Genomic DNA, 53234 nt, shown 5'->3' on the forward strand with positions numbered 1-53234 from the left:
GCATGAACAGAATTACAGCGGTTAACGTCCTCTTCATTCCCGTACACCTCTAACTGTCCACTAGGGGATGAAAATAAATAAACTTTTTCCATATTCCTGCGGAATAAAAAGAAAGGACGGTCAGTGCTTTATGAATCTGCCGCCGATTCTGGTTCCGTGGGAATCGACGTCGTCGCGCATTATGAGAACGACCCTGCTCGGCTCGTACTCGTCCTCGATGTGGTAGCCGGGCAGGTGCTTCACCAGCTCCTCTGCAAAGGCTCTGATCTCCTCGTGCCGCGGCATGTTGTTGATGGTGAGCCTGTTGCGGGAGAAGCCCACGAACATGTAAGCTTTCGCCTCGACGAACATCGGGTTGGCGAGCTTTATCAGCTCCGCGTAGCCCTCTGGGTTGGTCATGTTCTCGCCCTTGACGAGGGTGAGCCTTATCACCGTCCTGGTCTGGGCGTCGTTCATGAGCCTGAGCGTCTCCTTTATCTTCTCCCAGCCGTCGGGAATCATCGGGACGTTCACACGGTTGTAGGTCTCGAGGTCCGGGGCGGTGAGGGAGACGTAGAGCTGGCTCGGCAGCTTGTCCTCTTTCTTCATCTCCTCGAGTCTCTCCGGAACGGTTCCGTTGGTGACGATGAAGGTCGTGAAACCGCGCTTGTGGAACTCCTCAACCAGGTCGCCCATGTAGGGGTACAGCATCGGCTCGCCGGAGAGACTTATAGCGGCGTGCTTCGGGTTCCATGCCTCCTCGAACTTCTTCATGTTTATGCCTGGCATGCCCTTGTAGCCGACGAGGAGCTTGCGCTGGGCCTTTATGCTCTCCTCGACGATGAAGGCCGGGTCGTCCCATGGCTCCGGGAGCTCGGTTCCGAGGAAGCCCTCCATCGGGCGCCAGCAGAATATGCAGTTGTGGGTGCACCACGCCGTAACCGGCGTCATCTGCAGGCAGCGGTGGGAGTGTATGTTGTAGAACTTCTGCTTGTAGCAGAAGCGGTCGTGCTTTATGCTCTCCTTGAGCCAGTGGCAGAGCTTTACCGAGCTGTGCCTGCCAACGAGAGCGTAGTGCTGCTTCCTGAAGAGACTCGCTATCTCCTCCGGCATGTTGGGGTTGGACTTGAACGTTAACGCCATTAGCCTCACCTAATTCATCTCTCCGGGTTGGCTTTGGGCGAGCCTTTTAAAAAGGTGATGGGTCGGGTGTGTGGATATTTTATCGTCGAAAAACACTTCGGCAATGTGCGAAAACTTTAAAAGCTGCCCGTTGATTCTACCTCCATGTTTGGACACATAAAACCGCGCCAGGAGATTAAGGCAAGGGAGATTGAAATAGACTTCTTCGAGGAGGATGTGGGCTTCCCTGAGAGGCCGAAGGTGAAGCTCCTCTTTGAGATCAAACGTCACCGCCTCGCGTAGTGGCGTTTATCAGCACTATGTCCTCGAAAAAGACGTGCACCCTAGCGGCTATTTTTCCCCTCAATCCAGCTTTCTCCAGCCTTCTCAGCGTTTCTTCCACTCCGGTTATCGAGCTCTGAACTATCTGGACGGTTCCGCCGGGCTTGAGATACGCTGGAACTTCCCGGATAAACCTGTCGAGAACTTCCCTGCCGCCCTCGCCTCCAACCAGCGCCAGGTCTATCGGCTCCTCCGGCTCGCCGGGCAGGTAGGGGGCGTTGAAGGTTATCACGTCGAACTTTCCGGAAACGTTCTCGAAGAGGTCGCTCACGCGAAACTCGACGTTTTTGATGCCGTTTATCCTCGCGTTCTCCCCCGCCAGCTCAACGGCCAGCGGATTGATGTCCACTCCCAGGACGGAGCGGGCTTTTCTTGCCATCAGGAGTGCTATAAGCCCAGTTCCAGTGCCGACGTCGAGGGCCAGGTCGCCTTCCCTAACCGCGAGGTTCTCGGCAAGGAGGAAGGTGTCCTCCGCCGGCTCGTAGACCTGGGGGTGGAGCTTGAGCTTGATGCTGTAGTAGGTGGGCATGGTACCATCTACCGCAACGTCCCTTTTGATGTTAACGGGGGTGTAGAAAAGCCGGAGGAAGGAGAAAAATCACTTCCTCTTCCACTCGGTGTAGCCGCAGCGGCCGCAGCTCCAGCGGTCCTTGTGCTCGGCCATGAAGACGCCCGGACCGCAGCGCGGGCAGAACTTGCCCTTCCTCTTGACCTTTCCGCCCTGAACCTCGTAGAGCTTCCACTTCTGGCTGGTCTTCTTGCCCTTAGCCATCTAAACCACCTCACTCCTCCTCCTTCTGAATGAGGCCGTCCCTAACGAGAATGTATTCCGGCTCGATGTAGAGCATTCTCTCCCTGCTCTCGTAGGCCTTGGCGTAGCCCCTGCTGACGCGGCTACCGAAGTAGCTCCTTATGTACTGGAGCACGACCGTCTCCGGGTTGAGGTCGAGCATGGCAACGAGCTTGCCCTTGACGTCGGCCCTGCTCGGCGTCGGCTCGCCCTCGTGGATGACATCGAAGTATATCTCCTTCCTTCCGAGGAGCTTGTTCTCCCTTATCTCGGTAACCTTAATCTCCATCGTGAATCACCTCCATCTTCGACATGAGCTTTCCACACTTGAGCTTGCATTCGGGGGTTACCTTTATAAGCACTACTCCCTCGTCCGGCTGGCCGTAGAGCACGAGGGTGCCCTCTGGGGCGTAGAGCACGGCGGGAATCGCCGCCAGGTCCTCCTCTCCGTACACCTTTATGTAAACACGCCTGCCCCTCGCGGCCAGTCCAAAGCCCTTTCTGATTGCGTTTAATAAAGCTTTCGTTATGGTTCCGGCCGGGTTCTGGACGGTCATCACGACCGAACCCGTCTCGATATCCGGGTTGTACTCGTGCCTTTTGGTTCTGTGGTCGTATATGGCTATGCTCGGCCTTATCCCGAGCCTGAGGACGTTCTCCGTGACGACATCGCCTACAGTAACGACGTGCCCGGCCCTCTCAAGCTCACCCTTAAGCCGGATGTACGGCTCGGGAATCTCCCCCCGGATGAGCTCTCCGAGGGGGTCTTTGAGTTCCCTTCTAAGCTCTGGCGTTAGTACGAACCTCATCATCTGACCCTTATGGCGTACTTTCCGGGGACTTTGACCCCCAGCTTCTGCGCTATCCTCGACTTCTCGGGCTCGGTGATTATGACGAGGTCGAACCACTCGTCGCTGAGGTCCCTGCTGCCGCAGACCGGGCAGCGGTCCTCGGTCGTTATGTAGTGGCAGTGCCTGCAGGCGCGCTCCTTCGCCATTACTCCTCAGCCTCCCTGCGCTTTTCCTTCTCAACCCAGTCTCTCTTTCCGAGGCCCGGCTGGCGCATGGTGAGGCCTATCTTGTTCTCCCTGATAACGCGGCTCTTGACGCTTACGGCTATTATCCTCGCCCTGGCCTCGTCGCCGAGCTTGAGGATCCTGTTGGTCTCCTTGCCGATGAACTGCTTGTTCTTCTCGTCGAAGACGACGTAGTCGTCCATGAGCTGGCTGATGTGGACGAGACCGTCCATCGGGCCTATCCTGATGAAGGCACCGTACGGGGCGACGTCTATGACCTCGCCCTCCACGACCTCGTGCATCTCGGGCTTCCAGACGAGGACGTTAAAGACGACCTCGTGGTACGTGGCGCCGTCTCCCGGAACGATGACCCCCTGCCCGATGTCCTCAACGTCCATGACCGCTAAAACAACGCCCTCGTCGCGGTCGTAGATACCCTCGTAGGTCTCGCGGAGGACGAGCTTTGCGGCCTCCTTGGGCTCCATGGTGAACATCCTGGGCGGAATCCTAACGACGTCCTTAATCTTGAGGAGCTTGTACATGCCTTAACCTCCTTGGGGGAATAAGAGGGAAAAGAAATCACTCCTTCTTGCCGAACTTCTCCCTGTAGAGCTCGATGGCTCTGAGGATCTCCTTCTTGGCCTCCTCGGCGTTGCCCCAGCCCTCTATCTGGGTGACCTTGCCCTGGAGCTCCTTGTACCTCTGGAAGAAGTGGGCAACCTCATCGAGGAAGGCCTTCGGGACGTCGTCTATGTCCTTCCAGTCGTCGAAGTACGGGTCCTCAACGGGGACGGCGAGGACCTTCCAGTCTTTATCGCCAGAGTCTTCCATCTTCATTATGCCTATTGGCCTCGCCTCTATGAGGGTGAGCGGGTAAACCGGCTCGCGCATGATGACCATGATGTCGAAGGGATCTCCGTCGTCGTACCAGGTCTGCGGGATTATTCCGTAGTCGACCGGGTAGAAGAACGGGCTGTAGAGCACTCTATCGAGCTTTATAAGGCCGGTCTTCTTGTCGAGCTCGTACTTGTTCCTGCTTCCCTTCGGAATCTCTATGAGAGCGTAAACGACCTCTGGAACCTCCGGTCCGGGCTCAAGCTCGTGGAACGGGTTCATCTCTAACCACCTCTTACCTCTTTAAGAACCTCTAGCTTAGGCTTTCGAATAGGGCTTTTAAAGTTTTGGTTAAGGAAATTGGAAAAAAGCGGGAGAACGGGAAAGGCCTCAGTTGGCCTCCCTCCCTTCCCCTGGCAGGGGTTTCCTGTACTCATAGATTACGTCTCCGTCCACTATGGCGTAGACGTCCTCGTCACCCTGCCTGTAGTGGACTATTGGCTTATCGACTAGGTCGAACACTTTCTCCAGATCCTCAACTGACTCAAGGTTCACCGGGTCGATTGCGCCGATATCGCTTGGGACCCCTTCGACTATGAACTTTCTGAGTCCCTTCAGCTCGTCCACCTTTCTCTCCCTGGAGAAGTACGCGAACCCGAGCGGTGGTATGATGAAGAGCACTGCCATTGCCGGGAAAACGGTTCTGGCGGTTGAGACGTTGACTTCCTTTCCGAGGAAGTTCACTGTATTGACCGTGGTGTTGACGTGCCTCACGACTTTCTGGTATTCTTTCTCGGTGCCTCTTAGGGTAAGCATTCCCGTCGTATCACTGGCCAGGGATATTCTCTGGGTGAATTCATCTCTCCCATTGGATGAAACCCTTACCAGGAGATAGACATCGGCATTTGCCCGGTACAGTCCAGTTCCTTCACGTATCTGTTTGAGGGATTTCTCCATGTCTGTGATGTTGAACGTGACTGGAACTGAGAACGTACCTGGGAAATCACCTTCCCCGAGGGCCTGGCTCGTGTTTACTATGTATATCTTCTCCTTACCGGAGGTTACGTAATAATCCGTTTTAAGGGTTAGTTTGTAGTGTGCGGCCACTTGGGGCTTCGTCGAGTATACGTAGTTTCCCGTTATGTAGTCCGTTATTTTCTCTGGGTAATACTCAAGGCTCGTTCCGTTCATGTATACTGACTCGTTTGTGAAGAATCCCATGTGGGTTAGTTCCCCCTTTTCCACGTACGCGGTTTCGTAGGACGCATCAATGGTCGTCGGTTCGCGGGTGTATGCTAAACCCGAGTACGCCATGAATAAAATGGCCAGCCCCAGTGAGACTGCGATTGCCCCCTTGAATATTTTCTTCCGGTTGATATCATCCATCCTCATACAAAATCATGCCTCCCAATTCAGCCTCCGTCCATCCCGGGGCAGGTGCCCTCGGTTTGGGCGTCGCAGCTTTCGGTGTTGTTCAAAATACTCCCTTCCGTTTCCCCGTCTGAGATTCCAGAATGACAGCCACATCCCTTGGTGACCATCACATGAATGGGGTCCGCTGTACACCCGCAGCCCGCCACGTAAACTTTACTGGTTACCAATACCGGTCTGGGGTGTCCGCAGACTGGTATCCCGCTGGTGTGCTCGTATAGGTCAAGGAACTCGGCATCTCCAGGGGATAGGTGGAACGTCCATGTCACAATCGTTCCCCCTGTGAAGGCTGGTTCTATGGTTACATTTCCCCTGCTGGGGCTGTAGCCGGTTAATGTGAAATATCTGCCAATGTACTGCTTTATCACAACCGTCTTTTCTCCACCTGTGTTTTCCACGGATATTCTGGTGTGGTAGTCTGCGGGGGTATTGGCCGTTAAACGTCCGGGTCCGCTTACCTTAGTGTTCATCACGTCGAGAAGGCAGTCGTTTCCCTCACAGGTTGCCCGAACCACGATGCCGTTGCTGGTGACGTTGTACCCGACTATCTCGGCCCCATCGTTCAGGATGTAGTCTCCACACGATGTAAACTCCTGCTTTCCCGCGGGGTTGAGTTTGGTGTGTATCGTCACGTCCATGTATGCTGTTTCGCCTGCGTTCAGCTCGATGTTCCATACGATGTGGTGGGCCGCTCCAGTCTGGGTTACTGTGTAGCTGCCGGTGCTTGGAGTTATGGAATCTATCTCGAACTCCCCCTTTACGGCGTCCTTTATCGTAAGATTTCTGGCGATTCCCGGGTTTGTGACTCTTATCCTGAATGTCCATTCCTGATACGTGTGTGCGGGTACCTCGGTATCTCCGGAGATCAGTTCTTTCTCTATCGTTGGCCCCCCGCTGAACGTTACGTTTATGGAGCACGCCTCTATCCTCGCGTCTCCCCCGTCCCATTCGGCGTATACAACGACCGGTATTTCGTAGGGTCCGCCGCTTGCAAAGGGTGCGCTTTCGATGTTGCCCCTGAACTGGGCTATCTCTCCAGGGTTGAGGATTTTTATCGTGTCCTCAACGTTTCCCACGGCCCCCACCGGCAGATTCGAGAAATCCGCAGCTATGTGGACGGAAATTTGGGTGTTCATTTTGTTCTCCACGGTAACTGCCACGAATTCCACACTGGAACCGGCATCGATGATCAACGGGTTTTCGATACACCGGTATGCAATGTACGAGTCGTCCCCGCTGACCACCTTCACCCATGCCTCTCTGTCCGAGGTGTAGGTTCTAAAATTACCGCTGGAACCGATGATCAGAAGTGCCCCCATAACAAACGCCGCCATGAAAAATAATATCCTCATAGCAAACCATCCCCCAGTATCTTGCTTATGATGCTTCCTCTTCTGACTCTAACTCTCACTATTTCCCCCTCACCAATACCCGCCAGGTAATAGAATGCAATCATTAGCACGGCCAGTTCAATGGAGTATAGGAGGAGGGGTAGGTAAGGGGTAACGTCGTATGCCCGGCTGATAATGCCCAACGGCAGAATTGCGGGGTACGAATGAACCTCGATTTCCTCTCGATATATCCTGGTCTCCTTGGGCACGGACACCCTTAGAAGAACGCTGTGACTTTCGCCCCCCGGGATCCGGAATGTGTCTCCGTTAAGCAATTCCATTCTTTTACTATGTGGTTCTATGAAATAGTAGAATGGATACACCGCGTGGTTCTCGACGCTGAGATTCTTTTCAAAGGTGGTTCCTGGGAGATACCAACCGTCCTTTTGCCCCCCCGCCAGAGTTGACGAGTAGGTAAACGCCAGGGTGCCCCATGATGCCATCGTGACGAACAGAAACCCTGCTATTATCAGCACGGACACCGCAGCGTACACGGTTCTCATCGACACCCTAAAGAACTTCTTTTTTGATTTTTTGTGGTGTTTTCTGCCCGCTCCTCCGGAAAACGTTAGAATAGCGCCAACAATTATCAGGGCACCGACAACGTACACGTTGGTCACCTTTGAACGGAGACCTTCGATGAAGCTCCCACCGCCTCTTATAACAAGGGGGTGGCCCTGAACCGTCACGACCTTCCCAATGATGTCGTTTTTAGTTACGGGTGGATACGCACCGTCCTGCTGGTCGGTCGCCACGTTGTTGTCCCCTTTTGTGATGTATCCCTCATCGGTTATTGCGTACACTCGATGAACGGTCCATCCATCCCGCCGGTGGAAGACTATTATATCACCGACGTCTCCCGTCTTTGAGAGGGGATTTATGAAAAAGAGGTCGCCTTTATCTATCGTCGGCGTCATGCTCTCGGAGTATGCGTAGGAAACCAGAACAGGCCTATCTAGGATGAACCCGGCTATTGAGGTTGCCAGGAATATGAGCATAACGACTATCACCATGTTTTCAATCAGTTTCTTCATTGGTATCCCTTCTCAAAGGCTAAAATGGGGCAAATGCCCCCTAGAATGAAATCACTGCTCACAGGCTCCGGCATATGCCTCAAAGCTGAGCTGGAACTGCTCTCCGTCCTGGTCACTGAGCTCCATTCCTGTGCTGTTGAATATCATTCCAATGGGCACGGGGTTGCCATGCTCGACGGTGAACTCAATGTTCTGGGCGGGTCCGGCTATCATGTTGTCGTAGTCCCCAGCGAAGAGCAGGACGTTGTCGTGGGCGCTCTTGATCTTGACACATATCGGGTAGTCGGTCTGGTTGTTCTCCCAAAGCTCGTTGCTGACCTCGAACATCTCCTCAAAGACATAGGTTGTGTTCGGGCTGAGTCCGATTCCCGCTCCGTCTGGGTAGTTCGGGTTGTCCTGGCTTATGTCCACGTATATCTTGCCCTCATCGTAGGTCACATAGGGCTGGAGTGCGGTGAGGTCAATCAGCTCGTTATCGTCAGAGACGACATCGAACGAGGCAGTCCTGTCTGCGGAGTAATACCTGAAGTTGGCTCCAGCGCCGACGGCCAGGAGCATTCCAACCATCAATACAGCCAATCCAAATAGTTTGTTCATCTTTCACGCCCCCTTCACGGACCGCCCTGGCCGCACTGACCGACCAGCTCTGCCGGCTCGGTACCGAGCCTGAATGCCTCTATGTGTACTGCCGCGCTCTGGGTGGTTCCAGGTGCGTCGTTCCCAACCGTGAAGTCCATCCCTATCTTCACGGCGTCTCCGTTCTCCACCACAAAGCAGACGTCGTTCTTGGCGTTGTCCGATGAGTACACCGGTGCGCCGGTGTTCACGCTGTAAACATCGTGGTCCGCTCCGTAGAACTGTATGGCCGTGTTGTCGCTGGTTATCCTCACGACGATGGTCATGTTCTCTTCCCAGAGATCGTTGCTGACCTCAAAGACCTCGTCGAAGTTGTACTCCGAGTTCGGGCTCAGGCCGTCTCCGTAGCCCGGATAGTTCGGGTTGTCGGGGCTTATATCGACGACCAGAACCCCGCCATCGTTGATGTATGCATAAGGCTGGATGGGAGTCAGGTCGATCAGCTCGTTGTCGTCCGCGACAATAAACCAATGGACGCTCCTGTCAGCGTTGTAGTCCCTGAAGTTGGCTCCCGCTCCCAACACGAGACCGAAGGCCACTACCAGGCCAAAAATTCCAAGGGCAATATTCTTCCTCAATTTTTTCGCCTCCTTCGAGGAGGCACTGTGGGACAACAGTGAACAGGCCCATCGAGCATGTGGGGGACGATACCTAACCACGAACACCCAATCAACACTGTCTACTGGAATCAACGCAGTGCCCCTTGAGGGCAACCCATCAGGGTTGCTCCACGTCCCATTTGAACGTTGTGCTATATAGTAAATTCCGAGTTACTGAGTGGTAACGATACATTACCAACGATGAAGTCTTATTACCTTTTTCTTTTGAAAGCCTCGCCGTTCACGGGGGATGCAATAATCAACCCACTAGGCATTAATCAGTCGAAACCCTTAAATGTCTTCCCGTTTAATAAGGGTCTCGAAGAGGCCACCGTAAGGTAACCCTATGAAACGAGGGGTTCACGTTACCACTCCACCTTGGAGTTGTTGACGCCGTAAGGAGTCCTTTCAAGGCTGTCCGTTGTGGCAGTCAAAAACTCTCAATGGTGGCCTTTGAGACAATAACCCCAATCCGCTCTGCGGTAGGGGTAATGGGCCTTAGACCGGGCCTGCGGGCTGAACCGAAACCGGTGACGGGAGTAGGTGATGGGCCTGCAAACCGAACCGCCCGTTAGCGGGGGGTTAATCCTTCCAAGGCGGGGAGGAGGTCAGAATCAGAACAGAGGCAGTTTTAAGCCCCGTTTGATTAAATCAGCCTGCTTATCTTTCTATGGTGCACCACGCTAATGGCCAGGTACACGATGGCCGCGAGAAACAGGGGCGGGTTCTCCAGATACCAGCCTGCCGCTATGAATATCAGCGAGGTACCCATGTAAAAGGCGCTCCAGCTGATGTCGTGTTTGTTCACCACTTCCATGTACACGGTAACATCGTCGGGTATTTTCAGGAGCGTAACGACGCCGTGGTTGAAGGCTATAACCCCTTCCCTCTCCAGTTTCGGTATGTGGGTCTGCACCAGGCTGACGTACACGCTTTTCCTGTGCCGTCTATCTGTGTCCCCCTCTTTCTCTGCTATATACTCGACTATGTCCCGCAGTTCCGCATGACCGTCCCTCTCCTGGAGGAACGTTATCATGAGCATCCGTCTGTCGTTCCCGAGTATTGCAGTCGTTGCCCCCATGCTATCACCGTAACCTGTAGTGCTTGCGCTTATTTCCATTCGTGTAGAATGCTTCAACCTTTTTTTGTTCAACCATTTTCCTCAGGGTTCTCTCCACCTTCTGCCGCGTGCAATCAAGTCCCATCTCGTTGAGGAACCTGGTTATGAACGCTACGCTTAGTGAACCGTGAACCTTGAGCAGGTTGGTGATTTCACTCTCCAAGCTGATGGTGCTGCTCATGCCTTCACCTCCATGTTAGGCAATCTGTGTGTAACATCACTTTAAAAGTGGGACGGCACTCTATTTAAGGGTTCCTGAAAAGTTTGATTTTTGGATTTTCGGCATTTTGGTGCCATATTCGGCTGAAAATCCTCCTGCTAGTTGCTGAAACCCTTACACATATTGTTTCCACTTGTTTTCAGCCCTCGTTTCCGCGGGCCATTTTGGATATAATCCAACTCCCCGAACTCCTTCCAAGAATATGAGGAGAGTTTCAACTTTGTTTTCACGAAACCTCACAAATCATCTGTTGATTCTCTGTTCCGACGACGGTACGTGATACGACCTGGGGTATAAGTTGAGGTTCGAAAAGGGAACTCAGAAGTGGAAGGAAGGTGGGGTTCGAAGGTCTGGAGCCCAGTTGAATGGTAGCCCCGCGGGGATTCGAACCCCGGTCAAGGGATCCAGAGTCCCCTATGCTTGGCCGCTACACCACGGGGCTGTACCCGTTGATAGGTTCCGGGATGGATTTATAAATTTTATCCTTCTGAGGCGCCCCTTCACAAAGCTTATAATCTTCCTCACCCAAAATAGTAACCGGTGGAACCGATGGACTTCGCCCTCTTCATGGAGAGGTACGGTTACAGGATTCTGGTGCTGGTTTTTGGTGCTGCAATACTCGGAGTAATGCTCTCCCCCTTTGTGATGACCTTCTGGGCCTTCAGCAGCGGCGGCATTGCGGCCGCGGTTATAGCGGTGCTGGTGCTCGCAGTGGGCGTTGCGCTGATGGTCGTTCCGAAGTTCTGGAATTTCGCCGACAAGATGCGGCAGTCCCATGTCGTTGAAGACTGGAACGAGGAAGGCTGACGTGGAAAATGGGACATCAAATTCTGCGCCGCGGAGGTTGATTTGAGAGTCCTCACCGTCCCGAAAACTACTTAAACATTTTTGGGTAGCCTAATCAGGTGAGGTCGTTGGAGGTAAGCAAGAGGGAGGAGGAATACCTAGAGACCATGTACATTCTCCACAAGAACAAGGGGATCATCCGCGTCAAGGACATCGCCAAGATGATGCGCGTCAAGCCGCCGAGCGTTGTCGATGCCCTGAAGAAGCTCTCGGAGAAGGGGCTGGTGGAGTACGAGAAGTACGACAGGATTCTGCTGACCGACGCGGGCAGAAAGATAGCCGAGGCAACCTATTCGAAGCACTTGCTCCTCACGCAGTTCTTCATCGACATCCTCGGCATCCCGCCCGAAATAGCGGAGCACGACGCCTGTCAGTTCGAGCACTACGTGAGCGAGATAACCGTGCAGAGGATAAGGGAGTTTGCCCAGTACATACAGGAGCAGTGTCCCTACGTTCTCAAGCAGTTCATCAAAGAGAAGCTGGCCGAGAACGCGGAGTCTGAGTGATGCTCCCTTTTTGCTCTTCTTGTCTAATAAAATGAAAGAACTCAGAAGGCCCCGCCCAGGTAGGCGAAGTAGGCCAGGAAGATTATCGAGAGGGCGTACATCAGCGGGTGTATCTCGTCCCTTCTGCCGCTGAAGAGCTTGAGTATCGTGTAGCTGATGAAGCCGATGCCTATTCCGTCGGCTATCGAGTAGGTGTATGGTATGGTTATGAGCACGAGGAAGGCCGGGATGGCCTCGGTGTGGTCGGCAAAGTTCACATCCTTTATGGCGCTGAGCATGTAGTAACCGACTATGACGAGGGCAGGGGCGGTTGCGAAGGCCGGTATGGCCTGAGCGAGGGGTGCTATAAAGAGGCCTATGCCGAGGAAGAGCAGACCGGTGACGAGGGCCGTCATCCCCGTCCTTCCGCCCTCCTCTATACCCGCGGCACTCTCGATGTAGGTTGTAACGGTGGAAGTTCCGAGAACCGCTCCAACCGTCGTTCCTATCGCGTCGGTGAGGAGAACCTTCTCGGCATCGGGAACCTTTCCGTCCTTCGTGATGAAGCCTGCCTTGGCGCTCAGACCCGTAACCGTTCCCAGTGTGTCGAAGAAGTCCACCATGAAGAATGCGAAGACAACTCCCAGCGCCCCTACGTTGAGGAGGCCCTGGAGGTCCATCTGCATGAATGTGTAGCTGATGTCGGGGGTCGAGAACAGGTGCTCGGGCCAGGGGGCGACGCCGGTGATCCAGCCGATGACGCTCGTAGTTATGATGGATATCAGGAGCGAGCCCTTAACGCGGAGCGCGATGAGAACCATCGCGAGGAAGAGGCCGAAGAAGAACAGCAGTATGTCACCGTTGGCCAGGGCGGAGGCGTTGAGCCCGGTGAACTGAAGCACTCCGGAGTCGTTCACGACCGCCGTGAGAAGGCCGACATCGTTGAGGCCTATGAATGTCAGGAAAAGGCCTATTCCAGCACCGACCGCGTACTTCTGGCTGAGCGGTATCGCGTGGATTATCGCGCTCCTGACCTTTGTGACGCTGAGGACTATGAAGATGAGACCCTCAACGAAGACCGCCGCGAGGGCGACGCGCCAGTCGTAGCCCATTCCGATGACGACGCTGTAGGCGAAGTAGGCGTTTAACCCCATTCCCGGGGCGAGGGCGAAGGGCTTCTTGGCATAGAGGCCCATCAGAATGGTCGCGAAACCGGCGGAAAGGGCAGTAACGGCCACGAGTGAATTGAAGGCCTCCTTACCCATGGCATCGCTGAGTATCGAGGGGTTCACGAAGAGAATGTAGGCCATGGTCATGAAGGTCGTGAGGCCAGCAAGAATCTCGGTCTTCATATCCGTGCCGTGCCTATCAAACTCGAAGTAATTCTCGAACCATCCCATGAGCTTCACCCCTTGGTTTGACTTGTTCCTGCCTAATAACTTGGTTTTTTAAAGATTTTTTTGACGGAAAAATGTTAAAAAGAAAGGGAAGATGGGGCGTGGGCACTGTTTGGACGGGCGGAACCTTAACCCTCACCGCCCACCGCGGTGAAGCCTTCCGCATAGGCCTTCACGACTCCCTCATCCTCGCCGAGTATCATGAGAACCCTGACCAGGTCCAAGCCCTTCACCCGGGCGAACTCGACGTAGAGGTAATCGTCGCCTCTGCGGTATAGCTTGACGCTGAGGGGCTTAAAACAGTCGTTTCCCTCGGGCGTAGCCCAGAGCTCGGTCTCTTCGAAGCTTTGGGCTTTAATGGAAGCCTCAAACCTCTCGGCCAGCGTGTCTATAGGGCAGGTGCAGGTTGCTTTAAGCTCCACAGGAGTCTCGAAGAAGATGTGGTAGTCCCTGAAGTCCGTCCAGGTCTTGGTCGGCGTCAGGACGGTGAGTTTCCAGGTTGCGTTGGCCGTTGGAATGAACTGGACCGCGAAGTAGGCCTTTCCCGGCGGCAGTTCCAGCCACCGCCCGTTTCCCTCTCCCCAGCAGTCCCTCGTGTGTTTCGGAGGGGTTTCGTTCCTTAAAACCGCCTGGTAGAAGGATTCCCCGCTCTCCCTGCCCACAAGGGCCATTGTAAAGCCGCCCATGGAGCACGGCACCGTCAGGTTGAACTTCTCCGGCCAGTAGATGAGGTAGGCGTTCCAGCCCTCCGGCGGGGAGGTGAGGTTCATGTGGGGGTAAACGACGAACCAATCCTTTAGCGTAATCTCGGAGCCGTTGGTCACCTCGGTAATTCTGCCGTCTATCCACCCGCCGATTAGGGCGTTTTTCGGGGTCTGGAAACTGACATTGAGGGAGCATTCAACGTCCGAGTGGTTCATCGGTGAGTTTTCCTCCCGTGCGCTTGGGGAGAAGCTATCCCCTGCCAGAACTGCCATGATCGCCAGCGCAAGAACCAGTAATAACGCGCCAGCAAGGGCCCTCTTCACTATTCCCACCGGCTTTATGTTCGGGGCCCTCCTATTTAATCCTTTCCACATCTGAGGGTGAAAGTTTTAATGGCACTGAGTTAAATCGCATCTCATTCCGCTTCGAGCACCGAGAAGCTCCTCACCTCGACATCTACCCTCTCCGGCATCTCCTCGACGCCGAAGGGCAGTTCATCGAGGAAGCGCTCCGCGAGAATAACACTGCCTTCGATTTCAAGCTTGAGCCTTATCCTCCCTGGCAGAAGCTCGTAGTCAAGAACCTCCACCGCGTCGCCGGGCCTCACGTAAACGCTCTCGGGCCGGAAGAAGATTCTCACCTTTCCCTCTCTTCCGACGTCGAAGCACAGCCCTCCGAGACAGGCCCTTCCATTCTCGGCTTTAAGCTCCAGTATGTTGCTCAAGCCCAGAAAACGCGCCACGAACTCCGTCTTCGGGCGGTAGTAGAGCTCCAGCGGTTTCCCCACCTGCTCAACGTGGCCGACGTTCATGACGGCTATCCTGTCGCTTACCGCCATTGCCTCCTCCTGGTCGTGGGTGACGTAGACCGTCGTAATCCCCAGCTCGCGCTGGATTCTCTTTATCTCCCCCCTAAGCCTCTCCCGTATCTTGGCGTCGAGGTTGCTCAGCGGCTCGTCAAGGAGTAGCACATCGGGCTCAACCACCAAAGCCCTTGCGAGGGCAACGCGCTGCTGCTGGCCACCGCTCAGCTGCTCTGGATAGCGGTTTTCGAGGCCTTCCAGACCGACCAGCTCAAGCGCCCATCTTACCCTCCTCTCGATTTCCGCCCTTGGAAGCCCTTTCATCTCAAGGCCGAAGGCGATGTTCTTGAAAACAGTCATGTGTGGGAACAGCGCGTAGTCCTGAAAGACTATGCCTATACCGCGCTCGTAGGGCGGCAAATCGTTCACCGGCCTTCCGTCGAAGAGTATCTCACCCCTCTCGGGCTTTTCAAAGCCCGCTATCATTCTGAGCGTTGTGGTCTTTCCGCAGCCGCTCGGGCCGAGAAGCGTGAGAAACTCGCTGTCTTTGACCTTCAGCCTCTCGATACTCAGCCTGAAATCCTCCCACTCCTTGAGGACTCCCTTCAGTTCTACCCTCACCATGCCTCCTCACCTACCCTCTCGATTATCAGGAAACTGAGCGTTGAAACCGCCATCAGGAGAACGGCCAAGGCCGATGCAGAGCCGAACTGCCTCGCCCCGAGGAACTTGTATATCGCCACCGTCATGGTGGTGTATTCTGGCTTTGCCAGCATATAGGTCGCACCCAGCTCGGCTATGCTCATTGCGAAGGCGAATATCGCGCCGACGATGACCCCACCCAGAGCCAGCGGAAGCTCTACCCGCAGGAATGCCTTCCACTCCCTCGCGCCGAGGCTTAACGCAGCCTCCCAGAGGTTGGGCCTTATCTTCTTCAGGGACGTTGAAACGGCGCGGAGCACGAAGGGGTAGGCTATGACCGTGTGTGCCGCCACGATTATCCAGACCGTGTAGTAGAGCGGCGTGCTGTGGAAGACCCTTATGTAACCCAGACCGAGGGTTATGGCTGAACTAGCCAGCGGGAGCATTACAAGGACGTCGAAGAGCCTCTTGGCTTTAAAGTCCCAGCGGTGAAGCGCGTAGGCTATCGGGAGGGCTATGAGGACTGATAAGACTATCGTTGCCAGACCGAAGGTCAGGGAGTTCCTTATCGCGTCGAGCGTAGTTGTGCCAAACATCGGGTTGTACTCGGTCGAGAATATCCTCCTGTACCATTCGAGGCTCCAGGCGTCGTTGAAGCGCAGGGAGTCGTAGAGGACAGCTAAGAGCGGGGAAACGATGAAGAGGAAGACGATCAGGGAGTAGACCCCAACGAGCAGCCCCTTTAGGCTCAGCCAGTCGCGCCTCGTGAAGGGAACCGGCTTTTTGAAAACCCTCTGCTCCTCGCGCTTGGCGTAGGCATCGAGCGCCCTCAGGTAGAGGTACATGAAGCCCATGCTCAGGATTATCTGGATTATGGCCAAAGCTGAGCCCGTCTTGAAGTCGAGAAGAACCATTATCGAGGTGAATATGTCCACCTCTATCGTGGCGTACTGGTAGCCGCCGATTATGAGGGGAATCGAGAAGCTCAGGAAGCAGAAGACGAAGGTGAGCATCGCGGAGGCGAATATTGCGGGAGAAATCATCGGCAGGGTAACCTTACGGAAGAGCGTCCAGCCCCTCGCCCCCAATGCCATCGCGGCCTCCTCGTAGTGGGGATTAACACGCTGCCACAGCGACGAGACCATGCGGATAACTATGGGGAAGTTGTAGAAGGCGTGGGCGAGGAGGATTCCCTTCCAGGAGTAGATTATGCCCAGGTCACGGCCCAAAAGCTGGGTCACGAAGCCGCTCTTTCCGAAGAGAAGGATGTAGCCGAGGGCCACCATCACGCTGGGCATGACGAACGGGACTGTTAAGACTGCCTTTATGGTTCCCTTTCCCGGGAAATCATAGCGGGCGAATATGTACGCCCCTGGAAGGCCGAGTGCCAGGGTGAGGAGCGTCGAAGCTATCGCCTGCCCTATCGTGAAGAGGATAACCCTCCTGTGGTAGTCGTTGGCCAGAACGGCGGAGATGTGTTTGAGGGTGAGGCCGTTCACCCAGAGGCCGGTTTTTAGAATACTAACTAACGGGACGTAGAAGAAGATGATCAGGAAGGCCAGCGGGATGAGCAGGAAAAGCTTTGAGAGCCTTGACCCCATGGTGACAACTCGGTTTTTGCTCTTTATAAGCGTTGATTGGGCAAGGTTGTTAAATCCGGCATGCTATCTATAATTGGTGATACCATGAAGGCCCCCGAGCTGGGAATAAAGATAGGCCGTTATGAGCACGGGAAGAGGAACTCCATTGCCGACCTGGGCGTTAGAGTTGGTCATTCGACGATAATCGAGGGGGACGATATCAGAACGGGAGTTACAGTCCTCGTGCCACCGGTGGCGAATCCCTTCAGGGAGAGGCTTTTCGCCGGAGTTTACACCTTCAACGGCTTTTCCAAGCCGATTGGGTTTATCCAGGTGGAAGAGCTTGGCTACATCGAAACTCCAATAGCTTTAACCAGCACGCTCAACGGCTACCGCGTTGCGGACGCGCTGATAAGCCTCTGGGCGGAGGAAAATCCTGAGGGAATATCGGTAAACCCGCTCGTAATGGAGTGCAACGACGGCTACCTCAACGATAACAAAAAGCGTGCCGTTAAGGAGGAACACGTCTTTGAGGCTTTCAAGAGCGCCTCCCTTGACTTTGAAGAGGGCTCCGTTGGAGCAGGCACCGGAATGAGCGCCTTCGAGTTCAAAGGCGGAATAGGCTCGTCCTCAAGGGTGGTCGAGATTGGTGGCGAGGAGTACACCGTTGCGTCGCTTGTCCTCAGCAACTTCGGCAAGAGGGAGGATTTGGTCATAGCGGGCGTTCCCATCGGCTGGGAGCTGAGGGACTATCCGGGCAGGGGGCTTTCCATGAGGGGGAGCATCTCGATAGTCATAGCAACCGATGCGCCTCTGAATTCCCGCCAGCTGACCAGACTGGCGAGGAGGGCAATCCTTGGGCTTGCGAGAACGGGTTCCTACGGCCACAACGGGAGCGGGGACATAGTGCTGGCGTTCTCTACGGCTCAAACCGTTCCGAGCGGCAAGGAGGTCCAGTCCGTAGGTTTTCTGCCCGACGATGCACTCAATAGACTCTTCATAGCGGTCGCCGATTCCACGGAGGAAGCGATAATCAACTCTCTCCTTCAGGCGAAGACAATGAGTGGAAGAAACGGAAGGACGCGCTACGCTCTGCCCGTCGAGAAGGTTCTCGAAATCCTCGAGAAATATGGGGGGCTTGAGAGGGCTTAGACCTTTATCTCCTCGTATTTCTTCTTCATCAGGATTGCATCGCCCTCGATGTTCGGGCTCTCGCTTATGACGACACCTTTGACCCTGAACTCCTTGAGAACCCTCAGCAGGTCTTCCCAGTTCATGTCGCTTTCCTGGAGGTTCAGGTGGTTCCTCTCGCCCTTCGAGGTGTAGTTTATGCCGCTTATGTGGATGTGCATGTTGTCGAGCGCTTCCCTTCCGAGCCTGTCCTCCATCAGGGAGAGCATCCCGCGCCACTCCTCGGTGGTGTTGCACTCCCCAGCGTGCCTCGCGTGGGCGTGGGCGAAGTCTATCGTCGGCAGGACCATCTCAATCTCTTCGCTGAGCTTCACGAGCTCTTTCAGGTCTCCGAACTGGGTCGGCTTGCCGGTCAGTTCCGGTCTTATCCATACCTCGATGCCCCTGTCCTGGAGGTTCTTTACGATATCCTTAATCTCGCCCTTTATCCTCTCGTAGACCTTCTCCGGGTCCTGTTTGAGGTAGTAACCGGCGTGGAAAACGACACTCCAGCCGCCGGCGTCGTACAGGCGCTCGGCGCTTTGGATTATCCTCTTCTTGCTGGCCTCGACCTTGGCCTTTTCGGCCGCGTTTAGGTTGATGTAGTACGGAGCGTGGGCTGTCAGCAGGATATCGTGCTTTCTGGCTACGTATTTTATCTTCTTGGCCAGCTCGGGCTTGATGTTGACCCCTCGGACGAACTCAAGCTCCATCGCATCGAGGCCGAGGTTTCTCACGTGGATTATCCCGTCCATAGTTGAGCGCTTTGGGGTTGAGATTGGTATTCCGGCGGTGCCGAATCGAAGCCTGTCAACTTTAAACATGCTCACCACCCAAAAGAATTAGGGGAGCCTAATTCATAAACCTATCGCTCTATCGATTCACCCAGGGCTGCTTCGAGCCTGGAAATTGCCTCGTCCAGCTCCTTCTCGAGGTGCTCCAGCTTGCTCCTGAGCTTTTTGAGTTCCGCCTCCCTTTCCTCGACGAGTCTCTGGAGCTCCCACAGCTCCTTTTCCATGTCCTTGACGCCGGTTAGAACTTCGTCGCGCCTCTCTTCCAGCTCTGCCAGCTTTTTCCTTTCTTCTTCTATCCTCCGCGCCCTCTCCTCAAGGTTGTCGATGAGCCACTCAGCGGTCTTCCGGTACTTCCCTTCCAGGCCAGGGTGTATCTTTTTCACAAGGGAAAGGAACTCCCCTGGCTTTCTGAGCGCGACGGAGCTGTCCCCGACGAATTCTTGGGCGATGGCCTCGTGCAGGCGCATTCTCTTGACCGGTTTCTGGAGCTTCGATGCTTTTGAGCGTACTTCCGTTTCTTCGCTCCGTATCCTGGCCGAGAGACTCTTTATCTCCGTCTCCAACTCTTTCAGGTCGTGTAGGCGGCGCGATTCCTCAATCCCCGCCCGCTTCTTTTCGGCCCTCTCCCGAAGCGTGCGGATCTCATCCGTGAGTTCTTCAATGCTTCTCCTGAGGGTTTTCTTCTCAGATAGAATCTCCCGTATTCTGAGGTCCTCCAGCCCCTTCTCCGCCAGCTCGTTGTAGTACCTCACGTAGTCCTCGTTCAGCTCCTTCAACAGGCGGTTTATTGCGTAAACGTCCTTCTCGAAGAGGATTATGAGGTACCTTCCGTGCCCAACGTGGAGCTTGGCTAAATCTGGGAGGCGCTTTCCCAGGTCGTCCATATCGCCGATGCTCTCCAGGGCGTTTCTCAGCGCCGTTACGTAGTTCCTTCTCTCGGCGGTCACGATCTTCCTGATGTTTTCGTCCACGTTCTTCGGGATTTCCTTCCTTTCGAGGGAGTCTATCCTCTTCAGAACCTCCCGCAGCTTTTTCTCCAGGCGTTTGTTGTACTTTTTTCTTATTTTCTCGGCCTCTTTCGCGGCCTTCTTTCTCCTCTTATCGTACTCATCAAGCGCTTGCTCCAGCCTCAACTCTCTCCCATCCTCTAACTTTTCCCCTCATGTAGATTCCAACCAGAACCGCCACCGCGACGTCCCCCAGCGCAAACAGGAGCTTTGTGAAGACCTCTATGTCGGAGAGCGTCAGTATGGCCATCGCGTAGCGGGTGGTGAGGTCTATCGTCACCCACAGGGCCGGCATCATGAGCAGCGTTGATGTGTAGTACCAGATGTGGTGGTCCTTCCTCAGGTAGGACTGTATCACCTTACCGGTTATCATGACCGCTACCCCTATTATCAGGGAGGGATTGAGTGCGTTGATGTAGATCAGCATCGCGAGGAGCGGCGTTCCTGGATAACTGCCTATCAGCTCCAGGGAGTACTCCTCAAGCCGGAAGTAGGCGTTTATCGCACCTCCTATGATGATCAGCGCTCCGGCTATGACCGAGATGACGAAGACGAACTGCTTGGCTATGGTCTCACGGACGTTGAATCTGAAGCCCTTGGTGAAGAAGTAGCCGCCGATGAAGAGCAGTATCGTGCCGGTTATCGTGGCGGAGATTATCTTAACGCTCTCCGGATACCAGACGCCGATGAGGCGTGCTATCCCGTACAGCAGGAGTATCATTCCGGGAATACCGAGGACTACCTTCGCCACCTCGGGGTCACTCAGTATCTCCTTCAAATACCGGTAGATGATGTAGTATGTCGTCTCTATACCCTCGCTCTGCTTGACCACGACGCGGTGGGAGCTTATTATCGGTACCTTCGATGTGATTATCGGGAATATCTGCTCGTCCTCGGCCCCGTCGGTGACGGTGATGACACCATCCGCGGGAAACCTCCCAAGGACGAGCTCCAGCTGCCTGGCGAGCTCCAGGTCGCTCTTGACACCCACCTTCGGATGGCCGGTTATGAGGGCCACCTGGACGTCATCGAACTCCCCGCTCTCGCGCAGACCGTCGTAGAGTTTGACGGCTGCATAGACAACGTTGGCGTCGCTGTCCTCCGGGTCGGCCAGGCTGAGTTTTAGGGCGGCGTCGATGCAGGCGTCTCGTCCGATGACCGGCCCTTCCACGCCCGCCTTCTGCCCGAAATCGTCGTCGCGGTCTATAGCGAGAATCAGTGCTTTGATATCAACCACCCCTCACCTTCTCCATCACCGATTTTACCTTGTCCTCCATGCCCCTGTCCTTGTCGCGCCGATCGTCTATTCTCACGGTTGTTGAAACCCTCTCGGCTCCCATTTTGAAGATCAGCTCATGGGCCTCCTCGATTATTGCGAACGCTTCCCGCACCGTCGGAACCTCTATGATAGTCGCCATCGGCGTCAGTTGATATTTAACTCCCTTCCTCTCTAAAAGCTTTACCACTTCTGCGACGTACCTGCTCAGGCTCTTCTCGCCGAGGGGAACGATGACGAACTCAACGATGACCACTTTCGACACCCGACTTAACTTCCTTCGGCAATTTTTTAAGCTTTGCGGGAAAGCTAAATAACCCTTCCCACCGTAGGAGCCAAGGGTGAGGGCGATGTACAAAATTAAGGACGAATGGGGTGAGTTCCTCGTCAGGCTCGCGAGGAAAGCCATAGGGGAGTACGTTAGGAACGGGAGAACGGTAAAGCCTCCGGAGGACACCCCACCGGAGCTCTGGGAGAAGATGGGCGTCTTCGTTACACTCAACAACAGGCACGCGCCGCCCCAGATGGCCCTGCGCGGCTGTATCGGGTTTCCGCTCCCAATCTATCCGCTCGTTGAGGCCACGATAAAGGCCGCCATCTACGCCGCCGTCGATGACCCCCGCTTTCCACCGGTGAGGGAGGGCGAGCTGGACGACCTGGTTATCGAGGTGAGCGTTTTGACTCCGCCAGAGCTCATAGAAGGCCCTCCAGAGGAGAGGCCGAGGAAGATAAAGGTGGGCAGGGACGGGCTGATAATCGAGAAGGGCATCTACTCCGGCCTACTCCTCCCGCAGGTGCCGATAGAGTGGGGCTGGGACGAGGAGGAGTTCTTAGCTCAGACCTGCTGGAAGGCGGGCCTTCCGCCCGACTGCTGGCTCGACGAGGACACGAGGGTTTACAAGTTCACAGCGGAGATTTTTGAAGAAGAAAAACCGGGTGGGCCTGTCAAGAGGAAGCCGCTGGTTTAACCCTTTCTCATCTTCGCTATGAAAAACGAGTTGCAGTCGTGCTTATGAGTCCAGGCCCGGAAGACCCTGTCCCCGACTTCGAGGAAGCCCCTCTCGCCCCAGCTGAAGGGATAGTCTATCAGTTCAAGCCCTACCCTCTCAACCGCGAAGAGGACGTTCTCCTCGTCTTCGTCAACCCTGATTGAGCACGTCGAGTATGTCATCTCTCCTCCGACTCTGAGGTTCTCGTAAGCATTGCGAAGCATGTTCCTCTGGACGTTTATGATGCGCTTAATCTTGTTCTCGTCAAAGCGCCACTTCACCTCCGGAAACTGCCGGTAGGTTCCGGAGCTTGAACAGGGAGCATCGAGGATTATTTTGTCGAACTTGGCCTTGTCCTTAAAGCTCTGGCCGTCCGCGTGGACGAGCTTAACGTTTTTGATTCCGAGCGATTTCATTTTCTCCTTCATGCGCATGAGCCTGTCGTAGGAATAATCAACCGCCACTATCTCGCCCCGGTTCTCCATCAGCGCCGCCGCGTGGAAGGTTTTGCTCCCCGGTGCGGCCGCTAAATCGAGAACCCTCTCGCCGGGTTCGGGGGCCAAAACGTGGGCGACGTAAGCGCTCGCCAAATCCTGAATCACGAACTTTCCCTCTTTATACCAGTCGAGCCTTGTCACGGGTGTTTTGTAGTCGAGGACCTTGAGAACGTCCGGAACCGGTGTTAAGGCCGTCCTAACTCCGTTCTCTTCAAGGTAGTCCCTCAGCGAGTCCACATCAACCTTGAGGATGTTGGCCCTAACGTAGTATCTCTGAGGCCGATTGTTGCTGAGGAGCAAACGAACTGCTTCATCGTAGCCGAGGAGCTCAACAACGTATTCCACGTACCAGCGGGGGTGGGAGAAGCGGACCGAGAGCCACTCGATTCTGTCACGCTCCTTGAGTTTCTTCAAAGCCCTCTCAACGTCGAACTTCTCTATCGAGTGCATGAGGGCGTTGACGAACTTGGCCCTCGAGAAGTCAAAGCGCTCCTTAACGACGCGGATTATCGAGTCGGTCGCTATCGCCGGAGGAACCTTCCGGAAGTGGATTTCAAACGTTCCTATGCGGAGGAGGTTGGCCAAGTAAGGGTCCAAGTCCTCAACCTTCGAGCCCTTCAAAACCGAGTTGATTATGAAGTCTATCTTCGCCCTCCACTTCTCAATCTCGAAGACGTAGGCATGAGCTAATCCCCGCGCCTTCTCGCGGTCTTTTCCCGTAACTTTCCTGAAAACCCTCTCAAGAGCGTGCTTGGAAGAGAGCTCGCGCTCCTCAACGAGGCCTAGAGCGTCGGCAACCACTTCCTGAAAGCTTACCCTATAAAACAGCTCCATGCTCTGCCCTCCGGGTGGTTGTTTAAAAACCTGGCGGTGAGGTTTATTAAGTTTGAACGCGACTCCATATCGGTGGGAGCATGGAAGAGGTTGACAGGCTCGTGTTTAACTTTCCCCTTTTCAAGGACTACCGCGAGAAAGAGCGGTTCCTGAAGGTTGTTGGACTACTAGTAAGCCACCAGATAACCTTTGAGAAGGCGGCGGAGCTACTCAACATGAGATTGGATGAGCTCGCATTTCTCCTCGACAAGTTGGGCGTTGAGTACTCCCCCCTCGATGAAGAGGAGGCGAGATTAGAAAAGGAAGAAGCAAAAAGAATCTTGGAGGAGCTGAAACGTGAGGGTCGTCTTTAATTCTTCTCCCCTGATAGTTCTCGGTAAGCTGGGTTATCTGGATATCGTGGTGAGTCTCTTTGAAGAAGCACTGGTTCCCGAAGGTGTTTTGGATGAAATTATGGCAAAGGAGGATAAGGTCAGCTTAGAAGTCTCAAACTTGATTAACATGAAAGCTCTTGAGGTTCGGGAACCTAAGAAGGGTTTAATCCCCAACTATTCGGGCCTTCATCGTGGAGAACTCGAAGCGATAGCGCTTGCAAAAGAAATGAATGCCATTGTTGTTCTTGACGATTTAAAGGCAAGGAAAGCCGCGAGGCTTGAAGGTTTGCGGGTCACTGGAACTTTGGGCATATTGAAGGTTCTGAGGGATGGTGGACTCATTGAAGATAACCCTAAGGAGCTCTTGAATAAACTGAACCATGTGGGGTTTAGGATTCGCCCAGAGCTGTTTTACGAGGTTATGGGTGGTGAAAAATGATTCTTGACACAGACTACATCACCGAAGGTGGAAAACCCGTCATTAGAATCTTCAAGAAGGAGAACGGGGAGTTTAAGATAGAATACGACAGGACCTTCGAGCCCTACTTCTACGCCCTCCTGAAGGACGACTCGGCAATCGAGGACGTCAAGAAGATAACTGCAAAGAGACACGGGACAGTAGTTAAAGTCAAGCGTGCCGAGAAAGTGCAAAAGAAGTTCCTCGGCAGGCCGATAGAGGTCTGGAAGCTCTACTTCACGCACCCTCAGGACGTGCCGGCAATCCGCGACAAGATTAGAGAACATCCAGCTGTTGTCGACATCTACGAGTACGACATTCCCTTCGCGAAGAGATACCTCATAGATAAGGGCCTTGTCCCGATGGAGGGCGATGAAGAGCTCAAAATGCTGGCTTTTGATATCGAGACGCTCTACCACGAGGGCGAGGAGTTCGCAGAGGGACCTATACTCATGATAAGCTACGCCGACGAGAATGAAGCGAGGGTAATAACGTGGAAGAAAATCTATTTGCCATACGTTGACGTCGTTTCCACCGAGAAGGAGATGATTAAGCACTTCCTCCGGGTTGTCAAGGAGAAGGACCCCGATGTTCTCATCACTTACAACGGCGACAACTTCGACTTCGCCTACCTGAAGAAGCGCTCCGAGAAGCTCGGAATAAAGTTCGTTCTCGGGAGAGATGGCTCCGAGCCGAAGATACAGCGCATGGGGGACAGGTTTGCGGTCGAGGTGAAGGGAAGGATACACTTCGACCTTTACCCAGTAATAAGGCGCACGATAAACCTTCCAACATACACCCTGGAGGCCGTCTACGAGGCTATCTTCGGAAAGCCGAAGGAGAAGGTTTACGCTGAAGAGATAGCACAGGCCTGGGAGAGTGGAGAGGGGCTGGAGCGCGTTGCGCGCTATTCGATGGAGGACGCGAGGGTTACCTTTGAACTCGGAAGGGAGTTCTTCCCGATGGAGGCCCAGCTTTCCCGATTAATCGGCCAGAGCCTCTGGGACGTTTCGCGTTCAAGCACCGGGAATTTAGTTGAGTGGTTTTTGCTCAGAAAGGCCTACGAGAGGAATGAATTGGCTCCGAACAAGCCCGATGAGAGAGAACTCGCGAGAAGACGGGAAAGCTACGCGGGTGGCTACGTCAAGGAGCCGGAGCGTGGATTATGGGACAATATTGTGTACTTAGATTTTAGGTGTCACCCGGCTGATACAAAGGTCATCGTTAAAGGAAGGGGAGCCGTCAACATAAGCGAAGTCAGAGAAGGAGATTACGTACTTGGAATAGACGGCTGGCAGAGGGTTAAGAAGGTCTGGGAGTACGATTACGATGGAGAGCTAATCAACATTAACGGCCTCAGGTGTACCCCCAACCACAAGCTACCAGTAGTTGGCAAAAACGAAAGACAGACGAGAATAAGGGATAATCTGGCCAAATCGTTCCTCACGGGTAAAGTCAAGGGCAAGCTGATAACGACACCACTTTTTGAAAAAATTGGAGAACTTGAAAAGGAAGAAGTACCCGAAGAAGAGATACTAAAAGGTGAGCTAGTGGGAATACTCCTTGCGGAGGGCACGCTTATAAGGAGAGATGTCGAGTACTTTGACTCTTCAAGGGGCAAGAAGAGAATCTCCCACCAGTATCGGGTCGAAATAACCATTGGGAAGCACGAAGAAGAGTTCCAGAAGAGGATAATCTACATTCTTGAGAAGCTTTTCGGTGTAAAGCCAAATATCTCCCAGAAGAAAGGAACGAACGCTGTAACCATCAAAGTTGCGAAGAAGGATGTTTATCTTAAAGTCAAAGAACTTGTGGACAACGTTGAGAACTTACATGCCCCCTCTGTACTCAGAGGGTTCTTCGAAGGGGATGGAACAGTCAATAAAGCCCGCAGGACAATAGTTGCAAATCAGGGTACCAAAAACAAATGGAAAATCGATATTATTTCAAAGCTCCTTGAAAGGCTGGGAATTCCTCATAGTATGTATACATACGAGTACACAGAAAAAGGAAAGCCCTTGACAAGGTACCTTCTTGAAATCACGGGCAGGGATGGCCTTATACTGTTTCAAACGTTGGTTGGATTCATAAGCACAGAAAAGAACCAGGCCCTCAGCGAAGCGATTAGGAGCCGAGAAATGAACCGCCTTGGAGATAACGCCTTCTACCATCTTTCAGATTTCAAAGCAACAACGGAGTACTACAAAGGCAAAGTTTATGACCTGACTCTTGAAGGAACTCCATACTACTTCGCCAACGGCATTTTAACTCACAACTCGCTGTACCCCTCGATCATCATCACCCATAACGTCTCGCCGGACACGCTCAACAGGGAGGGCTGTAGGAAGTACGACACCGCCCCACAGGTCGGCCACCGCTTTTGTAAAGACTTTCCGGGCTTCATTCCGAGCCTTCTCGGAGACTTGCTTGAGGAGAGGCAGAAGATAAAGAGAAAGATGAAAGCCAGCATAGACCCGCTGGAGAGGAAGCTTCTCGATTACCGCCAGCGCGCCATCAAGATTTTGGCCAACAGCGTCCTTCCCGAGGAGTGGATTCCAATAGCTGAGAACGGAAGAGTCAAGCTCCTCAGGATTGGCGAGTTCGTTGATGGGCTTATGGAGAACGAAAAGGGAAGGGTCAGAAGGGAAGGGGACACTGAAGTTCTTGAGGTCTCGAAAGTTCAGGCAATTTCCTTCGACAGAAAGACAAAGAAGGCCCGCACAATGCCCGTGAAGGCCGTAATAAGGCACCGCTATTCCGGAGACGTTTACGAGATAGTCCTCAGCTCGGGAAGGCGGATAAGGATAACAGGGGGACACAGCCTCTTCGCCTACAGAAACGACGAGCTTGTCGAGGTTACGGGAGAGGAAATCAAACCTGGCGACTTTTTAGCTGTTCCAAGGCGTGTAAACCTGCCCGAAAGAAGAGAACGGTTCAATTTAATTGAACTGCTCCTCGAACTGCCGGAGGAGGAAACAGAGGATATCGTTATGACGATTCCCGTGAAGGGTAGAAAGAACTTTTTCAGAGGAATGCTGAGAACCCTCCGCTGGATTTCTGGGGAAGAGAAGAGGCCAAGAACGGCCAGACGCTACCTGGAGCACCTTGAGAAGCTCGGCTACGTGAGGCTCAAGAAAATCGGCTACGAGGTTCTTGATTGGGGCGGGCTTGAGAGGTACAGAACGCTGTACGAGAGGCTCGTTGAAGCGGTTCGGTACAACGGTAACAGGAGGGAGTACCTGCTTGAATTCAACGCCGTTCGCGACGTTGTTTCTTTGATGCCAGAGGAAGAGCTGAAGGAGTGGAAAATCGGAACCAGAAACGGCTTCAGAATTGGCCCGTTCATTGACGTTAACGAGGACTTCGCAAAGCTCCTCGGCTACTACGTTAGCGAGGGCTACGCACGCAAGCATAGGAACCAGAAGAATGGCTGGAGTTACACAGTAAAACTTTACAACGAGAACCAGAGGGTTCTAGATGACATGGAGAGGCTCGCGAGAAAGTTCTTCGGAAGGGTGAAGAGGGGCAGAAACTACGTTGAAATCCTGAGGAAAATGGCGTACATCATATTTGAGAACCTCTGCGGAACGCTGGCGGAAAACAAAAGGATTCCAGAGGTTATTTTCACTTCCCCCGAAAGCGTTCGCTGGGCCTTCCTTGAGGGATACTTCATAGGCGACGGCGACGTTCACCCGAACAAGAGGGTCCGCCTTTCAACCAAGAGCGAGCTTTTGGTAAATGGTCTTGTTCTTCTGATCAACTCCCTCGGCGTTTCTGGGGTAAAGATTCGCTACGATAGCGGAGTTTACAGGATATACGTGAATGAAGAACTCCCTTTCACGGATTACAGCAAGAAAAAGAACGTCTACTACTCGCACGTCATACCCAAAGAGGTGCTTGAAGACACGTTCGGCAAGGCCTTCCAGAGGAACATGAGCCATGAAAAGTTCAGGGAGCTCGTTGAGAGCGGAAAACTCAATGGAGAGAATGCAAAGCGCATCGAATGGCTCCTAAACGGAGATGTTGTTCTTGACAAAGTTGGGGAAGTTAGGAAACTGCGGTACAGGGGCTACGTTTACGACCTGAGTGTTGAGGAGGACGAGAACTTCTTGGCGGGCTTTGGATTCCTCTACGCGCACAATAGCTATTACGGCTACTACGGCTACGCCAGGGCAAGATGGTACTGCAAGGAGTGCGCCGAGAGCGTTACGGCGTGGGGACGGGACTACATCGAGATGGTAATCCGCGAGCTTGAGGAGAAGTTTGGTTTTAAAGTCCTCTATGCCGACACCGACGGTCTCCATGCCACCATTCCCGGAGCGGACGACGATAAGGTCAAGAAAAAGGCAATGGAGTTCTTAAAATACATCAACCCCAAACTCCCGGGACTTCTCGAACTCGAATACGAGGGCTTCTACCTCAGGGGCTTCTTCGTCACCAAGAAGAAGTACGCCGTCATAGACGAGGAGGGCAAGATAACGACGCGCGGGCTTGAAATCGTCCGGCGTGACTGGAGCGAGATAGCCAAGGAGACGCAGGCGAGGGTTTTGGAGGCCATACTGAGGCACGGTGACGTTGAGGAAGCTGTGAGGATAGTCAAGGAAATCACCGAGAAGCTGAGCAAATACGAGGTTCCGCCGGAGAAGTTAGTAATCCACGAGCAGATCACCAGGGAGCTGAAGGACTACAAGGCTACCGGCCCGCACGTGGCCATAGCGAAGCGCCTCGCGGCGATGGGAATAAAGATACGCCCCGGGACTGTCATCAGTTACATCGTTCTCAAGGGCTCCGGAAGGATAGGCGACAGGGCGATTCCGTTTGACGAGTTCGACCCGACGAAGCACAAATACGATGCAGAATACTACATCGAGAACCAGGTCCTGCCCGCTGTTGAAAGGATTCTGAAGGCCTTCGGCTACAAGAAGGATGACCTGCGCTACCAGAAGACCCGGCAGGTCGGTTTGGGGGCGTGGCTGAAGCCGAAGGGGAAGAAGTGACCCCCATTCGAAACCTTTTTATCTCTGTATTGCAAACTGTATTTCGAGGTGTATTACATGGCCATCGTTACCGTTCGCGTTCCCGACGAGCTGAAGCTCAAGATGAAGGAGCTCAATATCAACTGGAGCGAGGAGATAAGGGAGTTCATAAGAAGGCGCATAGATGAGATAGAAAGAAAGAGACGAATACAGGAAGCCTTAGAGCTTGCAAAGGCCAGCGGAAGCGTGGGCAGGGGTTTCGCAGCGAAGTCAGTGAGGGAGGACCGTGATAGTCGTTGATGCCTCGGCCCTTGTGAAGGTCGTCCTGCAGGAACCGGGCTGGAAAGAAGTTCCAGCGGAGCCGAACGTGGCAACGCTCGACTATGCACTCGTTGAGGGCATGAACGCAATCTGGAAGGCAGTGCGACGTGGAGAGCTAACCATTGAGCAGGGAAAGGTTAAGGTAATCGTTCTTAAGACGTTAGGGAGCTCGATAACACTCTTTGAGGCGCAAAACTTCTTCGAGAGGGGGCTGGAAATAGCATTGGGTGAGAACATCACGATCTATGACGCCCTTTACATAGCCTTGGCCGAGGCACTGAACGCGGATTTTCTAACTGCTGACGAGAAGCAGTATCTCGTCGCTAAAAATTATGTAAATGCCCAGTTCCTTCGCTAACTCTTCTTTTCTATCCTTCCCAGCACCTCCAAAATCCCCTCGACACCCGGAACTTCAAAGCCCCTCTCGTGGATTCTCCTAGTCTCCTCGGCCTCGGGGTTTATCCAGACCGCCCACATGCCAGCTCTCAGCGCACCCTCGAAGTCCTCCGCGTAGGTGTCGCCTATGTGAACCGCCTCGTCCGGCTCGACCCCAAAGAGCTCCAGCGGTTTCCTGAACATCTCCGGCATCGGCTTGTACGCGAGAACCTCGTCTGCGAAGAAGGTCTTGTCTATAAAGTTCATGAGGCCGAAGCGCTCCAGCAGGAGACGGGTGTAGGAACCGGGCCAGAACATCACGTTGCCGGTCACGGTGACCTTCAGGCCCTTTCTCTTAACGCCTTCCAGGGCCTCATTTGCCCCCGGGAGAACTATCTCGTCATCGACCTTCAGAACTGCTCTGGCGGCGGCCCTCTTCACGAGTTCGACGTCTATGCCGAGGAGTTCCGCCAGCATCTCCTGGCTCTCTTCGAGGGCCCTGGCTGGATTTCCTGCGGTTTTGGCCCTCATTCGCTTTATCCTCTCGCGGGTGAGCATCATTCCCTCGACGACGTCTATTATGCACGCCCCCATCAGTTTGGAGAGCTCTACGGCCATCGCGTCGAGCATGACGTTGATGTCCAGGAGGGTGTTCCAGACGTCGAATGAAACGAGCTTCACCTTCACCACCAGCTCGGTTTGGGCAGGGGAAAATAAAAACTCAACGCCTCCCTTCCTTCTCCCTACCCGCGAGATAAATGAGCCCGTTCATCAGCCCTGCCTCCCTCAAGACAGCCTTGAGGTTTCTGAAGCGTGAGCGCATGACGAATAGCTCGTAGAATCCCTCTAAGTTGCCCCAGTGGCCGTAGGCGGAAAGGGCGAGGTACATGACCTCCTTGGGCTTGAGTTTCCTCCCAAGGCTTTCGTTTAGGGCCTTGAGCCCGGGCTTTATCCTCTCCAAAAGTCCCTCCCTCGCTATGAGGTGGAGCATCAAGTCCTCGACCGTCGGCTTCTTCCACTCTACGGTTTCATCCTCGAAGGGAAGGCCGATTATCAGCGGAACCACCTCGGTTTTTCCTACAATGTAGCCCATGGATGTTTTTCTGTGCTCGAAACCAGAGAGCTTTCCGGCTATCGAGGCCAGAGCCGCCTCCCTGTCCTCGTCGATGTCGATGGCGACTCCGATTCTTTCCACTGCAAAGTCAAATACGTCCATCGCCCTGAGGAAGTTGCCGAGGTTCCTTATGACGCCGGAGTTTCCTTCGCTCGGCAGCACCGCGAGATAGTAGTTATCCTCCTCTCGCTTCAGCAGGTCGAAATTGTCGCGCTCAAACACTCTCTCAATGAACCTCAGGCTGTAAGGTGCCTCCCTGCTCTCCTTGAACTCGAAGAGCTTCTTGAATACTGCCTTGAAGAACTTGGAGTCCGTTTTTCCCTCGACGAAGAGGACGCTTGTTCTTGCCTTTTCCCCGGAAAAGCCACCGCGGACGTCGAAATCGAGGTACTTCCTCAGCTCGTAGGTTTCCTTCATTGTGAGGCTCTTCCCCGTGTCGGAGTATATCAGGGCGTTCTCCTCGCCCCTTCGGAACTTCCAGGCGATTAAATCGATGAGCTCAAGGCTCGCGGTTACGACGGTTTCCTCCCCTGTCAGGGAATCCACGAAATCGATGAGTTCGTCGCGGTTTTTCCTGTATTCGGGGAATAGGATGGCCCTCTCATCTGCGAAGGCCTCGAAGCGGTTTCCGGTTACAATCCTCATTCACTTCACCATGTCAACGGTTATGGCACCTATCACCGCGAAGGTGCTTATAAGTATGGTTGCGTTGACGTACTGCCCGGGTGTGAAGTCGGCCAGGCTGTTGATTCCGTACACGTATATCAGAACGGCCGAGATTAGGTAGGCTATTCCAGTGACGGTTAGGAGTCGCTTGGGGATATGGAAGAGTTCCTCCCTCTTCAGGTTTCCTATCCGGGATTTGGCTATGAACAGGTACGCGACTCCAAGGGTCATGAGGAGTACCGCGATTGAGCGTTCAACCGAGATGTCCTTTGCTATCTCCCAGAGCTCCGCGGTGAACAGGAAGGGGAGCGCAAAGGTCACGGCACCGACGATCTCCTGGGCTATGTCGTCCCATCCCAGCTTGTCTGGGGTCTTTCTCATCTCGTTCTCTCTTTTCAGCTCCTCGATGCTGGAGTAAAGCTCCTCAAGCTGTCTCTCCATTTTGGTTCGCCATTCGTTTTTAATCGGGTGCTCAGGTTCGGGGTTCATCATCCCGTCAGCATTGGATTCACTCATCATCGCGGGGAGGGTTTCTTCAGGAAATATTATAAACGTTGAGCTTTAATCTGAACCTGGTGGTAAGAGGTATGAAAAATGTCCTAGTGGTTGTTACGGTCATCATGATTTTGGGATTGGCCATTGCGCCCATCAGCGCAGAGGTCGCATGGATTAACTCAGCCAACACGGTAATAGTCCTCCCCACCACCAAGATAGTTAACGGGACGCCTTTGCACATAGGAGAAGACGCAATAAGCGGGTCGAGATTGGGGGCGTTCCTTGTTCTTCAGGGGATAACCATCGGAAAGTACACCTCAGTCGCTTCCGTACCGGTTGAATACCATAGCGTCCTTATCCCGGACGAGAACCAGGTCTACCTGCTGAACGAAGAGGATATGCCGGACGTGGGAATCAACGTCAGCGATCAGCCCGTGGGCGATGCGGTGGTTGTTCAGGTGAACTTTTCCCGGGTGGGCTTCAACCTGACTCGGGGCTCGGTGGAGTTTCTAGATAGGAGTGTTGAGGTGACGTTTAACGAGAACACGACCCCTCTCAACGTTAGCGAGGATTATAAGATTGTGTCAACCACCGTTGATGGAAAGGATACGATGTTTCTGTACTCCCACGAGGTCGCTGATTCAAAACTCACATCCCTCGGCGACTCGATAACGGTCGGCGGGTGGAAGCTCAAGCCCCTGGACATAAACATCAACGCCTCAAAGATGCTGGTTGAGCTGACTTATCCGAGCGGCATCATCAAAACCAAGGCCATGGCACGGGGCAGGTACTACATCATGTACATGACCGCCAATGGTGAGGAGGACTTTGAAGAATACGACAGTTATCCGGTTTCCAGGCTCAGCGAACTCTTTGAGGCGGGGGCGGATAAAGTGTTCCTGTTTTTCCCGACTGACTTCTTTATCGGGGTGAGTGGATCCAAGACCGTCATCTATGGCCACGAATACTATGAGAAGGTTGGACGGTATCAGGATGGGGATATCTACAGTGGCCAGTGGGTCTGGGATATAGACCCCGAGCACGGGCTCTACACGCTTTATCTCCACGTGGGGGGTGAGAACTTCCCGCGGGTGTTCGTGGCTCCCGGGAGGTCCCTCTCGATCCCGACGGGATGGAACCTGAGCATTGTCCCCTCCTTTGCCCGAAATGACCAGGGGGATATCGTCGGTGTGAGCGGTTACCGTTTCGTGCGTAGGGTCTCCGTGACCAGACAGGTCTCCATAACCGCTCCCAAGGTTCAGGCGACCGAGGATGTCTACTCCTTCATAATAAACGACACCCAGCTGACAGCCCTCCCAAGCGATAAAAACGTTATCATCGTAGGGGGCTGGGTCAGCAACGGCGCCTGGGCTCTCCTGGAGAGAGTCTACGGGAAGGATGTTGTGGAGTCCATAAAGCGGGAGATACTGCGCAACGGCTACGTCGTGAAGAACCTTCCCAACCCGAACAACAGCAGGTACCGGGTCATAATACTGGCCGGCAGGACCCACGTGGAAACTGGTAAGGCGGTTGAGGAGTTCATGGCCGGCCCGTGAACTTTTCCATTCTATATGGCTTTTCTGCCCCTTCGAGAGTGGGGTGGATTTGGTGTTTGATGCCAAATGATTAACTGCACCCAACCTTTGGTTTGCGACAAGGTTATATACTCAAATCGCGGTCTGAACGTTCATGTCACTGCAGAACTACCGCGGGTTCGGGAGGGATGCATGGCTGCTCGTTGCCTACTCCTTCGCCTCCGCCTTCGGGGGCAACATAGCCTGGTTTATTTTTCCGTTCTACCTCAAATCACTCGGCTTCGACTACACCAACATAGGCGTGGTCTTCTCGCTCTCAACGCTGGCCCAGGCGGCGGTTCTGCTGTTCTCGGGCCCGTTCGGCGCGAGGGTGGGCTACAAGAGAACCGTCCTCCTTGGAGTGGGCATGATGTTCCTCGGGAGGCTCGCCCAGGTTCTCCACCCGACCCTCTGGATGCTCGCCCTGGGCGGCGTTCTGATAGGGATGGGCATGGCGCTGGAGTCGCCCTCCTTCATGGCGCTGCTCAGCGGGGAGGTGGAGGACGGAAAGAGGCACTACCTGTTCAGTCTCTCCTCCGGAATCGGCACGATAGCGTCTGCCCTCGGAATACTCGTCGCGGGCTTTCTCTCGCGCTGGCTGAGCTATGGAGGGGTGTTCTCCCTGGTTCTCGTGGTCATACCGATTCGGTTCGCGATAGTTCTCTTCGTCAGGCCCGTGCTTGAGAGGCACTCCGGCGGGCTGAACTTCGATAGGAGTCTTCTCGTCAGAATAGGCCGTTTCGCCCTCCCGGGGGCACTGATAGGTCTGGGCGCGGGAATAGCGATTCCCTACATGGGGCTCTGGTTCAACCAGCGCTTTGGAACGAGCCTGGAGAGCATCGGCTGGCTCTTCGCCTTCCAGCAGTTCATAATGGGGATCGGTATGTTCCTGCTGCCCATGATAGCCGACAGGTTCGGCAGCGTTAAGACCATCGTCTCCTTCAACGGGACGGCAAGCCTCCTCATAGGCGCCCTTCCGTTCTCGCCGGCCTTCCCGGTTGCCGCGGTCATATACATCCTCAGGACGATACTGATGAACATAGTTAACCCGATATGGAACTCCTTCATGATGGGTTTCTTCGAGGAAGAGGAGCGCTCCACCGCGATGGCGCTCAACAGCCTGGCATGGACCGCGACCTTTGGGGTGGGCCAGTACGTGGGTGGCGTTCTCTTCGACATGTCCCTGGTCTGGCCGTTCCTGATAACCGCCCTCCTGTACGGCCTCTCGATGGCCGTGTTCTGGGGCTTCTTTGGAAAGATGAGGGATGGATGAAAGAATAGGTATAGAGATTCAGAGCCTGAACTGTTCAACGTTCTGGCGAAGACGCTTGGCGATTTCCCTGAGTTTCCTGGCCTCTGAGCTGAGCGTCTCAATTTCCGCTCTCTGCTCCTGCATGGCGGAGTTAACCTCCTCCGCGCTGGCGGTGGTCTCCTCTGCACTTGCGGCGAGGTTTTCCAGGGCTTGGAGTGCTTTCTCGACCTCCTCCTGCGTCCTTATGGTCTGCTCCCTTATCTCCTCGACTTTGGTGCCAACGTTCCCTATCATTTCGGCGATGTAGCCGAGATAGCCCAGGCTCTCACTCAGGGTCTCCGTTGAACTGGCCACGTTTCTTACTCCCTTCTGGGTCTCTTCCACTGCCTTCTGAACTTTCTCGTCCATCTCATCTATGATGTCCCTTATCGTTTCCGCGGCGCTCTTGCTTTCCTCCGCCAGTCCCCTTATCTCCTGGGCAACGACCGCGAAACCCCTGCCAGCTTCCCCAGCCCTCGCCGCTTCGATCGCGGCGTTCAGGGCAAGGAGGTTTGTTTGCTCAGCGATGTTGCTTATAGTATGGGTTATCTCGCCTATGCGTTTGCTCATCTCACTGACCGCGTTAACTGCCTCCTCTATGAAGTCCATGGAGCGTTTGATGCTCTCAATGTCCCTAACCGCTTCGTCTCCCTTCTCCCTTCCCTCCTGTGCTATTCTGACGACTTCATCGATAGCCCTCTCGAACTCATCCATGATGTTGGATGTCTCTGAGGTGGTGTCCGAGACGAGGCGCATTCCTTCGGTTATCTCGTTTATGTGCTCCTGCTGGCGCTGGGCCTCGATGCTGACCTGTTCTATTGCTTCGCTGACCTGGTTGGTCGAGTTTCTGACGTGGGTCGCTATATCCGCCAGTTCCCGGGCCTGCTCGTCCAGGGTCACTCCAATCTCCCTGATGTTTCCGATGAGGGCTTTCATCTTGGCTGAGGTCTTTTGGAGCGCGGTTATTATGTTCTGGAGGTCTCCCTGGGCCCTGGCGTCTATGGTGTAGTTCAGCCGGCCCTCTGCCATGGCTTCGAGCTTGTCGATAACGCCGTTGAGGGTGCCTATGACGTCGGCGGATATGGCCTCGAAAGCGGTTATCAGTTTTCCTATCTCATCGTCCCTGTGGGGGTAGTCTATCGAACCAACCACTTCCCTCGCATCCTCAAGCCTGCCCGCCGCTATGAACTCCGCCGCGTTCGTGAGCTGCGATATTGGCTGCAGCGCCCTCTTTAGGTATCTGGCACTCAAGAGTACAAGCCCCCCGCCACCAATATTGTTACCGTCATCCCGTACAGGAGTTCCTTTGATGCGTCCGTCTTCGCTTCGTCCAGCGCGGTTACAAGCCCGCCGATGAGCTCGTTCTCCGGTGCTGCGGCGGCTATAGTCCAGTTGGTTGTTTTACTCCTGGCGAACGAGATCACCATCTTTGTTCCATCCAGCTCTACCTCTACAACGCCCTCCTCCGAGTTTTTCATTGCCCTCGCCAGTGCCGCGTACCTGCCGTCCTCGAAGACGTTCAGCTTTCCAACGACCTCCGGGTCGGGATGGATTATGACGGTTCCGTTGGGGCTGATGACGAAGAGGTATCCCGTTTTACCCACCCTGGTGTTCACAATTTCATTTGCCAGGTATGAGAAGTCAACGTCTATTCCAAGAACGCCCTTCACGGCCCCTTTGTACTTCACGGGAGTGACGTAGGTTATCACGGTCTTATTCGTTATTATGTCTGTGTAGGGCTCCATCCAGAATGCTCCCCTGGAGACCGCTCCCCGGTACCAGGAGGATTTTGTGGCGTTGTACCCCTCGGGAAGTTCGGCTCGGGGGATTATTATCACTTTTCCGGTTTCATCCGCGTAGTAGGCGTTTATTATATCCTCATTTGAGTTCTTTAAGTCCCCGAGTCTGCTGAAAACACTGGCGCCGAAGATTGGTGTTCGCGAGTAGCCCGGTTCGACTTCGTCCCTCACGTAAAGCGACCCTATCGAGTTTGCGTAGGAGTTCGTGACGACGATCAGGGGTCTAAGTCTTTCGTCTATCATCACTGCGTATTTCTGGCTCTCTAGGAGTGCTATCTGTTTTGCGTGCTCCGCCATGGTGGGGGCCACGTTTTCCTCTATCTTCTGCCCCATTCCCTCTATCGTCCTGAACTGGATTAGTGACGTTATCAAAATGACCATCAGGACCGTTCCTAGGAGCGCGGTGTAAAGCTTCTGACGGAATTTCAAGTCTATTCCCCCCATTGAGGCGTTTTATCATTTTTAACAAAATCTTTTTGTTGCATTTATTCATGATTTTGTGTTTTTTAAGCGCTTTGTGTAGGGTATGGGGTAGGTTCTAACTGCAAACCTTAATTTGAATAATTACTCATTCATTTTGTTTGGGTGTGTTCATTAATGTTTTTAAGCCTCCTTGATAACCCACCGCGGTGATGCTCATGGTGGTTAAGGACTGTCCCGAGTGCCACGGAACCGGGAAGGTTAAGGTTGGCGAGAAGGAGTGCCCCGTTTGTGAGGGCTGGGGTTACGTTCCTGCCGATTTCAAGGTTGGGGAGAAGCTGAAGGGCTATCGCAACCTCGACTACATCGGCGTTGAGGATGAGGTTGACGAGATACCCTGTCCAGAGTGCCATGGGAAGGGTGTAGTGCCGGTTTACGACACCTGCCCGACCTGCGGTGGAACCGGCCGAGTCCTGGCCTGCGACATCTGCGGCAAGGTGAAGGGGCCCTGGGAGCCTGGTATGGAAACCACCTGGGTCTGCCCGGACTGCATGCGCAAGTACAAGGTCGTTTACGTTCTCGACAAGACCTGCGACGTTGAGGATATTGAGATTGGGGGCGTTTACAAGGGCACAATCGACCGCGTCGAGCGCTTTGGTGTCTTCGTCAAACTCAATCCGCACGTCAGGGGCCTTATACGTAGGAAGGACCTCCTCGGCGGGAGGGATTACAAGCCTGGAGACGGGATACTCGTTCAGGTTCTCGATGTAAAGCCCGACAGGGGCGAGGTGGACTTCATAGAGTCCGCCCTCAAACACTACAAGGAGGTAGTCGTCAGAAAGGAGCTCCCGGTAACGCTCATCGGCGACCTCCGCAAGGACATGGCGGGCCAGACGGTCAGGCTTCGCGGCAAGGTCACCCAGATACAGGTTACCGGCGGGCCGACGGTCTTCACGATAACGGACGGGACGGGCATAACATGGGCCGCGGCCTTTGAGGCTCCGGGCGTCAGGGCCTACCCGAACATCAACGTCGGGGACATCGTGGAGATAATCGGGAAGATAGCCTTCCACTCCGGCGAGATTCAGATCGAGACCAGCGACATGGCGAGGCTCTGGGGGCCGGAGGCTGCCGAGGTCAAGAGGCGCATAGAGGAGGAGCTCGACAGGCGCGCCCAGCCCAAGGATGTGGGCTTTCTGGTCGAGAGTGAAGTGCTCGAGGCCCTGAAGCCGAGGATAATGAAGGCCGCGTCCACGATACGCCGTGCCATCCTTGAGGGCAGGCCTATTCTCCTGAGGCATCACGCCGACGCCGACGGCTACACCTCCGGTCTGGCCCTCGAGTACGCGATAGTTCCGCTGATAGAGCAGGTTTCGCCAGATTCAGGGGCAAGATGGAAGCTCTTCAAGCGCAGACCTAGCAGGGCGCCCTTCTACGAGCTGGAAGACGTCCTCAAGGACATAATCTTCATGGTCGAGGACCACGAGAGGTTCGGCGACCCCCTGCCGCTTTTGGTTATCGTCGACAACGGCGGAACGAGCGAGGACATTCCGGCCTACAAGCGCATAAGGGCCTTTGGCGTTCCGATAGTCGTAATAGACCACCACGACCCGCGCGAGTGGGTGAGCGAGGACAGGGCAAAGGTGGACGACTACGTCGATGTTCATGTCAACCCGCACCACATAAAGCGCGGCTACTACGAGTTAACGGCTGGAATGCTGGCAACGGAAGTGGCGCGCTTCATCAACCCCGATGTTGAGGACAAAATCAAGCACCTCCCCGCCATAGCCGGAACCGGCGACAGGAGTAAGGCTCCGGAGTTCTACCAGTACCTCGAGATAGCGAAGAAGGCCAAGGGCCTCGACGAGGAGGACCTCAAGAAGATAGCCGAGGTGATAGACCACGAGGCCTACTTCTGGAAGTTCATGGACGGGCACGGCGTAATAGACGAGATACTCCTCCTCACAGGCAACCTACAGAGGCACCGCGAGCTGATAAACGCGATTTATCCAGAGGTCAAGGAGAAGCAGGAGAAGGCTTTGAAGGCCTCTCTGCCGCACGTCAAGAGCGTCGTCCTGCCGAACGGGATAAGGTTCAACACGATAGACATCGAGCTCTTTGCCCCGAAGTTTTCTTATCCGTCCCCAGGTAAGCTCTCCGGTCTGATACACGACCACTTCAAGGAGAAGTACGGCGAGGACGCGCCGATACTCACCCTCGCCTATGGCCCGGACTTCGCGGTGGTCAGGGCCGCGGATGGAATGGCAGCTTACGGCTTCGACCTAAACGAGATAATTCCAAAGCTCCAGGAGGCTCTGCCAAGCGCTGGAATCGAGGGCGGCGGCCACAGCTACGCCGGCTCGATAAAGTTCTTCGAGGGCATGCGCAAGGAGGTGCTTGAGGAGTTCGCCAAGCAGGTCGTCAAGCTGAAGAAGGTCGGCTGAGGCTTTTCCTATCCTCCTTTCCTCCAATGCCAACCTTTTTAACGTCGTCGGTCTAATGGCTTATGAGCAATATTCGGAGGAATGTTGATGAAAATCGTTCTTGAGGTTACCTTTAGAATGGGCGGTGTTTCCTACCGCGGCCACCGCTGGGAGGGCGATGCCCTTGTTTTTGAGTTCGAGCGCCTTGGAGATGCCTTTATCCAGGTTCTCAGCAGGAGGAATGTGGAGGAAGAGGTCGAGCGCGAGCCCTCTGCCGTGATCGTTGAGCTGAAAACGAAGGAAGGCGGGAAGATATTCGAGGCTGTCAGGGAAGGGGACGTTTACCGGGCGATGGAGCCTTAGGTTTTTATACCTCTCCCCCAATTCTCTACGGTGATGCCCATGTACATGGCGGAGTTCAAGCTTCGCTTCGGCGACAGGAAGTGGTACGTCAGGAGGCTCGTTGAAGCTTCGAGCGTTGAGGAGGCCGAGGAGAAGGCGAAGCGCTACGCCGAGGCCATGAACCGCGGAGAGGTTAAATGGGAGTTCAGTTACGTTATCGAGGCTGAGAGACCCCTAATTATAGGCGACGAGGAGCTCGAGAAGCTCGGCGCTTGATTTTATCCCTTTTGCTGACTTCTTCTGACCGCTTCCGGGTCTGGGAGGAAAAACAAAGAGAAGAGTCATTGCTCCCTCACGAAGGCCATGAGGACCATGGCAACGACATTCATCAGGGCTGCGAAGGTGAAGGCGTAGGCCAGGGAATAGCTCCCCCAGAGCCAGCCCGCTATCACCGACGCCGGGAAGACGAAGACGCCGAAGACGGTGTGGTAGGCCCCGATTATTGTCCCCTTCTCGTATTCCCTTGCCAGGTCCGCCATGTACGCCCTGGGTATCGTGTCTTCGATGGCGATGTAGATTCCGTAGAGCACGAAGGCCGCTATGAGAGTGTAGAAGTCCCTCGCGTATGCGAAAGCCAAAGCCGCTAAAGCCGCAACGCCGAAGCCCAGGGTTATCATTCTCTTCTTGCCGAAGGTGTCGGAGTAAACCCCCAGGGGATAGGCCGAGAGGGCGTAGATCAGGTTGAATAGGGCGTAGAATGCCATGCTCTGGACGACGGAGTAACCGAGCTCCTGGGCCTTCCACATCGTGAAGGCGTAGCTGTACCTTCCGAGGGCGCCAATGGCAACGACGGCAAGGAAAAGCTGAAGGTTTCTGTTTTTCAGCGTGGATATGCCCTTTATCTTCCTCTTGACCTCACCGCCCCTGTCCTTCACGAAGAGGATTATAACGAACAGAGATATCGCCCCGGGAACCGCGGAGAGCAGGAAGATGTAGCGGTAGGCCGTTTCCGCCGGAAGGCTCTTCAGGAGCTCGATGAGGCCTATGGCAACGAGCGGACCGGCGACGGCTCCGAGGGTGTCCATCATTCGGTGGAAGCCGAAGGACTTTCCGGTCTTCCCCTTCTCGGTAGATTCGGCTATAAGCGCGTCCCTTGGGGCGGTTCTTATTCCCTTCCCTATCCTGTCCAGGGCGCGCAGGAGGAGGAAGTCCCACCAGTAGCGGGTGAACGCTAAGGCCCCTTTGGCGAGGGTTGATAGGGCGTAGCCCGCGAAGACGAAGGCCTTCCTCTTTCTAAAGCGGTCGCTCACGTAGCCGAAGGCAACCTTAAACAGCGAGCTCATGCTCTCTATCGCGCCCATGACGGAGCCGCTGAGCAGCTTTCCGGCGTCGAGAACCTCCATCAGGTAGCTCGGCATTATCGGCATTATCATCTCGCTGCTCATGTCGTTGAGGAAGCTGACGATTCCAAGCAGGAAGACGTTCCAGCTTATCCCGAATATCTTCTTTTTCCTTTCTTCCATCGTTCATTCCCCCAGCAGTTCGAGGCAGAGCTCCCTCAGCCTCTCCTTGCCCTCGTCGAGGGTTCTCCGGCCGGTTTCCGTTATCTCGTAGACCCTAACCCGTTTGCCGTCCTTTACCTCCCAGTGGCTTTTGAGGAGGCCCTCTCTCTCCAAGGAGTGGAGGAGCGGATACATGGTGCCCGGACTGATGCGGTAACCGTGTCTCTCAAGTTCTCTCATCAGAAACGAGCCTGTAACTGGTCCTTCACTCGCATGGTGGAGTATGTGCAAAGATAGGAAGTCGCGGTACTTCATATCGAACACCGATATCGAAATGCGATATTTGGATTTAAAAAATTTTGGCTCATTCGAGCACGTGCTTTTCTAAGACGTAGCAGTGGAAGGTTCCCTCGAAGACCTTCTCGTTCCTCTCGTTGAAGACCTCTGCCTCCACAACCTTCTTCCTCCCGAGATCTTCACTCACCTGGGCCTTAGCAATCAGCTTTTCACCCGCCTTAACCGGCTTCAGGAACTTGACCTCGGCCTTTCCGAGAACCACCGTCGGCTCGTTTACAGCCAGCATCGCCGCGTAGTCAGCCAAACTGAACGTGAAGCCGCCGTGAACGAGCCCGTACTCATCAACCGCCATCTCTTCCGTCGTCTCCAGGATGACTTCCGCGTAGTTATCTTCGATTTTCACGGGCTTTCCAACCAACCTTTCAGAGGTCAGCCTGTGTGTCCTCTGCTCCATGACTTTCACCAAAGGTTTATTTATTCCGGTGCCCTAAAAAGGTTGGGTGGTCGCGTGAACCCTCTAAAGCGCGCGGTTGAGCACAAGGGATCGGCCGAGTTCACCAGGAGCGAGCTGGTGGGGATACTGGCCTTTACCCTTCGCCTGATGGACGTGAAGGCCGCGAAGGAACTCATAGCGAGGTCCCTGGAGGAGGGCCTCCTGGAGGAAAAGGACGGCCTTCTGGTTGTCAACAAAGCCCTACTGGAGGAAGAAGAGGCAGGGGAAGATCTCTTCAACGAGATGGTCTCTTACATGGCCGAGTCCCTTGGCTGGGAGAGGGAGGAGGTTCTCGAGGGCATCAAATCGATGCGCGAGCGCTACGGCGACCTCGACGAAAAGGTTCTGGCGTACCTCTTCGGCATGGACAAGGGGCTGGATATGTCGAGGTTTAAGGACAGGATTGACGTTTAGGGGGAGTATATCGAGACGTTCTCAGCCTTGGATGGAGCCTCAAAATCTGAGTCCAGCGTTGCAAGTGACATACCATAGACTTTGGCAGTGGCGAGGATAATGGCATCGTTTGGGAGGAGACCATGATTTTTGATAATTTCCGATGCTGTTTGAAGGACGACATCGTTTATCTCAGCAACTTTAAACTGGCCGAGAAGGGCAATTACTTTTCCGACCCCGCTGTTGGTTACCACCGTGGGCTTCTTTTTCAGAGTAAATGCCGAGAGACCCGTTGTTTTTGACAGGAACAGGAAAACAACTTCTGAGTACACTATCGCGTTTATGAAAAGTTCGTAATCGCCGGAGAGAAGTGAGATGAGCATCTCCATGGCTTTGGGATTTCCTTTCAAGTATTCAATAAAAACGTTGGAATCAATAAGCACCCGCCTGGTCATACGTCTCTCCCTCAAGTTCTCTCCAGGATTCCTTGGTTTTGAGGGCCCCATACAGCTCGCTAAGGAGCAACTCCATCTCTATAATCTTTTTAAGTTTCTTTCTCAGAAGTTCCTCGTTAACCCCTGGAGGAAGCTTCACGGTAATCTCGGACATGGTTGCATTTACGCGGGACTCATTATTAAAGCTTGTGGGTAAGGATTTAAACCGGGAACTCGGAGGAATTAACGGTGATACCATGCCCGAGGAGGCGCTGATAGTTGTGGACATGCAGAGGGATTTCATGCCCGGGGGAGCTCTGCCGGTTCCGGAGGGCGATAGGATAATCCCCAGGTGCAACGAGTACATCGATGAGTTCAGGGGGAAGGGAGCGCTCATCGTCGCAACGAGGGACTGGCATCCCGAGAGCCACATCAGCTTCAGGGAGCAGGGTGGTCCGTGGCCGAGGCACTGCGTTCAAAACACCCCCGGGGCGGAGTTCGTCGTTGAACTTCCCGCCGATGCTGTGATAATCTCGAAGGCGACGGAGCCGGACAAGGAGGCATACTCCGGATTCGAGGGGACGGACCTGGCTGAGATACTGAGGAGAAACGGCGTTAAGAGGGTCTACATCTGCGGCGTGGCAACTGAATACTGCGTTAGGGCGACGGCCCTCGATGCGGCAAAGCAAGGCTTCGAGGTTTACCTCCTCCGCGATGCCGTTAAGGGCATCGTTCCTAGGGACGAGGAGAAAGCCCTTGAGGAGATGGGGAAAGCCGGTGTGAAGGTTCTTTAGAGACGGACCTTTTCCATTCTTTCAGGAGAACCAGGAGGAGGTTGAGCACTATCGGGCCTATTATGAGTCCCTTTACTCCCATGGCCCAGGTTCCGCCGATCATTCCGATGAAGACCAGGGTCTCGTCGAGGTCCGTGTCCTTGGCGACCATCATCGGTCTTATCGTGTAGTCCGGCATCGGGGAGACCAGGAGGAAGCCGTAGATCGCTATCCCTGCCGCGTGGAGATAAGAGCCGTTCATGGCGAAATAGGCAGCTGCGATGGTCCATATCATCCAGCCCTCGAAGAGGGGCACGAAGCTGAAAAGGAACGTAAGGAAGCCCGCCACTATCGCCGTGTAGAGATCTGAGACTCCAAACAGGAGGAACCCAAACGTCATGAGGACGCCTTTTATGACGTTCAGAACCAGCCAGGCCCTTACCAGTGCTCCAAGGGTCCTGTTCAGGCTCTCCAGGATCCTCTCACCAAGCTGGCGGTTCTTTCCGGGTAGGGACAGGTGTACCTGCCTTGAAATCTCCTCTGCGTATGCGAGGGAGTAGTAGAACGTCAGCAGGAAAACGATGAGCTGGAGGATGTAGAGGGGGAGCGAGAGGGTCTCCTGGGATATATACTCCGAGACCCTTGGTATCAGCTGGTCAGAGAAGCGCTCGAGGAAGGCCAGAACCTCCGGCGGCAGCGGCTGGTTCATAAGCCAGTCAAAGAACTCGACGATGCTCCCGTAGAAGGATGACGCCACCTTGACGGATATCATCAGCAGCTCGAAGGTCACCGCGCCTCCGAGGCCGACGGTTCCAACTGTGAGGGCCGCGGCGGACTTCTTCCTGCCCACCCTGCCACTCAGCAGGCGATGGATTGGGTATGCGGCGTACGCCAGGACGATGCCGAAGAATATCGGGGTGATGAGTGGACTGACCGTTTCCCACGCGAGATACGTTATTATGAGCACCGCCGTCCAGGCGATTAGTTCCGCCCGCATGGTCCCTCGACAGGTTTATTAGTCTCTCCCTTATAAACCCTGTGTGGTGAAGCGGATGGAGAAAGAGCTTGCCGAGAAGGTTTCGGCCTACATAGCCCGCGCGGAGCGTTACGCCGGGGAAAGGCGCTTTGAAATGGCGCACGGTGCTTACATGGACGCCCTGTACGCAATCGGGGCATACCTGATATACCGTGATACCGGAATGCTCCTCCCCGCGGGCCAGCTCGTTGAAGTGCTGAGGAGCAGGTATCCCGAGGTTTACGACGTCATAGCGCGCCACGCTGGAGCGACGCACTTTGATGAGGAGACGGTAACCGCTTTAAGGGAGGACGTTGAGAGGCTCAGGGGTATGATGACTTTGCCGAGTCCTGAGCGGTGATGAGGTTCAGCGGCTGACCCCTTCGCACGCCCTTACCGCATCCCTTAGCGTCCTCGCCAGTTCCGCGTTTCCGTGGAGGGTAACCACTATTGAACCGTCGCCTTCGGCGGGGAAGACCAGCTCTATGGTACCGCTGAGCCTGTCGTAGCTCATGTCTGAGGGAGCCGTCCTCACCATGAACGCCCCCTTCTCCATTCGGCCCCACACTGCCGTTATCTCGATGAGGCCGTGGGAGTAGAAGATGTTCATGAATGGAAGGGGGTCTTCCGTTGGCGTCAGGGGATGAGCTCTTTCCCCATAGAAAACGGCCTTTCCCCGGGCCGTGCCAAGGTAGATGGAACCGCAGAGGTCATCGATGTAACGACCCAAAGTTTCATAAACTACATTAACCGAGTCACCCAACGCTATCACCTGGGTATACTTTGTCGTGGGATGTATATTGGTAATTGCCCGTTAACGGTGGTTTCCATGAAGATCGTTGCAGCTGACACTGGTGGCGCACTGCTCACGGAGGACTATGAGCCGGTTGGCCTGATAGCGACGGCGGCGGTGCTCGTTGAGAGGCCCTACAGGACCGCGGCCCTGAGCGTGGCCCGCTACGCGGATCCGTTCAACTACGATATGAGCGGCAGGCAGGCGGTAAGGGACGAGGCTTTCCTGGCCGTTGAACTCGCGAGGGAGGTCAAGCCCGACGTGATACACCTCGACTCGACGATAGGTGGAATCGAGGTACGGAAGCTCGACGAGCCGACGATAGATGCACTGACGATAACCGACCGCGGAAAGGAAGTGTGGAAGGACTTGGCCAAGGACCTTCAGCCCTTAGCGAAGAGATTCTGGGAGGAGACCGGGATAGAAATGATCGCCATCGGCAAGTCCAGCGTCCCGGTTAGAATAGCGGAGATCTACTCGGGCCTGTACACCGCCAAGTGGGCGATTGACTACGCGAGGGAGCACGGCAAGGCCATCGTCGGTCTGCCGAGGTATATGAAAGTTGAAATCCGTCCCGGAAAAATCTACGGCGAGAGCCTCGACCCGCGCGAGGGCGGCCTCTTCGGGGAAATTGAGGCGGAAACGGGAGGAATCGGCTGGGAGCTCTATCCAAACCCGCTCGTGAGGCGCTTCATGGTGCTTGAGGTTTGGAGGGAGTGAGGGGCTAAGCCCCCCTCTCCAGCTCGCTCGGGAACTTTATGGCATCGAACGGGCATGTCTGGTTGCAGACGCCACAGCCGGTGCAGAGCAGGTTGTCTATCCTGACCTTGTTGGTTTCTGGGTCGTAAACGAGCGCCGGACAGCCTGTGAGGAGGATGCAGGCCTTACAGCCGGTGCACTTCTCCTCGACGACAACCGGTATCTCCCCTATCTCGCCGCGCCTTATGACAGGGATGACGCACTCCTGCTTGGCTATTATCACCGCCGGCCCTTCAACCTGCATCGCTTCCTTTATGGCCTCCCTCGTGGCCTTGAGGTCGTAGGGATCGACGGTCTTGACGTACTTGACGCCCAGAGCCTTGACGAGCGCCTCTATGTCGATCTCGTTGAACTTCCTGCCGGTTTCGCTTCCTCCGGTTCCCGGGTGAGGCTGGTGGCCGGTCATTGCAGTCGTTCTGTTGTCGAGTATCATCACCAGAACGTCGAGGTTCTTGTAGACCGCATCGACCAGAGGCTGGATTCCGTTGTGGAAGAAGGTAGAGTCTCCGATGGTCGCTATGACCTTCTTCTTCATCGCCACGCTCTGGCCGTTGGCGAGGCTTATGCTCGCGCCCATGACGAACTCGGTCCAGATGGCTTCGAGCGGCGGGAGGAGCGATAACGCGTAGCAGCCTATGTCTCCGTGAATCGGGACGCTGAACCTGCCTAGCTTGAGGTCCCTCAAAGCGTCGAGGGCTGCTCTGTAGCTCCCCCTGTGCGGACAGCCTGGGCACATCACAGGGGGTCTCTTCGGGGCGAGGCTTTCGGCGTATTTGACCTCCTCCGGCTTCTCGTAGGTCTCCCCCTCCTCGCCGATGAGTCTTAAGAGTGCGTTCCTGACGAGGCTCGGCGTCAGTTCGCCCTCGAGCGGGAAGTGGCCGGTTCTCTTGCCGTAGATTGGGACGTTGAGACCAGCCTCGTAGGCCGCTATTTTCACCTCCTCCTCGAGGAAGGGCGCACCGTCCTCAACCACTATCGCGAAGTCCACGCCCTTGAGGAACTCAACGACGAGCTTCCTCGGAAGCGGGTGCGGCGTTGAGAGCTTGAGAACCTTGAAATCACCCTCGATCTTCGGGAGAACCTCACGCACGTAGTTGTAGGGCGCTCCCTCAACGATGATTCCGATTCTACCGTTCCCTTCAACCCAGTTGAAGGGCATCGAGTTGAACTCCTCCTCTATCTTAGCCAGCGTCTCGTTCAGCCACTTGTGCCTCTTCCTGTTGCCCTCCATGCTCGCCCTGACGTAGCGCTCGATGTCCTTCTTAAACTTCGGCTCGCGCTCCAGCTCGACGAACTCGCTGACCTCAACGTCGCTCGTCGTGTGATTTACTCTGGTAGTCGTTCTAAAGATGACCGGAACCTTGTAGCGCTCGCTCAGCTCGTAGGCGTAGATGATTAAATCGTGCGCCTCCTGCGGGTCGGCCGGCTCAAGGACGGGCAAAAGGGAAATTTTTCCATAGTAACGGTCGTCCTGCTCGGTCTGGCTGGTGTGTGGCCCTGGGTCGTCGGCGACGAGGATTACGAGGCCGCCTTCAACGCCGGAGTAGGCGAGGCTCATCAGCGGGTCGGCGGCGACGTTGAGACCAACGCACTTCATCGTGACGAGCGTCCTGAGGCCGGTGTAAGCCACGCCGGCCGCTTCCTCCAAAGCCACCTTCTCGTTGGGCGCCCACTCGGCGAATACCCCCGGCTTCAGATGGGCTATCGTTTCAATGACCTCGGTTGAGGGCGTTCCTGGGTAACCGGTGGCGAAGGCGACGCCGCTCTCCAGGGCGCCGTAGGCTATGGCCTCGTTCCCCATGAGAAGTTTCCTTTCCCTCTTTTTGGTCTTGGGCTCGGCCGAGTCAGAAGGGTAAGCCTTAACCGCTTCCATATTACCACCGCTCAAACTTGTATCGAATGGTTAAAACTCTACCTTCAGAAAAACCCCGAGGAAAACTGAAAAATTTTCGGAAACAGTTCACGACTCTCCACGTTGGTTTCTCGGGAGGCTTAAATACTCCCCCCTATAACTATATACGTGGTGAAGATGAAGGTTCGCGAACTTTTGGAGATCCTGGACGAGACGATAGCGACGGTGAGGATAGCCATCGTTTCCAACCAGCAGAGGGCCTTTGAAAGTCCCCACACCAGCTACGAGTTCACGCAGAGGGCGATTGAGCTCCAGGAGGACCTCGACGACCTCCTGAAAGCCAGAGATGCCCTGGCAAAGCTCGACCCGGAGGACGAGGTGGAGAACCACTACTCCCAGGAGGAGCTTGAGGAGTTTTTAAAGCTCTTGGAGCTTCTCAGAACGGCTGAACCGCACGCCTTCTAAGCTGGGGTGGTGGTATGGACTTCCGGGAGCTTGAGAGGAAGGTCGTCGCCTTCCGCGAGGCGAGGGGCTGGAGGAAATACCATACGCCGAAGAACCTGGCCATATCGGCGGCTGTCGAGCTGGGCGAACTGCTCGAGCGCTTTCAGTGGGAAAGCGATGGGGAGATACTCGCGGCTGTGAAGGACCCGGCCAAAAAGGAGGCAATAGCTGACGAAATAGCCGATGTCGTGATTTACCTAACCCTCCTCGCCCACGAACTGGGCATAGACCTCGACGGGGCGGTTGAGAGGAAGCTGGAGAAGAACGGGAGGAAGTATCCAATCAGCACTTGAAGGTCTCTCTGAGCTTCTCGATTTCTTTCTCGTTCAGCCTGTTCTTTACCCACCGCTCCTTCAGGCTCAGGTTCTCGTCTTCCAGGTCCAGAACCGCCTTCCTGACCCCTCCCCTGGGGTGAGCGCAGTCACCTTCCCAGCGGGGAATCACGTGGAGGTGAAGGTGCGGAACGGTCTGGCCGGCTTCCCTCCCCAGGTTCATTCCCACGTTGAAGGCGTCCGGCTTCAGGGTTTCCCTCAGCTTCTCCATCGCCAGCTCCATGCCCCTTATCAGGGCGGCCTTTTCCTCCCCGCTCAGCTTCCACCAGCTCTCGACGTGCCTCCTCGGAACCACCAGGAGGTGGCCCCTGTTCGCGGGGTAGGAGTCGATTAAAATTCTGATCAGCTCGTCCTCGTAAAGGATTACCTCGGGCCTTGCGCTGCAGAACGGGCACTCCATTGGAAACACCAAAGGCTTAAAACAGGTTCGGAATAAAAAGCCCTCGGTGAGTGCGGTGGACGATACCTTGGAGGTTATGAAGAAAAGCTACCAGAGGTTCCTGGCCGTTGGCCTCGGTCTCATGCTGATCGCGTTCCTCCTGATGATATGGCAGCCGCTGGGCAGACAGAACTCGCTGATACTGGCGGTGATAGTCTTTCTGGTGGCGTTTCTGCCGCTGGAGTTCGCACGCAGGATAGCGAGAAAGATGGCCCTCGTGGCTCTGAAGGGTGAATAGAAAAGCTTAATTAGACCGCCCGAGAATTACGGGAAGAGTGTAGGGGAGTGACGATAATCCGTTAGAGGTGATGTAAAATGGCGTTTGTACCACCACAGGCAGGTTACGACAGGGCGATTACCGTTTTCAGCCCTGACGGAAGGCTCTTCCAGGTGAACTATGCCAGGGAGGCAGTGAAGAGGGGAGCAACGGCTGTCGGCGTCAAGTGGAAGAACGGCGTCGTCCTCGCGGTGGAGAAGAGGATAACGAGCAAGCTCATCGAGCCGAGCAGCTACGAGAAGATCTTCCAGATCGACGACCACATAGCCGCGGCTCCAAGCGGTATCATAGCAGATGCCCGCGTTCTGGTGGACAGGGCCAGGCTGGAGGCCCAGGTTTACAGGCTTACCTACGGCGAACCCGTTCCTCTCACCGTTCTGGTGAAGAAGATCTGCGACCTCAAGCAGGCCCACACCCAGTACGGCGGTGTGAGGCCCTTCGGTGCCGCCCTGCTCATGGCGGGCGTCAACGAGGAGCCCGAGCTCTACGAGACCGACCCGAGCGGGGCCTACTTCGAGTGGAAGGCCGTGGCGATAGGCAGCGGCAGGAACACCGCCATGGCGATCTTCGAGGAGCACTACACCGACGACATCGACATGGTTGGGGCAGTGAAGCTCGCGATAATGGCCCTGGCTAAGACCCTCGAGGAGCCGAGTGCGGATGGCATAGAGGTCGCCTACATAACCACGGACGACAAGCGCTGGAAGAAGCTCTCCAGGGAGGAGGTCGAGAAGTACCTCTCGGAGATACTGGAAGAGGTCAAGGAAGAGGAAGTCGAGGAGAGGGAAGAGGACTACTCCGAACTCGACCAGAACTACTGAGGTGACGGGCGATGCCCATAGGTGTGGATAAAGCCGTCATCGCCCGTCTGAAGACGCACGGCGAGACGTTTGAGATACTCGTTGACCCGTACCTTGCGAGGGACTTCAAGGAGGGCAGGGACGTCCAGATAGAGGATGTCCTCGCCACCCCTTACGTTTTCAAGGACGCCCACAAGGGCGACAAGGCCAGCGAGCACGAGATGGAGAAGATATTCGGAACCAGCGACCCCTACGAGGTGGCTAAAATAATCCTCCGCAAGGGAGACGTCCAGCTCACCGCGGAGCAGAGGCGGCAGATGCTCGAGGACAAGAGGCGCTACATAGCGACGGTAATACACAGACACGCGGTTGACCCCAGAACGGGTTTTCCCCACCCCGTTGACAGGATTCTCCGGGCGATGGACGAGGCCGGTGTCCACGTTGACCTGTTCAAGGATGCCGAGGCGCAGATTCCTGGGGTCATCAAGGCCATACGACCGCTCCTCCCGATAAAGATGGAGATGAAGGTCATCGCCGTGAAGGTGCCCGGTGATTACGTCGGAAAGGCCTACGGAGAGGTCAGGAAGTTCGGGAAGATAAAGCGCGAGGAGTGGGGAAGCGACGGCTCGTGGATGTTCCTTATAGAGATTCCTGGAGGAATTGAAGAGGAGTTTTATGAGAAACTTAACGCCCTCACGAAGGGCGAGGCGGTAACTAAACTGATAGAGAGGAAGGGACTATGAGGCGGATTTTTGTAAAAAGTAGGGAACTTGTGGTCCCGGGCACTTTACTTGCCCAGGGGCCGTTTAAGAACGGAAGAGGGACCTTCAGGGAAGGCAACAGGATATACTCCACTGTCGTGGGGCTCGTTGAGATAAGGGGCGACACTATACGCGTTATCTCGCTCGAGGGGCCGTACATACCCGAGGTTGGAGACAACGTCATAGGGAAGATAGTGGACGTCAGGTTCTCCAACTGGACGGTTGACATAGGCGCCCCGTATCAGGCGGGTCTCCGCGTTCAGGACGCCACGGAGGAGCGCATTGACCTCGCAAAGACGGATCTGCGCAGGATATTCGACATAGGGGACATAATCTACGCCAGGATAAAGGCGTACAACGAGATAAACCAGATAGACCTCACCACGAAGGGCATGCCCTTCAGGGGCGGTCCCCTGCGCGGGGGGCAGATAGTGGAGATAACCCCCTCCAAGGTGCCCAGGCTCATAGGTAAGGGCGGTTCGATGATAAACCTCATCAAGAGGCTGACCGGCACGAGGATAATCGTCGGCCAGAACGGCTGGGTGTGGGTCAGCGGAAAGAACGAGGAGCTCGAAAAGCTGGCCATCGATGCCATCCTCAAGGTGAACAGGGAGAGCCACACTCAGGGACTGACCGACAGGGTCAAGGAGCTTCTCATGACCAGGCTCCAGGAGCTCAAGGAGCGGGGAATTATTGAGGAGATACCGCAGATTGAGGAACCAACCGCTGGAAAGGGTGAGGGAGAATGATGGGCAAGCCCGAGGATTTAAAGCTCATAGATGAGAACGGAAAGAGAGTCGATGGGAGAAAGAAGTACGAATTGAGACCCATTAAGATGGAAGTTGGTGTTCTAAAGAACGCTGATGGCTCCGCCTACGTTGAGTGGGGTAAGAACAAGATCCTGGCCGCGGTTTACGGGCCGAGAGAGATACACCCCAAGCACCTCCAGAGGCCGGACAGAGCTATTTTGCGCGTCCGCTACAACATGGCCCCATTCAGCGTCGAGGAGAGGAAGAAGCCAGGCCCGGACAGGAGAAGCGTTGAGATAAGCAAGGTCATAAGGGGCGCCCTTGAGCCTGCTTTAATCCTCGAGATGTTCCCCAGGACTTCCATAGACCTGTTCATTGAGGTTCTCCAGGCCGATGCGGGAACGCGCGTCGCTGGAATAACCGCGGCCTCACTCGCCCTCGCCGACGCGGGTGTGCCTATGAGGGACCTAGTCGCCGCCTGCGCCGCGGGCAAGATAGAGGGCGAGATAGTGCTTGACCTCAACAAGGACGAGGACAACTACGGTGAGGCCGACGTTCCGGTGGCGATAATGCCGCTCAAGAACGACATCACCCTCCTCCAGATGGACGGGTACCTCACGAAGGATGAGTTCGTCGAGGCCGTGAGGCTCGCCATCAAGGGTGCCAAGGCGGTCTATCAGAAGCAGCGCGAGGCGCTGAAGGTCAAGTATCTCAAAATAGCCGAGGAGGTCGGTGGAGGTGAGTGAGATGGAGATAATGGCGGGCATAATGCGCGACCACATCCTCGCGCTCCTCAAGGAAGGCAAGCGCGTGGACGGCCGCGGCCTTGAAGACTACAGGGACCTCGAAATCAAGGTCAACGTCATCGAGAAGGCCGAGGGCTCCGCATGGGTCAGG

The 53234-nt window shown here is 54.9% G+C and carries 66 protein-coding genes and 1 tRNA gene (2 of these 67 running past the window's edge); 27 read left to right on the plus strand and 40 right to left on the minus strand.

The window, feature by feature from the left end; translation table 11 throughout:
- Together FH039_RS02305 and twy1 are read right to left on the minus strand one after the other, a co-directional pair.
- Nucleotides 1-37, minus strand: the 5' end (the start) of a protein-coding gene (locus FH039_RS02305; RefSeq protein WP_139680067.1) for a prenyltransferase/squalene oxidase repeat-containing protein. The gene continues 2207 nt to the left of window position 1, outside the view; 37 of the gene's 2244 nt are visible here — the first part of the coding sequence; its start codon is at nucleotides 35-37; its stop codon lies beyond the left edge, outside the window.
- 83 nt (nucleotides 38-120) lie between these two features.
- The gene (gene twy1 / locus FH039_RS02310) at nucleotides 121-1122 is read right to left on the minus strand and encodes a 4-demethylwyosine synthase TYW1 (RefSeq protein WP_139680068.1); all 1002 of its coding nucleotides are present in this window, start codon (nucleotides 1120-1122) and stop codon (nucleotides 121-123) included.
- 144 nt (nucleotides 1123-1266) lie between these two features.
- On the opposite strand from twy1, the gene FH039_RS12115 reads away from it, so the two are divergent.
- On the plus strand, nucleotides 1267-1404 hold the full coding sequence (locus FH039_RS12115) for a hypothetical protein (RefSeq protein ID WP_168188361.1): 138 nt from the start codon (nucleotides 1267-1269) through the stop codon (nucleotides 1402-1404).
- On the opposite strand, the gene FH039_RS02315 is transcribed toward FH039_RS12115, so the two are convergent.
- The 15 genes from FH039_RS02315 to FH039_RS02385 form a co-directional block, all read right to left on the minus strand.
- Nucleotides 1382-1972 carry a HemK2/MTQ2 family protein methyltransferase gene (locus FH039_RS02315; protein ID WP_139680069.1) on the minus strand — a complete coding sequence of 197 codons (591 nt, stop codon included), beginning with the start codon at nucleotides 1970-1972 and terminating at the stop codon, nucleotides 1382-1384. The genes FH039_RS12115 and FH039_RS02315 overlap by 23 nt on opposite strands.
- Nucleotides 1973-2041: 69 nt before the next feature.
- Nucleotides 2042-2215, minus strand: a complete 174-nt coding sequence (locus FH039_RS02320) for a 30S ribosomal protein S27ae (protein WP_014012712.1) — start codon at nucleotides 2213-2215, stop codon at nucleotides 2042-2044.
- A 10-nt stretch (nucleotides 2216-2225) separates the two neighbouring features.
- Nucleotides 2226-2522 carry a 30S ribosomal protein S24e gene (locus FH039_RS02325; protein ID WP_139680070.1) on the minus strand — a complete coding sequence of 99 codons (297 nt, stop codon included), beginning with the start codon at nucleotides 2520-2522 and terminating at the stop codon, nucleotides 2226-2228.
- Nucleotides 2512-3042 carry a GTP-dependent dephospho-CoA kinase gene (locus FH039_RS02330; protein WP_139680071.1) on the minus strand — a complete coding sequence of 177 codons (531 nt, stop codon included), beginning with the start codon at nucleotides 3040-3042 and terminating at the stop codon, nucleotides 2512-2514. Before FH039_RS02330 ends, FH039_RS02325 begins: the two co-directional genes overlap by 11 nt.
- Nucleotides 3042-3230, minus strand: a complete 189-nt coding sequence (gene spt4 / locus FH039_RS02335) for a transcription elongation factor subunit Spt4 (RefSeq protein WP_139680072.1) — start codon at nucleotides 3228-3230, stop codon at nucleotides 3042-3044. The genes FH039_RS02330 and spt4 overlap by 1 nt, the downstream gene beginning before the upstream one ends.
- A complete protein-coding gene (locus tag FH039_RS02340; protein ID WP_139680073.1) occupies nucleotides 3230-3790 on the minus strand; it encodes a DNA-directed RNA polymerase in 561 nt (186 codons plus the stop codon). Before FH039_RS02340 ends, spt4 begins: the two co-directional genes overlap by 1 nt.
- Before the next feature lie 37 nt (nucleotides 3791-3827).
- Nucleotides 3828-4364, minus strand: a complete 537-nt coding sequence (locus tag FH039_RS02345; RefSeq protein ID WP_139680074.1) for an inorganic diphosphatase — start codon at nucleotides 4362-4364, stop codon at nucleotides 3828-3830.
- A gap of 108 nt (nucleotides 4365-4472) precedes the next feature.
- Nucleotides 4473-5474, minus strand: coding sequence for a DUF5305 family protein (locus tag FH039_RS02350; RefSeq protein ID WP_240703253.1), 1002 nt, complete (start codon nucleotides 5472-5474; stop codon nucleotides 4473-4475).
- 20 nt (nucleotides 5475-5494) lie between these two features.
- On the minus strand, nucleotides 5495-6865 hold the full coding sequence (locus FH039_RS02355; protein ID WP_139680075.1) for a COG1361 family protein: 1371 nt from the start codon (nucleotides 6863-6865) through the stop codon (nucleotides 5495-5497).
- The gene (locus tag FH039_RS02360) at nucleotides 6862-7938 is read right to left on the minus strand and encodes a signal peptidase I (protein ID WP_139680076.1); all 1077 of its coding nucleotides are present in this window, start codon (nucleotides 7936-7938) and stop codon (nucleotides 6862-6864) included. Before FH039_RS02360 ends, FH039_RS02355 begins: the two co-directional genes overlap by 4 nt.
- A 51-nt stretch (nucleotides 7939-7989) precedes the next feature.
- Entirely contained in the window at nucleotides 7990-8535 is a 546-nt protein-coding gene (locus FH039_RS02365) for a DUF1102 domain-containing protein (protein WP_139680077.1), read from the minus strand.
- Nucleotides 8536-8549: 14 nt separating this feature from the next.
- Nucleotides 8550-9152, minus strand: coding sequence for a DUF1102 domain-containing protein (locus FH039_RS02370; RefSeq protein ID WP_139680078.1), 603 nt, complete (start codon nucleotides 9150-9152; stop codon nucleotides 8550-8552).
- 667 nt (nucleotides 9153-9819) lie between these two features.
- Nucleotides 9820-10254 carry a DUF7344 domain-containing protein gene (locus FH039_RS02375; protein WP_139680079.1) on the minus strand — a complete coding sequence of 145 codons (435 nt, stop codon included), beginning with the start codon at nucleotides 10252-10254 and terminating at the stop codon, nucleotides 9820-9822.
- A 4-nt stretch (nucleotides 10255-10258) separates the two neighbouring features.
- On the minus strand, nucleotides 10259-10474 hold the full coding sequence (locus FH039_RS02380) for a hypothetical protein (protein ID WP_058938336.1): 216 nt from the start codon (nucleotides 10472-10474) through the stop codon (nucleotides 10259-10261).
- Nucleotides 10475-10879: 405 nt separating this feature from the next.
- A tRNA-Gln gene (locus FH039_RS02385) sits at nucleotides 10880-10955 on the minus strand.
- Between the two features lie 107 nt (nucleotides 10956-11062).
- Between FH039_RS02385 and FH039_RS02390 the strand changes: the two genes are divergently transcribed.
- Entirely contained in the window at nucleotides 11063-11320 is a 258-nt protein-coding gene (locus FH039_RS02390) for a hypothetical protein (protein ID WP_139681571.1), read from the plus strand.
- Between the two features lie 107 nt (nucleotides 11321-11427).
- Complete coding sequence (locus FH039_RS02395; RefSeq protein WP_139681572.1) at nucleotides 11428-11865, plus strand: metal-dependent transcriptional regulator; 438 nt, start codon at nucleotides 11428-11430, stop codon at nucleotides 11863-11865.
- A 41-nt stretch (nucleotides 11866-11906) separates the two neighbouring features.
- On the opposite strand, the gene FH039_RS02400 is transcribed toward FH039_RS02395, so the two are convergent.
- From FH039_RS02400 to FH039_RS02415, 4 genes are all read right to left on the minus strand, one after another.
- Nucleotides 11907-13244 carry an NCS2 family permease gene (locus tag FH039_RS02400; protein ID WP_139680080.1) on the minus strand — a complete coding sequence of 446 codons (1338 nt, stop codon included), beginning with the start codon at nucleotides 13242-13244 and terminating at the stop codon, nucleotides 11907-11909.
- Between the two features lie 125 nt (nucleotides 13245-13369).
- Nucleotides 13370-14278 carry a hypothetical protein gene (locus FH039_RS02405; protein WP_240703254.1) on the minus strand — a complete coding sequence of 303 codons (909 nt, stop codon included), beginning with the start codon at nucleotides 14276-14278 and terminating at the stop codon, nucleotides 13370-13372.
- A gap of 83 nt (nucleotides 14279-14361) precedes the next feature.
- Nucleotides 14362-15372, minus strand: a complete 1011-nt coding sequence (locus FH039_RS02410) for an ABC transporter ATP-binding protein (RefSeq protein ID WP_139680081.1) — start codon at nucleotides 15370-15372, stop codon at nucleotides 14362-14364.
- Complete coding sequence (locus FH039_RS02415) at nucleotides 15366-16991, minus strand: ABC transporter permease (protein WP_139680082.1); 1626 nt, start codon at nucleotides 16989-16991, stop codon at nucleotides 15366-15368. Before FH039_RS02415 ends, FH039_RS02410 begins: the two co-directional genes overlap by 7 nt.
- Nucleotides 16992-17075: 84 nt before the next feature.
- Between FH039_RS02415 and FH039_RS02420 the strand changes: the two genes are divergently transcribed.
- Nucleotides 17076-18122, plus strand: a complete 1047-nt coding sequence (locus FH039_RS02420; protein WP_139680083.1) for a DmpA family aminopeptidase — start codon at nucleotides 17076-17078, stop codon at nucleotides 18120-18122.
- On the opposite strand, the gene FH039_RS02425 is transcribed toward FH039_RS02420, so the two are convergent.
- The 4 genes from FH039_RS02425 to FH039_RS02440 are packed head-to-tail and all read right to left on the minus strand — an operon-like array spanning nucleotide 18119 to nucleotide 21473.
- Entirely contained in the window at nucleotides 18119-18964 is an 846-nt protein-coding gene (locus FH039_RS02425) for a deoxyribonuclease IV (RefSeq protein ID WP_139681574.1), read from the minus strand. The genes FH039_RS02420 and FH039_RS02425 overlap by 4 nt on opposite strands.
- A 41-nt stretch (nucleotides 18965-19005) precedes the next feature.
- Nucleotides 19006-20067: a coiled-coil domain-containing protein gene (locus tag FH039_RS02430; RefSeq protein ID WP_139680084.1), complete on the minus strand. Its 1062-nt coding sequence runs from the start codon at nucleotides 20065-20067 to the stop codon at nucleotides 19006-19008.
- Nucleotides 20045-21178: a DUF373 family protein gene (locus FH039_RS02435; protein ID WP_139680085.1), complete on the minus strand. Its 1134-nt coding sequence runs from the start codon at nucleotides 21176-21178 to the stop codon at nucleotides 20045-20047. Before FH039_RS02435 ends, FH039_RS02430 begins: the two co-directional genes overlap by 23 nt.
- A complete protein-coding gene (locus FH039_RS02440; protein WP_139681575.1) occupies nucleotides 21171-21473 on the minus strand; it encodes an MTH1187 family thiamine-binding protein in 303 nt (100 codons plus the stop codon). Before FH039_RS02440 ends, FH039_RS02435 begins: the two co-directional genes overlap by 8 nt.
- A 94-nt stretch (nucleotides 21474-21567) precedes the next feature.
- Between FH039_RS02440 and FH039_RS02445 the strand changes: the two genes are divergently transcribed.
- A complete protein-coding gene (locus tag FH039_RS02445) occupies nucleotides 21568-22185 on the plus strand; it encodes a TIGR00296 family protein (protein ID WP_139680086.1) in 618 nt (205 codons plus the stop codon).
- Here the strand turns inward: FH039_RS02445 and FH039_RS02450 are convergent.
- Nucleotides 22182-23537, minus strand: coding sequence for an RsmB/NOP family class I SAM-dependent RNA methyltransferase (locus FH039_RS02450; protein ID WP_139680087.1), 1356 nt, complete (start codon nucleotides 23535-23537; stop codon nucleotides 22182-22184). The two genes, FH039_RS02445 and FH039_RS02450, sit on opposite strands and share 4 nt — an antisense overlap.
- Before the next feature lie 80 nt (nucleotides 23538-23617).
- On the opposite strand from FH039_RS02450, the gene FH039_RS02455 reads away from it, so the two are divergent.
- From FH039_RS02455 to FH039_RS02475, 5 genes are read left to right on the plus strand one after another with little or no spacing between them, the layout of a single operon-like run.
- Complete coding sequence (locus tag FH039_RS02455) at nucleotides 23618-23890, plus strand: hypothetical protein (RefSeq protein WP_139680088.1); 273 nt, start codon at nucleotides 23618-23620, stop codon at nucleotides 23888-23890.
- A complete protein-coding gene (locus FH039_RS02460; RefSeq protein WP_139680089.1) occupies nucleotides 23874-24350 on the plus strand; it encodes a DUF3368 domain-containing protein in 477 nt (158 codons plus the stop codon). Before FH039_RS02455 ends, FH039_RS02460 begins: the two co-directional genes overlap by 17 nt.
- Nucleotides 24347-29365 carry a DNA polymerase domain-containing protein gene (locus FH039_RS02465; protein ID WP_139680090.1) on the plus strand — a complete coding sequence of 1673 codons (5019 nt, stop codon included), beginning with the start codon at nucleotides 24347-24349 and terminating at the stop codon, nucleotides 29363-29365. The genes FH039_RS02460 and FH039_RS02465 overlap by 4 nt, the downstream gene beginning before the upstream one ends.
- A 57-nt stretch (nucleotides 29366-29422) precedes the next feature.
- Complete coding sequence (gene vapB / locus FH039_RS02470) at nucleotides 29423-29644, plus strand: type II toxin-antitoxin system VapB family antitoxin (RefSeq protein ID WP_139680091.1); 222 nt, start codon at nucleotides 29423-29425, stop codon at nucleotides 29642-29644.
- Nucleotides 29631-30023, plus strand: coding sequence for a type II toxin-antitoxin system VapC family toxin (locus FH039_RS02475; protein ID WP_139680092.1), 393 nt, complete (start codon nucleotides 29631-29633; stop codon nucleotides 30021-30023). Before vapB ends, FH039_RS02475 begins: the two co-directional genes overlap by 14 nt.
- On the opposite strand, the gene FH039_RS02480 is transcribed toward FH039_RS02475, so the two are convergent.
- The 3 genes from FH039_RS02480 to FH039_RS02490 are packed head-to-tail and all read right to left on the minus strand — an operon-like array spanning nucleotide 30020 to nucleotide 32261.
- The gene (locus FH039_RS02480) at nucleotides 30020-30721 is read right to left on the minus strand and encodes an HAD family hydrolase (protein WP_139681576.1); all 702 of its coding nucleotides are present in this window, start codon (nucleotides 30719-30721) and stop codon (nucleotides 30020-30022) included. The two genes, FH039_RS02475 and FH039_RS02480, sit on opposite strands and share 4 nt — an antisense overlap.
- A gap of 40 nt (nucleotides 30722-30761) precedes the next feature.
- On the minus strand, nucleotides 30762-31799 hold the full coding sequence (locus FH039_RS02485; RefSeq protein ID WP_139680093.1) for a DUF3226 domain-containing protein: 1038 nt from the start codon (nucleotides 31797-31799) through the stop codon (nucleotides 30762-30764).
- The gene (locus tag FH039_RS02490) at nucleotides 31800-32261 is read right to left on the minus strand and encodes a DUF2391 family protein (protein WP_139681577.1); all 462 of its coding nucleotides are present in this window, start codon (nucleotides 32259-32261) and stop codon (nucleotides 31800-31802) included.
- 134 nt (nucleotides 32262-32395) lie between these two features.
- On the opposite strand from FH039_RS02490, the gene FH039_RS02495 reads away from it, so the two are divergent.
- Both FH039_RS02495 and FH039_RS02500 read left to right on the plus strand, forming a co-directional pair.
- On the plus strand, nucleotides 32396-33871 hold the full coding sequence (locus tag FH039_RS02495; protein ID WP_240703256.1) for an S-layer protein: 1476 nt from the start codon (nucleotides 32396-32398) through the stop codon (nucleotides 33869-33871).
- Nucleotides 33872-34004: 133 nt separating this feature from the next.
- Nucleotides 34005-35162: an MFS transporter gene (locus FH039_RS02500; RefSeq protein WP_139680095.1), complete on the plus strand. Its 1158-nt coding sequence runs from the start codon at nucleotides 34005-34007 to the stop codon at nucleotides 35160-35162.
- An 18-nt stretch (nucleotides 35163-35180) separates the two neighbouring features.
- Here FH039_RS02500 and FH039_RS02505 read toward each other — a convergent pair whose 3' ends face one another.
- Both FH039_RS02505 and FH039_RS02510 read right to left on the minus strand, forming a co-directional pair.
- On the minus strand, nucleotides 35181-36431 hold the full coding sequence (locus FH039_RS02505; protein ID WP_139680096.1) for a methyl-accepting chemotaxis protein: 1251 nt from the start codon (nucleotides 36429-36431) through the stop codon (nucleotides 35181-35183).
- Nucleotides 36428-37360, minus strand: a complete 933-nt coding sequence (locus tag FH039_RS02510) for a PDC sensor domain-containing protein (RefSeq protein ID WP_168188362.1) — start codon at nucleotides 37358-37360, stop codon at nucleotides 36428-36430. Before FH039_RS02510 ends, FH039_RS02505 begins: the two co-directional genes overlap by 4 nt.
- A 257-nt stretch (nucleotides 37361-37617) precedes the next feature.
- Between FH039_RS02510 and FH039_RS02515 the strand changes: the two genes are divergently transcribed.
- The 3 genes from FH039_RS02515 to FH039_RS02525 all read left to right on the plus strand — a co-directional run bounded on the left by FH039_RS02515 (nucleotide 37618) and on the right by FH039_RS02525 (nucleotide 40440).
- The gene (locus tag FH039_RS02515; RefSeq protein WP_139681578.1) at nucleotides 37618-39843 is read left to right on the plus strand and encodes a DHH family phosphoesterase; all 2226 of its coding nucleotides are present in this window, start codon (nucleotides 37618-37620) and stop codon (nucleotides 39841-39843) included.
- Between the two features lie 87 nt (nucleotides 39844-39930).
- Nucleotides 39931-40185, plus strand: coding sequence for a hypothetical protein (locus FH039_RS02520; RefSeq protein WP_139680098.1), 255 nt, complete (start codon nucleotides 39931-39933; stop codon nucleotides 40183-40185).
- Between the two features lie 39 nt (nucleotides 40186-40224).
- The gene (locus FH039_RS02525; RefSeq protein ID WP_014012628.1) at nucleotides 40225-40440 is read left to right on the plus strand and encodes a hypothetical protein; all 216 of its coding nucleotides are present in this window, start codon (nucleotides 40225-40227) and stop codon (nucleotides 40438-40440) included.
- A gap of 65 nt (nucleotides 40441-40505) precedes the next feature.
- Here FH039_RS02525 and FH039_RS02530 read toward each other — a convergent pair whose 3' ends face one another.
- From FH039_RS02530 to FH039_RS02540, 3 genes are read right to left on the minus strand one after another with little or no spacing between them, the layout of a single operon-like run.
- Nucleotides 40506-41687: an MFS transporter gene (locus FH039_RS02530; RefSeq protein WP_139680099.1), complete on the minus strand. Its 1182-nt coding sequence runs from the start codon at nucleotides 41685-41687 to the stop codon at nucleotides 40506-40508.
- 3 nt (nucleotides 41688-41690) lie between these two features.
- The gene (locus FH039_RS02535; RefSeq protein ID WP_139681579.1) at nucleotides 41691-41981 is read right to left on the minus strand and encodes a PadR family transcriptional regulator; all 291 of its coding nucleotides are present in this window, start codon (nucleotides 41979-41981) and stop codon (nucleotides 41691-41693) included.
- Between the two features lie 49 nt (nucleotides 41982-42030).
- On the minus strand, nucleotides 42031-42417 hold the full coding sequence (locus tag FH039_RS02540; protein ID WP_139681580.1) for a PaaI family thioesterase: 387 nt from the start codon (nucleotides 42415-42417) through the stop codon (nucleotides 42031-42033).
- A 54-nt stretch (nucleotides 42418-42471) separates the two neighbouring features.
- Here FH039_RS02540 and FH039_RS02545 point away from each other — a divergent pair, with 54 nt between their 5' ends.
- Entirely contained in the window at nucleotides 42472-42870 is a 399-nt protein-coding gene (locus FH039_RS02545) for a DUF2240 family protein (protein ID WP_139680100.1), read from the plus strand.
- On the opposite strand, the gene FH039_RS02550 is transcribed toward FH039_RS02545, so the two are convergent.
- Entirely contained in the window at nucleotides 42867-43238 is a 372-nt protein-coding gene (locus FH039_RS02550) for a type II toxin-antitoxin system VapC family toxin (protein WP_240703257.1), read from the minus strand. The two genes, FH039_RS02545 and FH039_RS02550, sit on opposite strands and share 4 nt — an antisense overlap.
- A 43-nt stretch (nucleotides 43239-43281) precedes the next feature.
- Nucleotides 43282-43458 carry a hypothetical protein gene (locus FH039_RS12120; RefSeq protein WP_168188364.1) on the minus strand — a complete coding sequence of 59 codons (177 nt, stop codon included), beginning with the start codon at nucleotides 43456-43458 and terminating at the stop codon, nucleotides 43282-43284.
- Nucleotides 43459-43540: 82 nt separating this feature from the next.
- On the opposite strand from FH039_RS12120, the gene FH039_RS02555 reads away from it, so the two are divergent.
- Nucleotides 43541-44077: a nicotinamidase gene (locus FH039_RS02555; protein WP_139680102.1), complete on the plus strand. Its 537-nt coding sequence runs from the start codon at nucleotides 43541-43543 to the stop codon at nucleotides 44075-44077.
- Here the strand turns inward: FH039_RS02555 and FH039_RS02560 are convergent.
- Nucleotides 44019-45053: an AI-2E family transporter gene (locus FH039_RS02560; RefSeq protein WP_139680103.1), complete on the minus strand. Its 1035-nt coding sequence runs from the start codon at nucleotides 45051-45053 to the stop codon at nucleotides 44019-44021. The genes FH039_RS02555 and FH039_RS02560 overlap by 59 nt on opposite strands.
- A gap of 55 nt (nucleotides 45054-45108) precedes the next feature.
- On the opposite strand from FH039_RS02560, the gene FH039_RS02565 reads away from it, so the two are divergent.
- Nucleotides 45109-45432 carry a hypothetical protein gene (locus FH039_RS02565; RefSeq protein WP_139681581.1) on the plus strand — a complete coding sequence of 108 codons (324 nt, stop codon included), beginning with the start codon at nucleotides 45109-45111 and terminating at the stop codon, nucleotides 45430-45432.
- A gap of 6 nt (nucleotides 45433-45438) precedes the next feature.
- On the opposite strand, the gene FH039_RS02570 is transcribed toward FH039_RS02565, so the two are convergent.
- Complete coding sequence (locus tag FH039_RS02570; RefSeq protein ID WP_139680104.1) at nucleotides 45439-45834, minus strand: hypothetical protein; 396 nt, start codon at nucleotides 45832-45834, stop codon at nucleotides 45439-45441.
- A gap of 66 nt (nucleotides 45835-45900) precedes the next feature.
- Between FH039_RS02570 and FH039_RS02575 the strand changes: the two genes are divergently transcribed.
- Nucleotides 45901-46584 (plus strand): DUF4152 family protein, encoded by a 684-nt coding sequence (locus tag FH039_RS02575; protein ID WP_139680105.1) that lies wholly within the window; start codon nucleotides 45901-45903, stop codon nucleotides 46582-46584.
- Between the two features lie 4 nt (nucleotides 46585-46588).
- Here the strand turns inward: FH039_RS02575 and iorA are convergent, their stop codons facing one another.
- Nucleotides 46589-48496 (minus strand): indolepyruvate ferredoxin oxidoreductase subunit alpha, encoded by a 1908-nt coding sequence (gene iorA / locus FH039_RS02580; RefSeq protein ID WP_139680106.1) that lies wholly within the window; start codon nucleotides 48494-48496, stop codon nucleotides 46589-46591.
- 156 nt (nucleotides 48497-48652) lie between these two features.
- Here iorA and FH039_RS02585 point away from each other — a divergent pair, with 156 nt between their 5' ends.
- Both FH039_RS02585 and FH039_RS02590 read left to right on the plus strand, forming a co-directional pair.
- The gene (locus tag FH039_RS02585) at nucleotides 48653-48940 is read left to right on the plus strand and encodes a hypothetical protein (RefSeq protein WP_139681582.1); all 288 of its coding nucleotides are present in this window, start codon (nucleotides 48653-48655) and stop codon (nucleotides 48938-48940) included.
- Between the two features lie 14 nt (nucleotides 48941-48954).
- Nucleotides 48955-49272: a nucleotide pyrophosphohydrolase gene (locus FH039_RS02590; RefSeq protein ID WP_139680107.1), complete on the plus strand. Its 318-nt coding sequence runs from the start codon at nucleotides 48955-48957 to the stop codon at nucleotides 49270-49272.
- On the opposite strand, the gene FH039_RS02595 is transcribed toward FH039_RS02590, so the two are convergent.
- Nucleotides 49262-49711: an HIT family protein gene (locus FH039_RS02595; protein ID WP_139681583.1), complete on the minus strand. Its 450-nt coding sequence runs from the start codon at nucleotides 49709-49711 to the stop codon at nucleotides 49262-49264. The genes FH039_RS02590 and FH039_RS02595 overlap by 11 nt on opposite strands.
- Before the next feature lie 46 nt (nucleotides 49712-49757).
- Between FH039_RS02595 and FH039_RS02600 the strand changes: the two genes are divergently transcribed.
- The 6 genes from FH039_RS02600 to rrp42 all read left to right on the plus strand — a co-directional run.
- Entirely contained in the window at nucleotides 49758-49988 is a 231-nt protein-coding gene (locus tag FH039_RS02600) for a hypothetical protein (RefSeq protein WP_240703258.1), read from the plus strand.
- Nucleotides 49989-50065: 77 nt separating this feature from the next.
- The gene (psmA, locus tag FH039_RS02605) at nucleotides 50066-50848 is read left to right on the plus strand and encodes an archaeal proteasome endopeptidase complex subunit alpha (protein WP_139680108.1); all 783 of its coding nucleotides are present in this window, start codon (nucleotides 50066-50068) and stop codon (nucleotides 50846-50848) included.
- 11 nt (nucleotides 50849-50859) lie between these two features.
- The gene (locus FH039_RS02610; protein WP_139680109.1) at nucleotides 50860-51570 is read left to right on the plus strand and encodes a ribosome assembly factor SBDS; all 711 of its coding nucleotides are present in this window, start codon (nucleotides 50860-50862) and stop codon (nucleotides 51568-51570) included.
- The gene (gene rrp4, locus FH039_RS02615) at nucleotides 51567-52337 is read left to right on the plus strand and encodes an exosome complex RNA-binding protein Rrp4 (RefSeq protein WP_139680110.1); all 771 of its coding nucleotides are present in this window, start codon (nucleotides 51567-51569) and stop codon (nucleotides 52335-52337) included. The genes FH039_RS02610 and rrp4 overlap by 4 nt, the downstream gene beginning before the upstream one ends.
- Nucleotides 52334-53083 carry an exosome complex exonuclease Rrp41 gene (gene rrp41, locus FH039_RS02620; RefSeq protein WP_014012606.1) on the plus strand — a complete coding sequence of 250 codons (750 nt, stop codon included), beginning with the start codon at nucleotides 52334-52336 and terminating at the stop codon, nucleotides 53081-53083. Before rrp4 ends, rrp41 begins: the two co-directional genes overlap by 4 nt.
- Nucleotide 53084: 1 nt before the next feature.
- On the plus strand, nucleotides 53085-53234 hold the start of the coding sequence (gene rrp42 / locus FH039_RS02625; protein WP_139680111.1) for an exosome complex protein Rrp42. It continues 660 nt past the right edge of the window; 150 of the gene's 810 nt are visible here — the first part of the coding sequence; the start codon lies at nucleotides 53085-53087; its stop codon lies off the right edge, out of view.

This window comes from Thermococcus indicus, from assembly GCF_006274605.1.
Lineage (GTDB): Archaea > Methanobacteriota_B > Thermococci > Thermococcales > Thermococcaceae > Thermococcus > Thermococcus indicus.

Excerpts from the sequence above, each read along its gene's own strand:
- twy1 (WP_139680068.1), bottom strand. The coding sequence starts at position 1,122 with ATGGCGTTAACGTTCAAGTCCAACCCCAACATGCCGGAGGAGATAGCG.
- FH039_RS12115 (WP_168188361.1), top strand. The coding sequence starts at position 1,267 with ATGTTTGGACACATAAAACCGCGCCAGGAGATTAAGGCAAGGGAGATT.
- FH039_RS02315 (WP_139680069.1), bottom strand. The coding sequence starts at position 1,972 with ATGCCCACCTACTACAGCATCAAGCTCAAGCTCCACCCCCAGGTCTAC.
- FH039_RS02320 (WP_014012712.1), bottom strand. The coding sequence starts at position 2,215 with ATGGCTAAGGGCAAGAAGACCAGCCAGAAGTGGAAGCTCTACGAGGTT.
- FH039_RS02325 (WP_139680070.1), bottom strand. The coding sequence starts at position 2,522 with ATGGAGATTAAGGTTACCGAGATAAGGGAGAACAAGCTCCTCGGAAGG.
- FH039_RS02330 (WP_139680071.1), bottom strand. The coding sequence starts at position 3,042 with ATGAGGTTCGTACTAACGCCAGAGCTTAGAAGGGAACTCAAAGACCCC.
- spt4 (WP_139680072.1), bottom strand. The coding sequence starts at position 3,230 with ATGGCGAAGGAGCGCGCCTGCAGGCACTGCCACTACATAACGACCGAG.
- FH039_RS02340 (WP_139680073.1), bottom strand. The coding sequence starts at position 3,790 with ATGTACAAGCTCCTCAAGATTAAGGACGTCGTTAGGATTCCGCCCAGG.
- FH039_RS02345 (WP_139680074.1), bottom strand. The coding sequence starts at position 4,364 with ATGAACCCGTTCCACGAGCTTGAGCCCGGACCGGAGGTTCCAGAGGTC.
- FH039_RS02350 (WP_240703253.1), bottom strand. The coding sequence starts at position 5,474 with ATGAGGATGGATGATATCAACCGGAAGAAAATATTCAAGGGGGCAATC.
- FH039_RS02355 (WP_139680075.1), bottom strand. The coding sequence starts at position 6,865 with ATGAGGATATTATTTTTCATGGCGGCGTTTGTTATGGGGGCACTTCTG.
- FH039_RS02360 (WP_139680076.1), bottom strand. The coding sequence starts at position 7,938 with ATGAAGAAACTGATTGAAAACATGGTGATAGTCGTTATGCTCATATTC.
- FH039_RS02365 (WP_139680077.1), bottom strand. The coding sequence starts at position 8,535 with ATGAACAAACTATTTGGATTGGCTGTATTGATGGTTGGAATGCTCCTG.
- FH039_RS02375 (WP_139680079.1), bottom strand. The coding sequence starts at position 10,254 with ATGGGGGCAACGACTGCAATACTCGGGAACGACAGACGGATGCTCATG.
- FH039_RS02380 (WP_058938336.1), bottom strand. The coding sequence starts at position 10,474 with ATGAGCAGCACCATCAGCTTGGAGAGTGAAATCACCAACCTGCTCAAG.
- FH039_RS02390 (WP_139681571.1), top strand. The coding sequence starts at position 11,063 with ATGGACTTCGCCCTCTTCATGGAGAGGTACGGTTACAGGATTCTGGTG.
- FH039_RS02400 (WP_139680080.1), bottom strand. The coding sequence starts at position 13,244 with ATGGGATGGTTCGAGAATTACTTCGAGTTTGATAGGCACGGCACGGAT.
- FH039_RS02410 (WP_139680081.1), bottom strand. The coding sequence starts at position 15,372 with ATGGTGAGGGTAGAACTGAAGGGAGTCCTCAAGGAGTGGGAGGATTTC.
- FH039_RS02415 (WP_139680082.1), bottom strand. The coding sequence starts at position 16,991 with ATGGGGTCAAGGCTCTCAAAGCTTTTCCTGCTCATCCCGCTGGCCTTC.
- FH039_RS02420 (WP_139680083.1), top strand. The coding sequence starts at position 17,076 with ATGAAGGCCCCCGAGCTGGGAATAAAGATAGGCCGTTATGAGCACGGG.
- FH039_RS02425 (WP_139681574.1), bottom strand. The coding sequence starts at position 18,964 with ATGTTTAAAGTTGACAGGCTTCGATTCGGCACCGCCGGAATACCAATC.
- FH039_RS02445 (WP_139680086.1), top strand. The coding sequence starts at position 21,568 with ATGTACAAAATTAAGGACGAATGGGGTGAGTTCCTCGTCAGGCTCGCG.
- FH039_RS02450 (WP_139680087.1), bottom strand. The coding sequence starts at position 23,537 with ATGGAGCTGTTTTATAGGGTAAGCTTTCAGGAAGTGGTTGCCGACGCT.
- FH039_RS02455 (WP_139680088.1), top strand. The coding sequence starts at position 23,618 with ATGGAAGAGGTTGACAGGCTCGTGTTTAACTTTCCCCTTTTCAAGGAC.
- FH039_RS02465 (WP_139680090.1), top strand. The coding sequence starts at position 24,347 with ATGATTCTTGACACAGACTACATCACCGAAGGTGGAAAACCCGTCATT.
- vapB (WP_139680091.1), top strand. The coding sequence starts at position 29,423 with ATGGCCATCGTTACCGTTCGCGTTCCCGACGAGCTGAAGCTCAAGATG.
- FH039_RS02485 (WP_139680093.1), bottom strand. The coding sequence starts at position 31,799 with ATGAGGATTGTAACCGGAAACCGCTTCGAGGCCTTCGCAGATGAGAGG.
- FH039_RS02490 (WP_139681577.1), bottom strand. The coding sequence starts at position 32,261 with ATGGAGAGACAGCTTGAGGAGCTTTACTCCAGCATCGAGGAGCTGAAA.
- FH039_RS02500 (WP_139680095.1), top strand. The coding sequence starts at position 34,005 with ATGTCACTGCAGAACTACCGCGGGTTCGGGAGGGATGCATGGCTGCTC.
- FH039_RS02510 (WP_168188362.1), bottom strand. The coding sequence starts at position 37,360 with ATGGTCATTTTGATAACGTCACTAATCCAGTTCAGGACGATAGAGGGA.
- FH039_RS02515 (WP_139681578.1), top strand. The coding sequence starts at position 37,618 with ATGGTGGTTAAGGACTGTCCCGAGTGCCACGGAACCGGGAAGGTTAAG.
- FH039_RS02520 (WP_139680098.1), top strand. The coding sequence starts at position 39,931 with ATGAAAATCGTTCTTGAGGTTACCTTTAGAATGGGCGGTGTTTCCTAC.
- FH039_RS02525 (WP_014012628.1), top strand. The coding sequence starts at position 40,225 with ATGTACATGGCGGAGTTCAAGCTTCGCTTCGGCGACAGGAAGTGGTAC.
- FH039_RS02530 (WP_139680099.1), bottom strand. The coding sequence starts at position 41,687 with ATGGAAGAAAGGAAAAAGAAGATATTCGGGATAAGCTGGAACGTCTTC.
- FH039_RS02535 (WP_139681579.1), bottom strand. The coding sequence starts at position 41,981 with ATGAAGTACCGCGACTTCCTATCTTTGCACATACTCCACCATGCGAGT.
- FH039_RS02540 (WP_139681580.1), bottom strand. The coding sequence starts at position 42,417 with ATGGAGCAGAGGACACACAGGCTGACCTCTGAAAGGTTGGTTGGAAAG.
- FH039_RS02550 (WP_240703257.1), bottom strand. The coding sequence starts at position 43,238 with ATGGAGATGCTCATCTCACTTCTCTCCGGCGATTACGAACTTTTCATA.
- FH039_RS12120 (WP_168188364.1), bottom strand. The coding sequence starts at position 43,458 with ATGTCCGAGATTACCGTGAAGCTTCCTCCAGGGGTTAACGAGGAACTT.
- FH039_RS02555 (WP_139680102.1), top strand. The coding sequence starts at position 43,541 with ATGCCCGAGGAGGCGCTGATAGTTGTGGACATGCAGAGGGATTTCATG.
- FH039_RS02560 (WP_139680103.1), bottom strand. The coding sequence starts at position 45,053 with ATGCGGGCGGAACTAATCGCCTGGACGGCGGTGCTCATAATAACGTAT.
- FH039_RS02565 (WP_139681581.1), top strand. The coding sequence starts at position 45,109 with ATGGAGAAAGAGCTTGCCGAGAAGGTTTCGGCCTACATAGCCCGCGCG.
- FH039_RS02575 (WP_139680105.1), top strand. The coding sequence starts at position 45,901 with ATGAAGATCGTTGCAGCTGACACTGGTGGCGCACTGCTCACGGAGGAC.
- iorA (WP_139680106.1), bottom strand. The coding sequence starts at position 48,496 with ATGGAAGCGGTTAAGGCTTACCCTTCTGACTCGGCCGAGCCCAAGACC.
- FH039_RS02585 (WP_139681582.1), top strand. The coding sequence starts at position 48,653 with ATGAAGGTTCGCGAACTTTTGGAGATCCTGGACGAGACGATAGCGACG.
- FH039_RS02590 (WP_139680107.1), top strand. The coding sequence starts at position 48,955 with ATGGACTTCCGGGAGCTTGAGAGGAAGGTCGTCGCCTTCCGCGAGGCG.
- FH039_RS02595 (WP_139681583.1), bottom strand. The coding sequence starts at position 49,711 with ATGGAGTGCCCGTTCTGCAGCGCAAGGCCCGAGGTAATCCTTTACGAG.
- psmA (WP_139680108.1), top strand. The coding sequence starts at position 50,066 with ATGGCGTTTGTACCACCACAGGCAGGTTACGACAGGGCGATTACCGTT.
- FH039_RS02610 (WP_139680109.1), top strand. The coding sequence starts at position 50,860 with ATGCCCATAGGTGTGGATAAAGCCGTCATCGCCCGTCTGAAGACGCAC.
- rrp4 (WP_139680110.1), top strand. The coding sequence starts at position 51,567 with ATGAGGCGGATTTTTGTAAAAAGTAGGGAACTTGTGGTCCCGGGCACT.
- rrp41 (WP_014012606.1), top strand. The coding sequence starts at position 52,334 with ATGATGGGCAAGCCCGAGGATTTAAAGCTCATAGATGAGAACGGAAAG.